Annotated in this window: 50 protein-coding genes and 4 pseudogenes (1 of these 54 running past the window's edge); 37 read left to right on the forward strand and 17 right to left on the reverse strand. The window is 45.4% G+C overall.

Going from position 1 to position 57,671, the window contains the following annotated elements; genetic code table 11:
- Positions 1-81 precede the first annotated feature (81 nt).
- The 12 genes and pseudogenes from JCM15548_RS01385 to JCM15548_RS01435 all read left to right on the forward strand — a co-directional run bounded on the left by JCM15548_RS01385 (position 82) and on the right by JCM15548_RS01435 (position 12,636).
- Positions 82-2,484 (forward strand): efflux RND transporter permease subunit, encoded by a 2,403-nt coding sequence (locus JCM15548_RS01385; protein WP_062122113.1) that lies wholly within the window; start codon positions 82-84, stop codon positions 2,482-2,484.
- Positions 2,485-2,561: 77 nt separating this feature from the next.
- Positions 2,562-3,493: pseudogene (locus tag JCM15548_RS01390) on the forward strand (polyprenyl synthetase family protein).
- A 140-nt stretch (positions 3,494-3,633) separates the two neighbouring features.
- Complete coding sequence (atpD, locus tag JCM15548_RS01395) at positions 3,634-5,148, forward strand: F0F1 ATP synthase subunit beta (protein WP_062122114.1); 1,515 nt, start codon at positions 3,634-3,636, stop codon at positions 5,146-5,148.
- Positions 5,149-5,206: 58 nt separating this feature from the next.
- Positions 5,207-5,425 (forward strand): F0F1 ATP synthase subunit delta/epsilon, encoded by a 219-nt coding sequence (locus JCM15548_RS01400; RefSeq protein WP_227625320.1) that lies wholly within the window; start codon positions 5,207-5,209, stop codon positions 5,423-5,425.
- A gap of 154 nt (positions 5,426-5,579) precedes the next feature.
- Positions 5,580-6,188, forward strand: a complete 609-nt coding sequence (locus JCM15548_RS01405) for a DUF4254 domain-containing protein (RefSeq protein WP_062122115.1) — start codon at positions 5,580-5,582, stop codon at positions 6,186-6,188.
- Positions 6,185-7,222 carry a glycosyltransferase family 9 protein gene (locus JCM15548_RS01410; protein ID WP_062122116.1) on the forward strand — a complete coding sequence of 346 codons (1,038 nt, stop codon included), beginning with the start codon at positions 6,185-6,187 and terminating at the stop codon, positions 7,220-7,222. The genes JCM15548_RS01405 and JCM15548_RS01410 overlap by 4 nt, the downstream gene beginning before the upstream one ends.
- 53 nt (positions 7,223-7,275) lie before the next feature.
- Entirely contained in the window at positions 7,276-8,364 is a 1,089-nt protein-coding gene (locus tag JCM15548_RS01415) for a glycosyltransferase family 4 protein (protein WP_062122117.1), read from the forward strand.
- A complete protein-coding gene (locus tag JCM15548_RS01420) occupies positions 8,354-9,370 on the forward strand; it encodes an NAD-dependent epimerase/dehydratase family protein (protein WP_227625321.1) in 1,017 nt (338 codons plus the stop codon). The genes JCM15548_RS01415 and JCM15548_RS01420 overlap by 11 nt, the downstream gene beginning before the upstream one ends.
- A gap of 13 nt (positions 9,371-9,383) precedes the next feature.
- On the forward strand, positions 9,384-10,328 hold the full coding sequence (locus tag JCM15548_RS01425) for a glycosyltransferase (protein ID WP_062122118.1): 945 nt from the start codon (positions 9,384-9,386) through the stop codon (positions 10,326-10,328).
- A 153-nt stretch (positions 10,329-10,481) separates the two neighbouring features.
- Positions 10,482-10,907, forward strand: a complete 426-nt coding sequence (locus tag JCM15548_RS22535) for a glycosyltransferase (RefSeq protein WP_227625322.1) — start codon at positions 10,482-10,484, stop codon at positions 10,905-10,907.
- Between the two features lie 2 nt (positions 10,908-10,909).
- The gene (locus JCM15548_RS22540) at positions 10,910-11,527 is read left to right on the forward strand and encodes a glycosyltransferase family 4 protein (RefSeq protein ID WP_227625323.1); all 618 of its coding nucleotides are present in this window, start codon (positions 10,910-10,912) and stop codon (positions 11,525-11,527) included.
- Between the two features lie 11 nt (positions 11,528-11,538).
- Complete coding sequence (locus JCM15548_RS01435) at positions 11,539-12,636, forward strand: glycosyltransferase (RefSeq protein ID WP_062122119.1); 1,098 nt, start codon at positions 11,539-11,541, stop codon at positions 12,634-12,636.
- A gap of 24 nt (positions 12,637-12,660) precedes the next feature.
- Here JCM15548_RS01435 and JCM15548_RS01440 read toward each other — a convergent pair whose 3' ends face one another.
- Both JCM15548_RS01440 and JCM15548_RS01445 read right to left on the reverse strand, forming a co-directional pair.
- A complete protein-coding gene (locus tag JCM15548_RS01440; RefSeq protein WP_062122120.1) occupies positions 12,661-13,677 on the reverse strand; it encodes a glycosyltransferase in 1,017 nt (338 codons plus the stop codon).
- A gap of 1 nt (position 13,678) precedes the next feature.
- Positions 13,679-14,557, reverse strand: coding sequence for a glycosyltransferase (locus tag JCM15548_RS01445; RefSeq protein WP_062122121.1), 879 nt, complete (start codon positions 14,555-14,557; stop codon positions 13,679-13,681).
- 151 nt (positions 14,558-14,708) lie between these two features.
- Here JCM15548_RS01445 and JCM15548_RS01450 point away from each other — a divergent pair, with 151 nt between their 5' ends.
- The 4 genes and pseudogenes from JCM15548_RS01450 to JCM15548_RS01460 all read left to right on the forward strand — a co-directional run bounded on the left by JCM15548_RS01450 (position 14,709) and on the right by JCM15548_RS01460 (position 18,611).
- Complete coding sequence (locus tag JCM15548_RS01450; RefSeq protein WP_062122122.1) at positions 14,709-16,547, forward strand: LTA synthase family protein; 1,839 nt, start codon at positions 14,709-14,711, stop codon at positions 16,545-16,547.
- 4 nt (positions 16,548-16,551) lie between these two features.
- Positions 16,552-17,127 carry a peptidase U32 family protein gene (locus JCM15548_RS24925; protein ID WP_262486847.1) on the forward strand — a complete coding sequence of 192 codons (576 nt, stop codon included), beginning with the start codon at positions 16,552-16,554 and terminating at the stop codon, positions 17,125-17,127.
- Positions 17,040-17,825 carry a peptidase U32 family protein gene (locus JCM15548_RS01455; RefSeq protein WP_262486848.1) on the forward strand — a complete coding sequence of 262 codons (786 nt, stop codon included), beginning with the start codon at positions 17,040-17,042 and terminating at the stop codon, positions 17,823-17,825. Before JCM15548_RS24925 ends, JCM15548_RS01455 begins: the two co-directional genes overlap by 88 nt.
- A 79-nt stretch (positions 17,826-17,904) precedes the next feature.
- Positions 17,905-18,611, forward strand: a pseudogene (locus JCM15548_RS01460) (DUF2797 domain-containing protein).
- Here JCM15548_RS01460 and JCM15548_RS01465 read toward each other — a convergent pair.
- The 6 genes from JCM15548_RS01465 to JCM15548_RS01490 form a co-directional block, all read right to left on the reverse strand.
- Entirely contained in the window at positions 18,605-19,519 is a 915-nt protein-coding gene (locus JCM15548_RS01465; protein ID WP_062122123.1) for an endonuclease/exonuclease/phosphatase family protein, read from the reverse strand. The pseudogene JCM15548_RS01460 and the gene JCM15548_RS01465 overlap by 7 nt on opposite strands.
- A 107-nt stretch (positions 19,520-19,626) precedes the next feature.
- Positions 19,627-20,616 (reverse strand): Gfo/Idh/MocA family protein, encoded by a 990-nt coding sequence (locus JCM15548_RS01470; protein WP_062122124.1) that lies wholly within the window; start codon positions 20,614-20,616, stop codon positions 19,627-19,629.
- A gap of 139 nt (positions 20,617-20,755) precedes the next feature.
- Positions 20,756-23,479, reverse strand: a complete 2,724-nt coding sequence (locus JCM15548_RS01475) for a DUF3352 domain-containing protein (RefSeq protein WP_062122125.1) — start codon at positions 23,477-23,479, stop codon at positions 20,756-20,758.
- Positions 23,480-23,512: 33 nt separating this feature from the next.
- Complete coding sequence (gene porZ, locus JCM15548_RS01480; RefSeq protein ID WP_062122126.1) at positions 23,513-25,909, reverse strand: type IX secretion system anionic LPS delivery protein PorZ; 2,397 nt, start codon at positions 25,907-25,909, stop codon at positions 23,513-23,515.
- 2 nt (positions 25,910-25,911) lie between these two features.
- The gene (locus JCM15548_RS01485; protein WP_062122127.1) at positions 25,912-26,490 is read right to left on the reverse strand and encodes a non-canonical purine NTP diphosphatase; all 579 of its coding nucleotides are present in this window, start codon (positions 26,488-26,490) and stop codon (positions 25,912-25,914) included.
- A gap of 114 nt (positions 26,491-26,604) precedes the next feature.
- Complete coding sequence (locus tag JCM15548_RS01490) at positions 26,605-27,441, reverse strand: universal stress protein (RefSeq protein ID WP_062122241.1); 837 nt, start codon at positions 27,439-27,441, stop codon at positions 26,605-26,607.
- 308 nt (positions 27,442-27,749) lie between these two features.
- On the opposite strand from JCM15548_RS01490, the gene JCM15548_RS01500 reads away from it, so the two are divergent.
- The 10 genes from JCM15548_RS01500 (at position 27,750) to atpG (ending at position 35,197) form a co-directional block, all read left to right on the forward strand.
- Complete coding sequence (locus JCM15548_RS01500; protein ID WP_227625324.1) at positions 27,750-28,937, forward strand: adenylate/guanylate cyclase domain-containing protein; 1,188 nt, start codon at positions 27,750-27,752, stop codon at positions 28,935-28,937.
- Complete coding sequence (locus JCM15548_RS22545) at positions 28,928-29,236, forward strand: hypothetical protein (protein ID WP_227625325.1); 309 nt, start codon at positions 28,928-28,930, stop codon at positions 29,234-29,236. Before JCM15548_RS01500 ends, JCM15548_RS22545 begins: the two co-directional genes overlap by 10 nt.
- Positions 29,237-29,388: 152 nt before the next feature.
- Positions 29,389-29,769 carry a bactofilin family protein gene (locus tag JCM15548_RS01505; RefSeq protein ID WP_062122242.1) on the forward strand — a complete coding sequence of 127 codons (381 nt, stop codon included), beginning with the start codon at positions 29,389-29,391 and terminating at the stop codon, positions 29,767-29,769.
- A 120-nt stretch (positions 29,770-29,889) separates the two neighbouring features.
- Positions 29,890-30,300 (forward strand): hypothetical protein, encoded by a 411-nt coding sequence (locus JCM15548_RS01510; RefSeq protein WP_062122129.1) that lies wholly within the window; start codon positions 29,890-29,892, stop codon positions 30,298-30,300.
- Between the two features lie 24 nt (positions 30,301-30,324).
- Positions 30,325-31,404 carry a F0F1 ATP synthase subunit A gene (gene atpB, locus JCM15548_RS01515; RefSeq protein ID WP_062122130.1) on the forward strand — a complete coding sequence of 360 codons (1,080 nt, stop codon included), beginning with the start codon at positions 30,325-30,327 and terminating at the stop codon, positions 31,402-31,404.
- A gap of 18 nt (positions 31,405-31,422) precedes the next feature.
- Entirely contained in the window at positions 31,423-31,632 is a 210-nt protein-coding gene (atpE, locus tag JCM15548_RS01520) for an ATP synthase F0 subunit C (RefSeq protein WP_062122131.1), read from the forward strand.
- A 23-nt stretch (positions 31,633-31,655) separates the two neighbouring features.
- Positions 31,656-32,150, forward strand: coding sequence for a F0F1 ATP synthase subunit B (gene atpF, locus JCM15548_RS01525; RefSeq protein WP_062122132.1), 495 nt, complete (start codon positions 31,656-31,658; stop codon positions 32,148-32,150).
- Between the two features lie 14 nt (positions 32,151-32,164).
- On the forward strand, positions 32,165-32,707 hold the full coding sequence (atpH, locus tag JCM15548_RS01530; protein WP_062122133.1) for an ATP synthase F1 subunit delta: 543 nt from the start codon (positions 32,165-32,167) through the stop codon (positions 32,705-32,707).
- 11 nt (positions 32,708-32,718) lie between these two features.
- Complete coding sequence (gene atpA / locus JCM15548_RS01535; RefSeq protein WP_227625326.1) at positions 32,719-34,251, forward strand: F0F1 ATP synthase subunit alpha; 1,533 nt, start codon at positions 32,719-32,721, stop codon at positions 34,249-34,251.
- 61 nt (positions 34,252-34,312) lie between these two features.
- The gene (gene atpG / locus JCM15548_RS01540) at positions 34,313-35,197 is read left to right on the forward strand and encodes an ATP synthase F1 subunit gamma (RefSeq protein ID WP_062122134.1); all 885 of its coding nucleotides are present in this window, start codon (positions 34,313-34,315) and stop codon (positions 35,195-35,197) included.
- Here atpG and JCM15548_RS01545 read toward each other — a convergent pair.
- Together JCM15548_RS01545 and JCM15548_RS01550 are read right to left on the reverse strand one after the other, a co-directional pair.
- Complete coding sequence (locus JCM15548_RS01545) at positions 35,194-36,396, reverse strand: homoserine dehydrogenase (RefSeq protein ID WP_062122135.1); 1,203 nt, start codon at positions 36,394-36,396, stop codon at positions 35,194-35,196. The genes atpG and JCM15548_RS01545 overlap by 4 nt on opposite strands.
- Positions 36,397-36,440: 44 nt before the next feature.
- Positions 36,441-37,739, reverse strand: coding sequence for an O-acetylhomoserine aminocarboxypropyltransferase/cysteine synthase family protein (locus tag JCM15548_RS01550; RefSeq protein WP_062122136.1), 1,299 nt, complete (start codon positions 37,737-37,739; stop codon positions 36,441-36,443).
- Positions 37,740-38,375: 636 nt separating this feature from the next.
- Here JCM15548_RS01550 and JCM15548_RS01555 point away from each other — a divergent pair.
- The 4 genes from JCM15548_RS01555 (at position 38,376) to JCM15548_RS01570 (ending at position 40,379) form a co-directional block, all read left to right on the forward strand.
- A complete protein-coding gene (locus JCM15548_RS01555; protein ID WP_062122137.1) occupies positions 38,376-38,771 on the forward strand; it encodes a hypothetical protein in 396 nt (131 codons plus the stop codon).
- Positions 38,772-38,874: 103 nt separating this feature from the next.
- Positions 38,875-39,444 (forward strand): RNA polymerase sigma factor, encoded by a 570-nt coding sequence (locus JCM15548_RS01560; RefSeq protein ID WP_062122138.1) that lies wholly within the window; start codon positions 38,875-38,877, stop codon positions 39,442-39,444.
- Complete coding sequence (locus tag JCM15548_RS01565; RefSeq protein WP_062122139.1) at positions 39,434-39,859, forward strand: hypothetical protein; 426 nt, start codon at positions 39,434-39,436, stop codon at positions 39,857-39,859. Before JCM15548_RS01560 ends, JCM15548_RS01565 begins: the two co-directional genes overlap by 11 nt.
- Positions 39,846-40,379: a periplasmic heavy metal sensor gene (locus JCM15548_RS01570; protein ID WP_062122140.1), complete on the forward strand. Its 534-nt coding sequence runs from the start codon at positions 39,846-39,848 to the stop codon at positions 40,377-40,379. The genes JCM15548_RS01565 and JCM15548_RS01570 overlap by 14 nt, the downstream gene beginning before the upstream one ends.
- Here the strand turns inward: JCM15548_RS01570 and JCM15548_RS01575 are convergent.
- Positions 40,376-41,356, reverse strand: a complete 981-nt coding sequence (locus tag JCM15548_RS01575) for a hypothetical protein (protein ID WP_062122141.1) — start codon at positions 41,354-41,356, stop codon at positions 40,376-40,378. The genes JCM15548_RS01570 and JCM15548_RS01575 overlap by 4 nt on opposite strands.
- A 262-nt stretch (positions 41,357-41,618) precedes the next feature.
- Between JCM15548_RS01575 and JCM15548_RS01580 the strand changes: the two genes are divergently transcribed.
- From JCM15548_RS01580 to JCM15548_RS01595, 5 genes and pseudogenes are all read left to right on the forward strand, one after another.
- Positions 41,619-42,986, forward strand: coding sequence for a TolC family protein (locus JCM15548_RS01580; RefSeq protein ID WP_062122142.1), 1,368 nt, complete (start codon positions 41,619-41,621; stop codon positions 42,984-42,986).
- A gap of 57 nt (positions 42,987-43,043) precedes the next feature.
- Entirely contained in the window at positions 43,044-44,186 is a 1,143-nt protein-coding gene (locus JCM15548_RS01585; RefSeq protein WP_062122143.1) for an efflux RND transporter periplasmic adaptor subunit, read from the forward strand.
- A 13-nt stretch (positions 44,187-44,199) separates the two neighbouring features.
- Positions 44,200-45,665, forward strand: a pseudogene (locus JCM15548_RS22550) (efflux RND transporter permease subunit); the annotation flags it as partial.
- Positions 45,666-45,938: 273 nt separating this feature from the next.
- A complete protein-coding gene (locus JCM15548_RS22555; RefSeq protein WP_262486858.1) occupies positions 45,939-47,627 on the forward strand; it encodes an efflux RND transporter permease subunit in 1,689 nt (562 codons plus the stop codon).
- Between the two features lie 193 nt (positions 47,628-47,820).
- The gene (locus JCM15548_RS01595; protein ID WP_062122144.1) at positions 47,821-48,756 is read left to right on the forward strand and encodes a YihY/virulence factor BrkB family protein; all 936 of its coding nucleotides are present in this window, start codon (positions 47,821-47,823) and stop codon (positions 48,754-48,756) included.
- 28 nt (positions 48,757-48,784) lie between these two features.
- On the opposite strand, the gene JCM15548_RS26060 is transcribed toward JCM15548_RS01595, so the two are convergent.
- The 6 genes and pseudogenes from JCM15548_RS26060 to JCM15548_RS01615 form a co-directional block, all read right to left on the reverse strand.
- Positions 48,785-49,060: a glycosyl hydrolase family 65 domain-containing protein gene (locus JCM15548_RS26060; protein WP_369403663.1), complete on the reverse strand. Its 276-nt coding sequence runs from the start codon at positions 49,058-49,060 to the stop codon at positions 48,785-48,787.
- Between the two features lie 45 nt (positions 49,061-49,105).
- Positions 49,106-50,418, reverse strand: a pseudogene (locus tag JCM15548_RS26065) (glycoside hydrolase family 65 protein); the annotation flags it as partial.
- Between the two features lie 29 nt (positions 50,419-50,447).
- The gene (locus JCM15548_RS22570; protein ID WP_227625327.1) at positions 50,448-51,182 is read right to left on the reverse strand and encodes a glycoside hydrolase family 65 protein; all 735 of its coding nucleotides are present in this window, start codon (positions 51,180-51,182) and stop codon (positions 50,448-50,450) included.
- Between the two features lie 19 nt (positions 51,183-51,201).
- A complete protein-coding gene (gene otsB / locus JCM15548_RS01605) occupies positions 51,202-52,029 on the reverse strand; it encodes a trehalose-phosphatase (RefSeq protein WP_062122243.1) in 828 nt (275 codons plus the stop codon).
- 66 nt (positions 52,030-52,095) lie between these two features.
- On the reverse strand, positions 52,096-52,290 hold the full coding sequence (locus JCM15548_RS01610; protein ID WP_062122145.1) for a ferredoxin: 195 nt from the start codon (positions 52,288-52,290) through the stop codon (positions 52,096-52,098).
- A 303-nt stretch (positions 52,291-52,593) separates the two neighbouring features.
- Positions 52,594-54,294, reverse strand: coding sequence for a Na/Pi cotransporter family protein (locus JCM15548_RS01615; RefSeq protein WP_062122146.1), 1,701 nt, complete (start codon positions 54,292-54,294; stop codon positions 52,594-52,596).
- A gap of 243 nt (positions 54,295-54,537) precedes the next feature.
- Here JCM15548_RS01615 and JCM15548_RS01620 point away from each other — a divergent pair, with 243 nt between their 5' ends.
- On the forward strand, positions 54,538-56,196 hold the full coding sequence (locus JCM15548_RS01620; protein ID WP_062122147.1) for a SulP family inorganic anion transporter: 1,659 nt from the start codon (positions 54,538-54,540) through the stop codon (positions 56,194-56,196).
- Positions 56,197-56,470: 274 nt separating this feature from the next.
- Positions 56,471-57,671, forward strand: partial view of an amino acid permease gene (locus tag JCM15548_RS01625; RefSeq protein WP_062122148.1) — the 5' portion only. 950 nt of this gene lie beyond the right edge of the window; only the first 1,201 of its 2,151 coding nucleotides appear in the window; its start codon is at positions 56,471-56,473; the stop codon falls past the right edge of the window.

Here is a 57,671-nt window from a genome sequence, read left to right on the forward strand (position 1 = left end):
TAGAAGAAACAAAATTTAATTTGGTTGAATTTTTCTGTAAATTCGCGTCATTTTTATTGGTCATATTTTTATTGAACAACTATGTGGGTTAGCGTTGCGCGGACGATATTAAAGAACCGAATAGCCATATTAGTGCTTTTAGCTGTTGTCACAGCATTTATGGGATTTCAGTCACAGCGGATAGAGATGTCTTATCAATATGCACCTTTGCTGCCAGAGGACGATCCGGCTTTTTTGGACAATGAATACTTTGCCAAAGTCTTTGGCAATGAAGGTGAAGTGGTCGTATTGGGGGTTCAGGACTCCCTTTTTTTTGGTGTAGGGCATGTGGACAGATGGCGGCAATTGAAGCAAGAGCTGGAGGCCATTCACGGTGTAAGCGAAGTTTTTTCTGTACTGGACGCCTATGATCTTCAACGAAATACGGCCCTTCGGAAATTTGAATTGCAGAAAATTTTTCCAGATCGCCATGCCCAGTCGGATCTGGACTCATTGCGTCAGGTCTTCGAACGTTTGCCTGTTTATGAAGGGCTCCTGTATAACAAAAAGACCAAAGCCTATCTGATGGCGGTATTTTTGGTCCCTGAAGTTCTTCAGAGTCCGGAACGCGTCCAGCTCATCGAAAATATTAAAGCGGCCGGCGCCCGTTACGAAAAGGGCAATGGTACCCCCCTGCACTATTCAGGCTTACCATTTATCCGGGTTGAAACGGCTGAAATGGTTAAGCGGGAACTGAATATGTTCATTTTATTAACCCTGGGCATTACCGCTCTGGTTATTTTTCTGTTTTTCCGGTCCTTTAAAGTCGTTTTGTTTTCGATGCTCATCGTTGGTATAGCTGTTGTTTGGGCACTCGGCAGTCAGGCCTTGCTGGGGTTCAAGGTGACCATTCTGACGGGCATGATACCCCCTTTGATTATTGTTATTGGTATTCCGAATTCGGTATTTATGTTGAACAAATACCATCAGGAGTTTCGCAAGCATGGCAACCGCATCAAATCGCTACAGCGCATGATCCGAAAAATCGGGAATGCCACCTTTTTAACGAATCTGACCACCGCCAGTGGTTTTGCCACTTTTATTTTTACCAGTAGTCGCCTTTTGGTAGAATTTGGCATTGTCGCCGCCATTAATATTATGGTGGTGTTTGTTTTATCTCTTTTGCTCATCCCCATCATTTATAGTTTTTTAGGGGATCCGCAGGAGCGGCATACCAAACATCTGGACCGCAAATGGATGACCGGATTCGTTGATCAGTTACTGCAGGTATCGCTGTATCACCGAAAAGGGGTTTACCTGGTGTCGGCTTTGTTGCTTTTAGCCGGCGGATATGGCATTTCACGCATGCATACCACCGGGTACATGCTGGACGATGTGCCCCACGATCATGCCTTGTATGCGGACCTTATGTTTTTTGAAGATCACTTTGGCGGATTAATGCCTCTGGAAATTGTGATCGATACGCAAACGCCCCGGGGGGTTATGCAAACGGGAAATATGCAAAAGATGGATGTGCTGCAGCAGCGCCTGGACTCTTTTCCCGAATTTTCAAAACCTTTGTCTTTTCTGGAGGTCGTGAAATTTTCGAAACAGGCCTATTATAACGGACATCCCAACTTCTATGATGTTCCCAATGCACGGGAGCGGAATTTCATCCTTTCCTATTTGCAGGGCGATGGTCAGGCAAGCATGGGGTTGGTGAATACTTTCATGGACTCTACCCGGCAAAAAGCCCGTATTAGTCTGCGCATGGCCGATATCGGAACTACACGAATGGGGGAGTTGGAGACCAAAGTCAATGGTTTTATTGAGGAGGTTTTTCCAAAAGAAGATTATGACACCATGGTCACGGGCGCCAGTATAGTTTTTTTTAAAGGGACCAACTATTTGATTCGTAATTTATTCCTCAGTTTATCCCTGGCCATTGTTTTAATTGCCTCTTTTATGGCATGGATGTTTAGTTCAAAGCGCATGGTTATTGTTTCGCTACTCCCTAACCTGCTTCCTTTAATTACAACGGCGGCCCTTATGGGGTATTTTAACATTCCCATTAAACCGTCCACCATCCTTGTGTTCAGCATTGCCTTTGGTATTTCGGTGGATGATACCATTCACTTTTTGGCCAAGTATCGGCAAGAATTAAGTGAAACCAACTGGAACATAAGGGCGGCCGTTATTTTGGCCACCAAAGAAACCGGTTTAAGTATGGTTTACACCTCCATTATTTTGTTTTTTGGCTTCGGTGTTTTCAGTATGTCGGAATTCGGAGGGACGTTGGCACTGGGCTTGTTGGTGGCATTTACCCTCTTTGTGGCCTTGTTTGCCAATCTAATTTTATTACCTTCACTACTGCTTACCCTTGAAAGGATGATTACCAACCAATCGTTTAAGGAACCGGTAATGGGCATTTATGAGGAAGGGGATGAAACAGATGTGGAGGACGACTGGCCTTTGAAGTCCGGTACCGAAAGTGAGCGGCAATAATATAAAAAGAAGTTTAACATAGCCCCCTTATTATGATGTTATTAGAAACGTATCGTGAAAGAATCGACCAGGCATTAATGTCCCTGGTGCAACAACGCGAGCCGGCCGGATTGTATGAGCCCATTCGTTATGTTTTATCCCTGGGAGGTAAACGCATTCGACCAGCTCTGTGCCTGTTGGGTTGTAGCTTATACCATACAGAGAAAGTGTCTGACAGCTTATACCCGGCTCTGGGGCTGGAGGTCTTTCATAATTTCACACTTTTGCACGATGACATTATGGATGGTTCAGAGATGCGGCGCAATGCGCCCACCGTGCATAAAAAGTGGATGATAATACAGCCATTCTATCGGGAGATGCCATGATGATTCTGGCCTACCAGCTCATCAGTCGGACCCCCCAAAAAGCCCTGGGTCCCGTTTTGGAACTGTTTAGTCAGACAGGCCTGGAAGTCTGTGAGGGACAGCAGTACGATGTGCTGTATGAATCACGAAACGACATTACCGAGACCGATTATATTGAAATGATACGACTTAAAACCGCCGTATTGCTTGGGGCGAGTTTAAAAACAGGTGCCATCATTGGGGGCGCTTCGCCAGAGGCAGCGCATCACCTCTATCAGTTTGGCATGGATGCCGGCATTTCGTTTCAGTTGCAGGACGATTGGCTGGATGTTTTTGGGGATGCCGCCACCTTTGGAAAAAACATTGGGGGAGATATCGTTACCAATAAAAAAACCTTTCTTTTAATTAACGCCTTAAACAACCTTTCAGCCGCGGGAAAAAAGGAACTTCAGTTTTGGATCGATAAGAAGGATTTTGATCGGGACGAAAAAGTTAAGGCCGTTCGTAACCTTTATGAGGATGCCAACGTTTCTATTAGTGCTAAAAAGCGTATGAATGAATTTCTTCAGAAAGCCTTGTTGCATTTAGAACAAGCTGGTGGATCTGCTGCCATTCAGGAGGAATTAAAAACCTTTGCCTACGGGTTAATGGAACGTTCCAGATAGGAAAGTCTGTTTTTCGTTTAGGTGGAGGAGGGGTTTATTTATTTTAACGGATTTAATGGGATTAGGTCTGATAATTTTGTGTAACTTTTAGCTATCAGTCGCATACTATGCCAAACGCATTATAACTTTATTATTTTAACATGGCACAATTAACAGGAAAGGTCATCCAGGTAATAGGTCCGGTAGTCGATGTCGAATTTGATATACAATTTCCTGAACTACCCAATATAGACGATGCCCTTGAGATTTTGGCTTCCGACAACAACAAAGTTGTCATTGAGTGTCAGCAACACATTGGAGAACATACCATTCGCTGTATAGCCATGGATTCAACCGATGGCCTGCAAAGAGGAATGACCGTTGTTTCACGCGGGATGCCCATTTCCATGCCATTGGGTGAACCGGTTAAGGGCCGCTTGTTAAATGTGGTTGGAAGAGCCATTGACGGGCTCGGAGAAGTTAAAACGGAGCGACGTGCCCCCATTCACAAGGAAGCGCCGGATTACGAAGACCTTTCTACAGAAACCGAAATCCTGTTCACTGGAATCAAGGTCATCGATTTGATTGAACCCTATTCCAAAGGCGGCAAAATTGGCTTGTTTGGGGGTGCCGGCGTGGGAAAAACCGTGTTGATACAGGAATTAATTAACAACATTGCCAAAGGATACGCCGGTCTGTCTGTTTTTGGCGGAGTAGGAGAACGTACCCGTGAGGGGAATGACTTGCTGAGGGAGATGATAGAATCCGGTATTGTGGATTATGGGGAAGAATTTAAAAAGAGCATGGAAGCCGGCCATTGGGATTTGAGCAAAGTAGATCCCGATGCCCTCAAGGAAAGTCAGGTGAGCATGGTCTTTGGGCAGATGAATGAACCTCCGGGCGCCAGATTACGCGTGGCCCTGTCGGCCTTAACCATTGCCGAAGGATTCCGGGATGGTGACGGTGGTGACGCGGGAAGAGACATTCTGCTTTTTATTGACAATATTTTCCGCTTTACACAGGCGGGATCTGAAGTATCGGCTTTACTGGGTCGCATGCCCTCTGCGGTGGGCTATCAGCCCACCCTGTCTTCAGAGATGGGTGCCCTGCAGGAGCGGATCACCTCCACAAAAAACGGGTCCATTACTTCCGTTCAGGCCGTATATGTGCCGGCGGATGACCTGACCGACCCGGCACCGGCAACGACTTTTACCCATTTGGATGCCACCACCGTTTTGAGCAGAAAAATATCCGAACTGGGTATTTATCCGGCAGTGGATCCCCTGGACTCAACCTCCCGGATACTAACCCCTGAGATTGTGGGGGAAGAGCATTACAGAACGGCGCAAAATGTGAAAGAAATCCTTCAGCGCTATAAAGAATTGCAGGATATTATTGCCATTCTGGGTATGGAAGAACTGTCGGAGGAGGATAAAGTGGTGGTGCACAGGGCCCGCAGGGTTCAGCGCTTTTTATCCCAACCGTTTTTTGTGGCCGAACAGTTTACCGGATTGCAGGGAGCCCGGGTTTCCATTGAGGACACCATTAAGGGTTTTAATATGATACTCAAGGGTGAGATGGACAAATATCCGGAATCGGCCTTTAATTTGGTGGGGACCATTGAAGAAGCCATCGAAAAAGGGGAGAAACTTTTAAAGGAGGCACGTAGAAAATGATGGACCTGTATCTTGAAGTGGTGACCCCCGAGGAAATTCTATTTGAAGGTCCAGTCGGATGGTGGAAGTACCGGGTACTACGGGACGTTTTACCATTCTTCGTGATCATGCCCCCATCATATCTACCTTAATTGAGGGAAACATTCGTATTATTAGTAAAGATGGTGTTGAACGGTTTTTCCCTTGCCGTAAGGGTGTTGTTGAATGTAAGGACAACCACATGACGGTACTCATGGAACATCCGCCTCAGGTTTCCGTAAAGCCTGAAGATTTGTAGTTTAGCGATGAGCTGCCATATGTTTTGGGACGACTAAGAGATATGTTTTTGACCTTTTTAATGTCCTTGCTACTGCAACCGCAGTTGCAAGGGCATATTTGTTTCGTAAAATTTGATACCTTTGTTTGCCTTATAACTTTTAAATACAGATGCTATGAGTTTTAGTCAACTTTGCAACACCATTTTTGATGCCACCACGGAGCACTATCATGAATTTGATAATGTTGATGCTACACCTGTGAATCCCTATAAGGAAGGATCCATTGAATTTTTATTGTTCTCCAAAAACTGGATAGATGCCGTTCAGTGGCACCTCGAAGATATCATTCGTAATCCTGAAATCGACCCGGTGGAAGCGCTTAAAATCAAGCGTCGGATTGATCATTCCAATCAGGAAAGAACCGATCTGGTTGAGTTTATCGATGGCTATTTCATGGAGAAATACCAAGGGGTTGTACCCCAAAAGGAGGCCGGATTAAATACCGAGACGCCTGCATGGGCCGTGGATCGCCTATCCATCCTGGCACTGAAAATTTATCACATGAAGCAGGAAACCCTGCGCAGCAATGCTTCACCGGAGCACAAAGCCACCTGTCAGAAAAAACTGGACGTTTTACTGACGCAAAGGGTGGATTTGAGTGGTGCCATTGATGAATTGTTGGCCGACATTGAAGCAGGTCGCAAGTATATGAAGCTGTATAAGCAGATGAAAATGTACAATGATCCTGCTTTAAACCCCGTTTTATATAAAACCGGAAAGTGAGCAGAGTAAAGCGTATACTGGTTTTTAGGTTCAGTGCTCTGGGGGATGTGGCCATGACCATTCCTGTTTTGTGGTCTTTCACAAAGCAGTATCCGGACTATGAAATGGTCTTTGTTTCCCGACCTTTTGTTGGAAAGCTCTTTGAACCCTTAAGCAATGTCCGTTTTATTGGCGTTGATTTTAATGGTCGTTATAAAGGTTTTGGCGGATTGGTTCGGTTGTTCCTCGATTTGAGGAAGGAGGGACCGTTTGATTTTATGGTCGATTTGCATGGTGTTTTAAGAACGCAAGTGCTTAAAACGCTGTTTCGGTTGGCCGGCGTTTCCTCTTTTTCCATCGATAAAGGCCGGGCCCCTAAAAAAGCCCTTACCCGGAAAACCCATAAAATTTTTAGGCCGCTCGCAACTTCCTTCGATAATTACCGTCAGGTTTTTCTAGAGGCCGGATTAGACTTTCATTTGGGACCTTTCCCCGGACGGCAGTTATATGGCCTGGCTAAGGAGACAAAGACCTTTGAATGCATGAAGGGAGAAAGTGTTAAGGTGGGTTTTGCCCCCTTTGCCAAACATCCCTGGAAAATGTGGCCGGAAGAAAAGGCCCGTGTTTTGGTGGAAGAGATGGAAAAAAGAGGCTTCCGGATATTTCTGTTTGGCGGTCGGGGAGCTGAGCAGGAGCAGTTGGCCAAGTGGGCCCTTGGCAGAAGTCAGATTCACAATTTGGCTGGTCAATACGGCATGGACGATGAATTGCGTTTGATGGGGCAGTTGGATGTCATGGTTTCCATGGATTCGGCCAATATGCATCTGGCCAGTCTGGTGGAAACCCCTGTGGTCAGCATTTGGGGTGCCACGCACCCCTATGCCGGATTTTATGGCTGGGGCCAGGATCCCGATTCAGCTGTTCAGACAGAATTGGCCTGTCGTCCCTGTTCGGTTTTTGGCAACAAACCTTGTCACCGGGGCGATTTTGCCTGCATGCAGCGGATTTCGCCTGAAATGGTTATTCAAAAAATTTCCCGTATCATCCAGGCATAGTAAGGGGAAGCAAATTTTTAAAAGGCCGAATAATGGTCGGTAATTAATGGCAGATGCGGATACTTTTTCTTAATTCAATTGGGTCAAAAAAATGGGGAGGTGGCGAAAAGTGGATGCTCATGACGGCCTCGGGACTTAAAGCCAGAGGCCACGATGTCGTGATTGGCTGTGCCCCCCATTCGTTGATCTGTCGCAATGCCAAAGCCAAAGATTTAGCGGTTGCTCCCATTTCCTTTAAAACCGATTTTGATGTGCCCGGATTCTTCAGGTTGTTGAGATTTCTGAAGCAAAATCAGACGGAGATCGTGGTTTGCGGACAGAATAAAGACACCAAAATTGCGGCTGTGGCCGCTTGGTTGGCAGGCGAGGTATCGGTCATTGCGCGACATGGATTGCAACTCATTCGTAAGAAATGGAAATACAAATTCATCTTTACCAAAATGATCCATGGGGTCATTACCAATTCGGGCTCGATTAAAAAAGAGTACGACAGTTATGCATGGTTTTCCCCCGATTTTGTGAAGGTGATTTTTAATGGCTATACACCGCCGGATCAGTTTAAGGCCTTTGATTTTCGAAAGCAATTCGACCTTACAGAGGATGCTGTTGTAATTGTCAGTACCGGTCGACTGGCCCGGCAAAAAGGCTATGAAGTGCTCATTGAGACAGCTGGTATGGCCAGAGATGCGAATAAAAACTGGGTGTTTTTTATTGCCGGAAAAGGCAAGCTGGAAAAGAAACTGAAAAGCCGGGTGGAAGTCGCTGGGCTGACGGAGCAGGTCCGCTTTCTGGGTTTCATTGAGGATGTGGTCCCCTACGTGAAGGGCGCCGATTTATTTGTGCTTCCTTCCTTTTATGAAGGGATGCCCAACTCGGTGATGGAGGCCATGGGACTGGGTAAATGCTGTGTCGTAACGGCCGTCAACGGCAACAATGAATTAATACGAAATGAGGTAGATGGCCTATTGATCCGACCAGGAGATGCGGCCGCTTTATATGAAGGCCTGCAGCAGGTGACCAGTCAGCCGGATTTGGCTCATCAATTGTCTGTCAATGCCTTAAAACGAATGAGGGAAGATTTTTCAGAAGAGAAAATGTTGGATGAGGTGGAAGTTTTTTTAAAATCTAAAATTGAAGGATAGTTTGGAACCTGAACAAAAGTATAAGAAGATTTTAATTACCGGTGTAGCCGGTTTTATCGGATACCACCTTTCCAGGTCGTTAATGGAAAACGGCTATGAAGTCTTTGGTATCGATTCCATGAATGGCTATTATTCAACGCAAATCAAACACGATCGCATCGAACTGTTGAGGCGTTCGCCCAATTTTGGTTTTTCGGCTGTCAACATTTGCCAGCGAACCGATCTGGAAGGATTGTTTGCCGCCAATAAATTTGACATGGTCATTCATCTGGCCGCTCAGGCAGGCGTGCGTTACAGTCTGGATGCCCCGCATAAATACGCAGAAAGCAACCTGATTGGTTTTGTTAATGTCATTGAAGCCTGTCGGCAACACGGCATTTCCAAATTTCTGTTTGCCTCTTCAAGCTCGGTTTATGGCAATCGCTCCGATGGACCCTTTTCCGAGAATGGCCCGACCGATGAGCCGGAATCCCTTTATGCCGCCACCAAAAAGGCCAATGAACTGATGGCCTACTCTTATGCCAAGCAATTTGGCATGCAGACCATCGGTTTGCGTTTCTTTTCCGTCTATGGCCCCTGGGGCAGACCCGACATGGCCTACTTTTCCTTTACCAAGAAAATTCTCAAAGGGGAAACCATTCCGGTTTTCAACAAGGGAGAAATGGTCCGTGATTTCACCTATATTGATGATATTGTGGCCGGTGTTCACCAGCTCATCGACCGTCTGGATCTCCTTCCCAGCTATAGGATTTATAACCTGGGCAACAACCATCCGGTCAAAATAATGGATTTCATTCAGGCGCTGGAGGCGGCCATCGGACAAAAAGCCCAAATCGACTATTTGCCCATGCAGGCGGGGGACGTGATTTTCACCTGTGCCGACATTTCAGCTGCCCAGAGGGATTTTGGATATAATCCCGGGGTAGATCTTCAAGAAGGCTTAAATCAATTTATGATATGGTATAATGATTATTTTTTGGATGGCAGACTGACTTTTAGTTATTAAAGAATTTAAAACGATGGGTAAGAATAAGTTTGGTTACTACTTCAGGAATTATCTGCGCCTTTTGGCACCTCGCGGGGTTTTTCAAGGAGAATACCGACGTATTCTTAGTCAGGTACAGGAGGGTGATCAGGAGAACCTGCTTAAACGGGTCAATTATTATAATAAACTTCTGCCCGGTGCTGAATTAAATTTGGATGAATCCACACGTATAGGGGACTTTAGATACAGACATCAATTGAAAACTTATTTTTTTGATCTTATTAAGTATCTGCGGTACTTTCCCGAAAATTGTCGGTTTCAATATCGCTTTGGTGATATCACAGAAGTTCCCTCGGAACCTGCTTTTGTGAAGAGCCGGCCCGTTGGTAATGATAACCGAAATTCGGTTTTACTTAAATTGAATGAAGTAAGGCATTTTAATTTCGTAAAGGATCGAATACCCTTTGAGGAAAAGGAGAATAGGCTATTTGGCAGGGCCAAGGTTTTTAAATTGCAGCCACACAGGGAATTGTTTTTAGAAAAGTATTTTAATCATCCACTGTGTGATATTGGTAAGATAAATGATGATGGAAGAAATCCGCAATGGCTCGTTTCAAAAGCTTCTATTCGTCAACATCTTAAATGCAAATTTATTTTGTGTTTGGAAGGTAATGATGTGGCCACAAATCTGAAGTGGGTTATGTCATCCAACTCTCTGGCAGTTATGCCAATTCCCAAATTTGAAACCTGGTTTATGGAAGGAGCCTTAATACCGGATTACCATTATGTGGCCATCGCGGATGACTTTTCTGATTTGGAGGAAAAGCTGAATTATTATATGGAGAATACGGATCAGGCTTTGAAAATCATTGAGAATGCGCACAGGCATGTAACACCGTTTTTAGATAAAAAGCAGGAGGAAATAATTGCTTTATTTACAATTCAGCATTATTTTAAAAGAACGATGCAAAGTTGCTAGATGACGAATATCCATATGCATAAACTTGTGACCATCAACTGGGAGGTTGGCACAATTTAAAATTTGAATGAGTATGAAAATAGGATTTGATGCTAAAAGGATATACACAACCGGACCGGGTTGGGCAACTACAGTAGAGATCTTGTTCGAATAATGAGTCAACACTATCCTGATAATAAATATCTGCTGTACAATCCGAAGGAATCTAAAAACAACTTGTTTTTGAATTCTTTCGACAATGTGACCGAGAAGAGGCCTAAAAATAAACGGGATACTTTCTTTTATAATTTGTGGCGTCAAAAAAATGTTTGTAAAGATCTACTGCATGATCAGGTTGATATCTTTCATGGATTAACAGGTGAAATTCCTCTTGGAATTCGAAAAACGGGCATCCCCGTTGTTGTAACCATTCATGATCTGATCTTTTTGCGCTTTCCCAAATTCTATTCATTTATTGATTATAAAATTCATAAGTATAAAGCCCAATATGCTGTTAACAATGCAGATATGGTCGTAGCGGTCAGCGAACAAACCAAACAGGATATCATTGATTTTTTCGGCATTGATGCTGAAAAATAAGGGTGGTCTATCAGGGATGTCAGGATGTTTTCAGAACGTCTTTTTCCATCCAGGAGCGGAAAAAATTGCTTGAGCGTTTTCGGTTGCCGGAAGCGTATATTTTAAATGTGGGAACAATAGAGCAACGAAAAAATGTCATGCTGGCTGTTAAGGCCATCAAAGAGGTCAATATTCACCTCGTTGTTGTCGGGGCTAAGACGGCTTATTATAACGATGTTAAGGCTTATATACAGAGCCACGGGCTGGAGAATAAGGTCACTTTTTTGACTGGGGTTTCGAGCAAGGAATTGGCTGCCCTTTATCAATCAGCGCAAATGTTTGTTTACCCTTCTCTTTTTGAGGGTTTTGGGATTCCTATCATAGAAGCACTTTATTCAGGAATACCCGTCATTACTTCGAAAGGCGGATGTTTTAAAGAGGCCGGGGGGCCTGCTTCTGTCTATGTAGATCCCTCCAATGAAATCGAGCTAAAAGAGGCGATTGTCAATATTCTGGAAGACGAACAACTAAAACAGGATATGATAGTCCAGGGAAAACAGTATGTTGAAAGGTTTAATCCCCGTTACATCGCTGACAGCTTTGAAAAGATATATTCTGAACTCAATAAGAACCTTTATTAACCAGCGCCACCATGCTTGAATTTGGCATTCTTCACATTAATATGGCAAATACCTGGCGAGGAGGCGAACGTCAGGTGGCTTTACTTATGGAGAATTTAAAAGGTAAAGGGGTGGGCCAGTTGTTGATATGTATGAAAAACAGTGCTTTACAGTCTTATTGTGAAGAAAATGATCTGGCGTTTAAAAGTTTTTCTAATATCGGACTGTTTCTATTCGTCCCTTTTCTGATTGCCCTATGGCATTTAAAGAAGAAGTATGCCATTGTTCATTGTCATGAATCTCGTGGTCATACCGTTGCCTTCCTGGCCCGGTTCATTTTCAGAAGTTCCATAAAAACGGTTGTTCATCGACGGGTTATTTTTCCAATTAAACAGAAGCGAATCACTTTACTGAAGTACTCCTCCCGGTACGCTGATGAAATAATTTGTATTTCGAAGGCCGTTGAGCAGGTGGTTAAAAAATCTGTTCCGGATAGCCGGACCACGGTTATTCCTTCCGGGGTGCCTTTCCATATTGAGAAGGGCGAGGGTTTTAACTTTAGAGAAAAATATAATATCCCGTCGGAAAATAAAATCGTAGCATACGTGGCTGCCCTATCTTTTGAAAAGGATCATTTCACTTTTCTTGATTCTGCCAAATTGGTTTTGGATAAATTGGAGAAGGTTCATTTTGTGATTATAGGGAATGGTTCATTGTACAACGATTTATTGGCGTATTCTTCCCGACTTGGCATAAGTGACAAGGTGACTTTTACCGGGTTTCTTAACCATGTGAATCAGATAATTAATCAGCTGGACCTCCTTCTGTTTACTTCAAAATCAGAGGGACTGGGTTCAACCATATTGGATTTCTTTGTCCACCAAAGACCGGTTGTTAGTGCTAAAAACGGAGGGGCTGAAGAACTTATTGAGGATGGGAAAACAGGATTTTTATGCGATATTGGCGATGCTGCCTGTTTTGCTTCAAAGGTGGCGGAACTTTTGAGAAATGAAGAAGCGGCTGAAAGAATGGCGCAGAATGCTTTTTTGTTCGCCAAAGAAAATTTTACTGTAGAGATGGTAACCCAACGTATTTTTGATCGCTACAATCTATTAGTCCTCAGGCCCTAATCTACAATGGCCTTTCGTTTAAGGCTAGGCCGAATTGGTCATGGAATAATGCGACGGAATGATTTTTTGGTTAAGTATTTTCAGCAGGTATTTTGATCTGGCGATGTCGGTATGAAATTCTTTGGTGTGTATTTCAGCTCTTTTGGCTATTTCTTCCCTTTTCTTTTCGTTTTTAAGGTAATAATCGCAAACCTCGATGAGATTCGAAAGATCCTTGGGAACAAAAACAGCCTGCTTTTCATGTTCATAATTGTTCGGGATGACAATACCTGGTTCCTGAGATACCATGAATCGGCCTAAAGCCGGGACTTCCCAATACCTTAAAGTATCCCATCCACCCCCTCTGAAATTGAGTGTGATTTTGGCTTTTTGCAGTTCTTCAAGATACCGGTTACCCTTTCTTTTATATTTATAGAAGCTTTGGTTGGATGTGGTACCATTGGCCTGACAGTCGAATTTGTCAGATAGGAGGTTCAAGGCTTTGGTTCGGACGGGATGAGATTCTACGGCCCAAAAGGTCACATCATAAATAAACGCTGACTTTCTAATGTCTTTAATGACGTTGTAGTTGAAGGCAAAAGGACAAGGGAAAACATTTTCGGGGTAATCTTCATTTTTTAAATACTCTCGTTTAAAAACGTAGTCGAAAGGCCTTTGGTTGACCTGGTTCCATAAATTTGACTGTCCAAGTCTGCTCAGATCTCCTCCAATGAGCGATGCATCGCCCCCATCAATAAATACCGTTTTTGTATGAATGGATATGAGGGGCAAAACAGAGAGGTAGTCTTTAAAAGCATCCGGCTTACAAGCGGCCAGAATGATAACGTCGTACTGACTTATTTTGTTAAAAAAAAGCTTTTTGCTTAGCAGGGCCTGATTTGAATAACCGATGTTACGGGGGTATTTCTTAACGGGTAAAAAGAAGTTTTTATAAAAGGAAAAGGTATGTACATTTTTCCAGCCGAGTTGTTTTACCAGTCCTGAGAAGATGGCATCCTGAAGGTAATCGTATTTTCTGCTGGCAATAAAAAGGATTTTCATGTCAAAAATTGGATTTGTTCTTTGTTTCATCATGGCTTGGAAAGTCTTTCTTTGGGATTTGTCCAATTCCAAGAGGCGCCTTGATGGTTCTATTTTTAATGGTTTCTGAGAATATATTGTTGTTTTCTTTCAGCCTTATTCTGCTTAATGGCTTATGAAACAAATGATATTGTACCAATCTGAACTTTGGCAAAAAGACTTCATATCCCAAAAGTTTTAAGCGGTATTCAATATCGGTATCTTCTCCAACGCAGGGTAATTCATAACGCATGTCAAATCCATTGATGTTTAAAAGGCCATGCTTGTGTACGGAGAAATTACACCCTTTAACGCCTCGCTTATAATTACCGAAACGTTTGTTTATGGCGGTGATGGGTATGTAAATGGCGCTTTCAACATGTCTTGATTTTTTTATTAGACTATCAATAATCAGGCCCCAGTAAAATTTAAAGGAGGACAATTTACGGTGTTCAATGAATGTTTCATTCACTTTGTTGGACATTCTTTCAGACATCAAAACCCGTCTTCCTGCGACAATTCTGTTTGGTTGACTGAAAAACAAATGGTCTTCCACAAACGATGGGTGAGGAATACAATCGCCATCTATAAATATCAGGTATTCCGATTCCGCAGCCAGAATGGCCTTGTTTAATATTCGGTTTTTTCTGAACCCTTTATCCGTATGCCATTCGTGTTTAATGGGATAGTTGTATTTTTTGAGCAGCGAAGACAGTTCTTCTACTACTTCTGTTCTGGAACCGTCATCTGCAATGATGACTTCAAAATCTGCTATGGTTTGTTGATTAAGTGCAGAAAGAATTAATTTTAAAGCCTTAAGGTTGTTATAGAACGAAATGATTACAGTGGCTTTCTTGGGCATATCTGTTAGTTTTTTTGGCAAAGATATTAAATTCTTCATAAGCTGGTCTTCTGGGCTGTCGTCTTCAAATTAAAACGGTTGGGGTTTATAAATTTCTTAAGGTGCTCTAATACCAAAATAAGTTTTCTTAATTTTGCCCCAAAGTTATTATATGGTTAATTTTCTCAGATATCTTCTTAAAACGGCCTTGTTTTGGCTGTTGTTTTTTGCCTTTTACCGTTTGGTTTTTATCCTGTTTAATTGGGCGTATGCGGCTGAAGCACCCCTCGGTGTAATGGCCAAGTCCTTTTTGGTGGGCATTCGGCTGGATTTGTCGATGACGGGCTATTTGTTGTTGTTGTTGAGCGTTACGCAGGCTTTTATGGTGGGTATCGGGCGGCAATTTTCGTACCGGATTTTGCAGGGCATTCAGGTGTTTTTTATCCTTGCTTTTACCACTTTGCTTTTAGGAAATATTAATCTTTACGCGTATTGGGGAAGGTTACTGGATGCGGAAGGCTTTAGTTTTTTGAAAACTCCCTGGATTATTTTGGCTTCCGTTCAGTGGTACGAAAGTCTTTTGTTTCTGATTTTTTGGATGGGGTTTTCATGGGGAGCCATAGCGATCAACAAATGGTGGATGCGTCCGCTACAGCCTTCGAAAAAACTATCATGGCTATCCGCCGGATTGGCCGCTCTCCTGGTTTTATTTGTGGGTGCACTCATGATCATTCCGATCCGGGGTAGTTTTGGAGTGGCCCCTATCAATACCGGGGTGGGGTATTTTTCAGCCCATAATTATGCCAACCATGCCGCCATCAATCCGCTGTGGAATTTGTTTTATAGTTTTAAGCGCATGGACGCCCGGATGCACCATTATCGGTTTATGGAGGAGGAAAAGGCTGAGGCCATTTACCGGGAAATGCAGTCGTCCTCTAATGATTCTACCCTTCACGTGCTGAAAAACGACCGCCCCAATGTGGTGGTCATTTTATTGGAGAGTTTTTCGGCCCAGGTGGTCGGGGCTCTGGGAGGCGAAAAGGTGACACCTAACCTGGATGCCCTGGCCCGGGAGGGCCTTTTGTTTTCTAATATTTACGCGGCCAGTGACCGTTCGGATAAAGGGCTCGTGTCCACTTTGGCCGGCTACCAGGTCTTGCCGGGCTATTCCATCATACAATATCCCAACAAGTCGCAGTCGCTCCACTTCATGCCTCAAGTATTAAAGGAAGCGGGCTACCGTCACCTGACTTATATATATGGTGGAGACATTGGTTTTAAAGGCATGAATTCTTTTGTGACTTTGTCTGGTTTCGACAAGGTGGTCACCATCGATGATTTCCCCCTTTCAACCCGGGGGAAGAAATGGGGCGTTCATGATGAATATACCTTCGACCGTTTGCTGGAGGAAATGGCTGTCAGCCATAACAACGAACATCCTTTTTTCAAGTATTACTTCACGCTGAGCAGTCACGAACCTTTTGATGTCCCCATGGAGCGGGTTCATGATGATCCCTATCTCAATTCGATCTATTATACCGATCAATGTCTGGGGGATTTCTTTAAAGACGTGAAGGAGCAAGGTTTGTGGGACAATACCTTGTTCGTGCTTATTGCCGATCATGGGACTCCCGGACCAAAAAAGGCCACTTCGCAGATGCGGGAGCGCTACCATATTCCCATGGTGTGGACGGGCGGTGCTTTGGCTGTTCAGGATTCGATAGTCACTCATTTGGGAAGTCAGAAGGACTTGGTGTCCACCCTATTGAACCAGCTGTCGATTAATTCAGAGATGTTTGAATTCAGCAAGAATTTATTGTCGCCGGGTACCGGGGAGTATGCCTTTTTCACTTATCCGGATGCCTTTGGATATATTACACCCGGGTCGTATCAGGTTTATGACAATTCGGCAAAAAAGTATGTGATGAGCGACGGAACTATTTCTCCCTTGGATAGCCTGAGGGGAAAAGCCATGCTTCAGAGGGTTTCAGCGGACCATTTAAAGCGTTAGTTTTATGAAGGAAATGACCAGGAAAGATTTTGAGTTGATGGCGCCAGCGGGTTCTTTTGAATCCTTAATGGCGGCCATTCAGGGAGGGGCTGATTCGGTCTATTTTGGGGCCGGTCGATTAAACATGCGGTCCAGGTCGTCCAGTAACTTTTCTACCGATGATTTGAAATTAATCGCCAAGATCTGTCAGATGCACGGACTGCGGTCTTATCTGACCTTGAATATAACCCTTTATGATGAGGATTTGACCGAGATGCGTCGTCTGGTGGATGTGGCTGTGGAAAGTCGTATTTCAGCCATCATTGCCAGCGATTTGGCCGCCATCCAATATGCCCGGAGTAAGGGGATGGAGGTGCACATTTCAACGCAATCGAACATTTCCAATATTGAGGCGCTTAAGTTTTACAGTCGGTTTGCCGATGTGGTGGTTTTGGCGCGGGAGCTGAACATGGATCAGGTGAAGGCCATCTATGAAGCATTATTCGGGAAGATGTGCGCGGGCCGGCAGGTAAGCTGGTCCAAATTGAAATGTTTGCCCATGGGGCTTTGTGCATGGCCGTTTCCGGAAAATGTTATCTGAGTCTCCACCAAATGAATGCTTCGGCCAACCGGGGCGCCTGCCTTCAGCCCTGTCGCAGAGCCTATACGGTAACGGAGCAGGAGTCGGGGGACGAGCTGGCCATTGACAATCAGTACATCATGTCGCCCAAGGATTTAAAGACCATTCATTTTCTGAATAAAATGATCGATGCCGGTGTCCGTGTCTTTAAAATTGAGGGCCGGGCCAGAGGACCCGAGTATGTCAAAATGGTCTGCCGTACCTACAATGAGGCCTTGCAGGCCTATGTGGACGGCACTTACAACCAGGCTGCCATCGATCGGTGGGATGCGTCTCTTTCTTCTGTTTTTAACCGGGGTTTTTGGAACGGTTATTACCTGGGGCAACGCTTGGGTGAGTGGAGTGCCAATTACGGATCGCTGGCCACCAAAAAGAAGTTATACATTGGCAAGGGAAGCAACTATTTTCCAAAAATCGGTGTCGCTGAGTTTATTATCGAGACCCATGATCTAAAGGTGGGAGATGATGTTATCATTACGGGACCCACCACAGGCGTGGTGGAGCTAAAGGTGGCTGAGCTGCGTTTTGATCTCGAACCGGTGGAGGTGGTGAAAAAGGGACAGCGCTTTTCAATGGCAGTAGGTGTGAAGGTCCGGCGCAATGACAAGCTCTTTAAAATAGTGGATGCTAAAAAAGAAGGAGATGCAGGCAAAGGGTAACTTGATTAAAATGAAGAGTTCAGTGGACAACGACCGGCAGGTGGTCTACCGACTTTCACTGGGGCAAGCAGAAATCAACATGAATGATTGTCTGGGGAAACGGGTGAAGTTTTCTTTTACCGGGACCATTCATTGTATCTCTTGCGGAAAGGTCACGCGCAAATCTTTTGCCCAGGGCTTTTGTTTTAATTGTATGCAAACGGCTCCTGAGGCGGAAGACTGTGTTTTGCGACCGGCTTTATGTAAGGCGCATTTGGGCATTGCCCGGGACATGGCTTATGCGCAGGCGCATTGTCTGAAACCTCATTTTGTATATCTGGCCAATACAGGTGAAGTGAAGGTGGGGGTAACCCGTCAATCACAAATACCAACCGGTGGGTGGACCAGGGCGCTTCTGCCGCGGTAAAGTTATGTGAAACCCCTAACCGGCATATTGCGGGACTGGTAGAACAGCATTTGAGTCAGCACTTTTCGGACAAAACGGTGTGGAAAAAAATGGTGATGAATCAGGTTAATGAGACCATTGATTTGGCTGAATTTCGTCAAAACGCTTTAGGGTATTTAACGCCGGGGATGCTTCGTTTTGAGTCTGAAGATAAGCGTGTTTATACGTTTAATTATCCGGTGATCCACTATCCTGATGCGGCGCAAACGGTCTCGTTTGATAAGATCCTGGACATCGAAGGGGTATTGGAAGGAATTAAAGGACAATACCTGTTGCTGGACGGTAACAGGGTGCTGAATATCAGAAGACATTCGGGCTATGAGATGGTAATGGATTACTGATTCTCACTAGCGGCCTCCCATGGAGCAGGATGCAGCGTTCCGTTTCTGGACATGCGTTCAAACAGAAATTTCAGCTCCACAAATACGGGTCGGTGGCCGGTATATAGACTTTCTATCTCCTTTGACTGCATGTAGTTGAAGGAATGTACGTTGAAGTAGCTGTTCACAAAAATATGATCGGTATGACGGGTGGGCGTGTAGCCATTGGTCGAACCCATTTTGTGGTCTGGTTTTTTGGATTTTTTGGCGAGTTGGGCCGTGTTTCGAAGCGAATGAAACCGATCCCAGTTTAAGGTCAAAAGGGTTTCGACGGGCGTTTCGGCACTTGCATTGAAATTTCCCGTTACCACGACGGGGGCATCGCCGGCAATTTCGTTCATTTTCTGAAGAAAGAGGGTGGAACTTTTTATTTGGGCGTCTTCGTTCAGGTGGCAAAAATGGGTGTTAAATACAAAGAAAATGTGACCTGAGGTTTTGTTTTGAAGCTTTGCCCAGGTGACGATTCTAGGATAAATGGCCCCCCAACTTTTGCTTCCCGGAATATCCGGCGTTTCTGAAAGCCAATACTGGGATTTCGACAGAAGGATAAATTGGTCCGACTTAAAAAAAATGGGGGCCAATTCCTCAATGTCGGTCCGGTCTTCACCATCGCCCAGAACACTGTCGTAGTCCGTCAAAATCCCTGTGAGTGAAAAAAAACGGTCAAAATTCACCTCCTGCATGCCAATTATATCAAAGTTTTCGGTTTTCACCAAAGACTCGATGCTCAGCAATCTTTCATCCCATAATTGGGCGCTTTGGCTATCATAGTCGTTACCGGTATAAAAGGAACAAATGGTGAGTGAGTCCGAATTGTGGCAAGACGATAAAATCCCAATAAATAATATGGCCAATAGCTTTATATGCATAGATGACAACCTTATTGATCAAAGGTATCACATAAACTTAGCTATGTCAGCACAATTTACAGCAACGGCAGGTTTTCTTTGACCGTTTAATTAGAATGGTCGATGTGTTATTTGATGTCCACCCACTTTTTCGATTTGGCCGACTTGCGAATGGCGTCAATGACCACCATATTGTTGAGGGCATCATGGCCATGCACCGGCATGGGAAAGTCGTGGATTAAGGCGTTGGAAAAGGCCTCAAACATCAAACCATAGGGGTCGGCCACCGGGAAGGATACTTCGCGACTTCCCTGCCCTGTTTGAATGGTAATGGTGGAAGGGGTGTCCACATAGGTGTTGAAGGGGATGGGAATGGATATGGACCCTGCCGTTCCAATGATGTCCACCTTCTGAAAGGGTTCAGAGCGTGTAGAGATCTGAAAGGAAGCACGGGCAGAACCAAAGTCCATCAAGGCGGAGGCATGAACGTCCGTTTGAAACTGATCGTCAATCTCCATCAGGGAAACAACCCTTTTGGGCTCAAGCTGCGTTAAAAAACGCGGCACAGAAATCGCATAACAACCAATATCCATTAAACCGCCGCCACCGTATTCGCTGATGTTTCGAATGTTATTGGGCGAGGCATTGTTGTAGGAAAAGGCCGTCTGGATGTAGGATACTTCACCAATTTGCTTGGTTTTGATGATGTTTCTGACATGTTGCCACAGGGGATGAAACTGGTACATAAAGGCTTCCATTACCGGGACTTGATTAGCCTTGGATGTTTCCAGGATCATTTTGGTTTGTTTGGTGTTCAGCGCCAGAGGCTTTTCGCACAAAACAGGTTTGCCGGCTTTGATGGCTTTGATGGCCCAATCGGCATGCATGTGGTTGGGGAGCGGGATATAAACGGCGTCAATTTCCGGGTCATTGATGAGCGCTTCGTAACTTTCCGATACCACCGGAATGTCATAATCGGCAGCCGCCTTTTCGGCTTTATGATTCTCGCGCGAAGCTATGGCATAGGGCTGGCAGTTGCTGCAGTTTTGAAGTGGTAATACGATTCGTTTAATAAAATGGTTGGATACGCCCAGTATTCCAAAATTAATTTTTTTCATGATTTTATTTTTTCAGTTCTGATAAGCTATTTTGTATTTCCCCATATACGGGATCTTGTTTGACCGGCTATTCTTTGGTTTTTTTTGTGCCTCGTTCAGCTTCTAAGTGTAACAAAGCATCCTGGCAATGGTTGACGGATTATTCTACCCGATAATTATACAGGTAGTTATGTTCGCCTCCCGTAATCAGATTAAAGCGATAGGCCGAAGTCTTTAAAAACCCGATACTGAAGCGACTCAGACCTTTTAACGGAAATCCATTGTAATGGCTTCCATCTTTGTTGATGAGGTGAATTTTTCCACCGGACTGTTCAACTACGCCAATTTTGATATCCGATGACGAAAACTGATAGATGTCTGCCATGGCATGAATGGGCTTTTCAAAGGAGATGTTAACCTTCTCCTGGCCGTTGTGGTTAAAGAGGAGGAGTTGATCTTTCGTGACATAAAGATATTCAGGTTGGGGGGATGATCCGTTGATCAGGGTGAAATGATGGTTGGACGGACCATCGAATAGCTGTGTTAAGGTCGTTTTGCCTGAGGGCAAAGCGATATGTACCAGTTCGCCGGTAGTGGTAGTGGTCACCAGGGCCGGTTGATCCGAGTTTCTCCCTTGTAAATAAAAGGGCGAGTTGGGGTTTCGGAAGAAATGAATGGAAGGGCTAACCCTGGGATCTCCCCGGCGATTGAGTATGTAATTTTTGTATTCGTCGCTAAAAACGAGATAGTCTCTTCCCTGATTGTTGAAGTGTTGAAGGGGCGTTGTGACATGACCTTCTGTTTGTGGCACGGACCAGCCCGTAATTCGGTTTCCTGTTTTATCGTATAAGTAGACATGCTTATCTGCGAGCGCTATGAAAATACGGTATTCCAGATCCTTGTCGTAGTCGAATACCGATAAACCATTGGTGGCTTTGTCGGGTAAATTCAACGGGAACCGGGCCACATGGTTGCCGTTTCTGTCCAACAGGTAAATTTTATCGGGCGTGTTAAAGAGGTATTGTAATTTGTTGTTTTTATAATAATCAATCTGCGTTATTTCACTCAGAATGGGGCCGTCCAATGCCCTTTTCCATAAAATCCGGCCCATGTGATTGATCAGGTATAGGTTGTGTTTATGGTCCTGAACCAAAATTTCTTTTTCACCGGTTTCATGATTGTCAACAAGGGCCGGCTTGGTCGTAATGGTTGAATCCAGCCTGCTTTGCCAGATGGTCCGTGGTTCTTTGTCGCGATGGGGGGCGTGACTGGCATGTATGGAGGTGTAAATTAAATCTGACGAGGCAGAGAGCTGCAAACCTACGCCATAAAAGTTGCCCAGGGCCTTGTTTTGCTCCCGGGTGGGATTAATGGCTTCCCGGTTGATATGGTCACCTGTCAGGCCCATGATGTGGCCCATTTCCGCAAACATGAAAAAATTCTCCCGGTAGGAAAAATTTTCGGTAAAGGGATGGAAGTAGGGATGAGTGCCCATTGTTTTATGGAGGAGATTGGCGTACATCAGCTGGTTTATAGCGGATATGGAATTGGCAAAAACCAGGTAGTTTCTGTAAAAGGCAAAGTAGGTAGCCGGCACTTCTGGAAACAGGGCACCCCAATAGGCTTTGATGATGGACGTTTCAGGCGTTCTATAGACGGGGAAACGGGTTTGGTCATCCAAACTGGACCATTCAACCGGACCGGTGTTTTGTCCGGTGCGCGCCATCATTTGGGTGAGGACTTCCAGTGCCTGGGTTTGTCCGGTGGTGCTGAATACCAACAGGGGTTCATAGACTGGTTGGTCCTCTGAATAGCTATAAACAAAGGCGCCTTCGCCCTCAATAAAGGAAAAGAAAAGTTCATCGAAGGGGACTTTGTGCCTGTCGGTAAATTTTTTACTGAGCGGATCAAAGTTTTCGTGTCGGGAGGTCTGTTGAATGTAGGTGTTCAGATTCTCATTAAAATGGCTTTTCGATTGTAAGGAATAGCTCATCATGAACTTGGCCGAGGCCGGTAAAATGTTGAATATTTCTGTTTTTTGGGGCTCTATTCCCTTGAAGATATTAACAAAAAGCGAATCCTGACGGCCTCTGGTAAATCCATTCAGATAGAGGGCATCTTTTCTGACGTCCACATCCAGTTCTGTCCACTCCGCCAGATGTTCCATCACGGGCGCCTTAAATAATCCCTGACTAAAAGCCGCCAGATTTTTGAAGTTTATCAGAAGAGAGGCCGCATTGCTGGATACAGCGCTCCTTTGCAGATTTTGATAGTTCGGATCAAAAGCCAGAGATTGTTTGTTCCGGGTCTGGTTCATTGAAAGATCAATCAAGTAGGGGGATGGGCTTACAATGATGTTGGTCTGGTTGAGGGCCAGATAACCGTCAAAAGGCCAGTTTTCTTGCTTTTTAAAATGGAAAATGGTTCCGCTTTTGCTTTTGAGGGCTTGAAAACGGGCGTTGTTGGACTCCAAGGCGTTCTGCACCTCATTGATTTCTGAGCGGCTTTTGAGCGGGGCACTTACCAGCCATTGACGGTTATCCGCTGTATCTGTATGAAATGAAATATGGTAGGGTCTCGACAGGAGTTTTTGACCGATGGAAGAATGGAGTAGCTTCGATGAATCAACAAAGTGGATGAGCTCGGTTAAATGGCGGTAATTTTGAAAAAGGAGGAGGTCCTGTTGGTATTCGGGACTGGAAAACAGAGCTTCTTTAAATGCTTCGGGTTGGTGGACTTCCAGTACTATCGCTGATTGGTGGGGAATGGAAAAGGCCGGATTGGCCGCTTCAAATTGTTGGTTTTTATGCAGGTATAAAAAGGAAGCTATAATGATAGCGCAGAGTATTACTATGCCAATGATGGTAAGGTATTTTCTGGCCATAATTCATCGGTTTTTTGAATTGAAAATTGTTGGTTATCTAATGATAGCGATTTTCGTCACCGCTGATTGGCTACCGTCTTCTGAAGCCACAAAAACGAGATAGATGCCTGATTTTACCGCTTCTCCCCATAGGTTTCTTCCATTCCAAAAGGCCTGTCCGCCCACCGAAGTGGTTTCAAAAACCAGTTTTCCTGCAACATCGGTGATTTTTACGGTTGTCTGGGCCACCAAACCGGTGATGGTAATATTGCCACTAAAGTCGGGCCTTACCGGATTGGGAAAGGCATACATATCAGCGTAACTGTCATTTCCTTTGGTGGCGCTGCCCTTATAGGATATGACCCCTTCTCCGGTCGCCATGAAAATTTCTCCCGTTTTTTCATCCATGGCGATGGAGTTGATATAGTTGGAAGGAAGCGGACTGTTATCCGTTGTAAAGGCGCTTATTTGTTTCGATCCGTCCGGAGAAACGAGATAAACACCCGCCCCTTGTGTACCCAGCCATTTTCGGTTACCCGGATCTACCAGTATGCTCGACACGATTTGCCCGTCCAGCAGATAATCCGCCAGGGAGGTACCATCCTCACGGGCAATCTTTATTCTGGAGAAGACCGGTTTTTCTCTGGTGAAAACCGAGTAGGGCTGGTATTGAACCACGACTCCCTTATCTGTGCCCAACCAGATATGCCCATTTTGATCTTCCGCCATGGCATAGATGCTGTTGGTTATTTCAATGCCTTCTTCATCCCAGAGTAAAAGCTGCCCTTGATTTCTGTTATCGGTGTCTTCTGCTTCCGGGATGGCACTTCGGTAGATGTCGTCACTCTGGGTGAGTGGGGTGCTGTTGTCGTTCCAGACAAAAAGACCTTTGGCGTTACCTCTGAAAACGGAGAGCCACATATCGCCGGTTGATGCGGCCATCATGGGCGCCATGCCCATGTTACGACTAATGGCGCCATAGGAATATCTCTGCCATTTGTCTTCCTGTGGGAGATAAGCAACAATGGCGTTTTCAACCGAGGAATTGGTCATCCAAAGCGTGTTGTTTTGGTCGAAAGCCGTGGCGGCTACTCTGATAAACTTCCTGTCATCGTTGAAGATATTGGCCAGGCCATTGTCGGTGGTCAAATAATTTTCTATGACCGTCGGGTTAGCGGTGGAGGCGTTGATTTCAAACAGGCCATTTCCCCAGGACGAAACGAATAGCTGATCGGGATTATCAGGATGCGGGGACAGGCTAAGCAGGTCTCGGGCACCTTGGAACAAGGGATTGTTTTGCGTGGTTAAATGTTGCCAACCGTGGGGGGAAAGGATGGAAAGGGAGGCACTGATTCCCGCATTGTTCCAGTATTCGGCCAAACCTCCCGGAACAAGCCATAAATTTTCTCCTGAAAATTTGAGCTGGTGCGCCTTGTTGCTGACCGGACCATGGGGTAGATACTTATCCCACACATGGCCTTCTCTTTTATTCAGGAGCCCATGGGTGTTGTCAGCCACCCAGATACCATTGTCGCTTGTCATAATGGCATCCCGGAAGGCAGGTGTCTGCACCACTTCACCAATGACGGGACTTCCGATGCTTTCTGTCAGGGAAAAGGCGGTGTCGTAGATTCGAATGGATGGTGCTGAAGTGACAATCAGATGGTTGGATGTGGCCGCCATTTTATGAAAACCATTGAGCGAAGCAATGGTCTGAATTAAATCGTTACTTAAGTAAAGCAGGGTGTTCGAAGCCCCTTTGATTCCCCGTGAAAAAACCACGCCTTCTGAAAATTGCAGGATGCCGGAGTAGTTATTCCGGTCGGTAGAAATGACCTCCCAGGCTTCATATATGTGCATGTTGGGCGCATCTTTCAGAACCCTTCTGACGCCGGATTCCGTGGCAGCATAAAGGTAGGCATCGTCAAAGGCCAGCTGATGGATGGTTAAATTGGTGGCATTGTCGCCAATGTAGAAGGTGGATGAAATTTCCCTTTTATCAATATCTAAAACCATAATGCCAAAATCCGTGGCCACGTATGTCGCTTCGCCCTGAGTTAGGAAATGATTGATCCTTTTGCCGCCTTCCAGTTGTTTGTTTCTGAGGTCGTTGATATTGATGATGTGATGGTCTTTGATGATGTCGATATTGCCGTTTTCATACCCGATCAGAACGCTGGAATTGGCGCTGTTATAACTGAGGGCCGAAATGTTATAGTCCGAAAGCCCATTCACTTTTGTAAAGGTTTGAATGGAAAAATCATTTTTTTGTACCATCACCAAACCAAGCTTTGTGGCTCCAATAATTTGGTCCGGTGTTTCGATGATTTCAAAAGTCTGATTAAAGGCAAAATGAGATTTCCATTCGCCAACGAGCATCTCTTCACTACTCTGTGATAGTGCCATTTTTGGAAGGAGTAAGGCCAGAAGGATGAAAATGAGATGCTTCATTTTTAAGATATTTGATGGATAAAATTAATGAGTTGCTCCACCGCTCGTCCACGGTGACTGATGCTGTTTTTGGTGGCTGCATTCATCTGGGCAAAGGATTGGTCAAAGCCTTCAGGTTTAAATATGGGATCATATCCAAAACCACCTTGTCCCATAGGTACCTCCAGTATTTCACCATTCACAATGCCTTCAAAAAGGAACTCCTGCTGCTTATAGATAAGCGCTATGACCGTTCTGAATCTGGCTTTTCTATTGGCTTGTCCCTGCATTAAGGACAGTACTTTTTGCATATTGGCCACACTGTTTTTTTCTTCCCCTGCATATCTGGCGGAATAAACCCCTGGTTCTCCATTTAGGACATCTACTTCCAGACCTGTATCATCGGCAAAGGTATCTAATTGAAACTTTCGATATATGGTCTGGGCCTTAATCAACGCATTTTCAGTGAGATCGGTCCCGGTTTCATCAATTTCTTCAGAAAATCTTAATTCATTAAGGCTCACCAATTCAACGGAAGGAGTTATCAATTGTTGTATCTCTTCCAGTTTATGTTGATTATGGGTGGCAAATAGGAGCTTCATTTATAAACATTTTTATGGACATTGGTCATTACAGATACACCTTCTTGCGAAATTAAGAAAAAAAAACCTCCGGATGGTCTCAGGAGGGCTTTTTGTCTGGCAAGGAAAGAGGCATTATCCAAAATTGCCATAACCATATTTCATTAAGTCGTTTCTGGGGTTGATAACCATCACCGGTATCTTTGCATCATTGGCGATCATGTATTGCTCCTGGGCGCCCAGCACATAGTCGTGAAAGGCAATGTCCCGGGTGGTCATGATAATAATGATATCTGCTTCCCGGTTTTTGGCAAACTCGATGGTTTCCTGACTAAAAGAACTTTCATTTTTGGAAAGCACCAATTCGAAATCAATTTTGCGCTCCTCTAAAAAGGACTTGCAAAAAACTAAGTTGGCTTTAGTTCTGGGTTCTACCACGCCTTCTTTGGTGGTGGCTGAGTAAAGCAGCGTTTTAGAAGGAAAATATTTGGCCATGAATTGCACCCACTTCAACTTTTCTTTGTTCTCTGATTTAAAGTCGACCGGAAAAACCAGCTTGAGGGGCTCTTCGTTCGATTTTGGGGGGCCTTGCACCACTAAAAACGGAATTTTTGAACCAACAATAACCTTGAGCGCCCAACTGCCGGTAACCTTTTGTAAGCCTTTCATCCCATGTGTTCCCATCACTATGAGTGTGGCTTCAATTTCATGGGCTACCTGGTTGATGGTCTTGAAAATAGAACCTTCCCGTATCAGGCCAATGGGCTTAACATTGTATATCTCGTGAATCTTTTGGATTTCAGCCTCCAGCTGTTGCTCCATCTCTTTTTGCTCAGATTCTTTTTTGACGATATGCAGTAGGGTTATCCCTGCATTCAGATTTTTGGATAAGTTGACCGCATGTGCAACAGCATTCATAGTTACCTCAGTGAAATCGTAAGGCACAATAATGCTATGATTTAGGGTTTCCATAATTGTAACAAATTCAGAGGTTATTTTGGGAAATAAATATACTACTTTTGTCAAAAGTAACACTCTTTTATGAAAAAAAAATTAAAATCCATTAATTTGTGGCATTGGAAACTTTTATTTCCAATTTCTGATCAGGTGGGCCTCAGGCCCTGTTTGGGTCTGTTGGTAAAAGAGCTGAGGGGTATGGTCAAAAAAAAGACCTATGGTTACATAATAGTTCTAACTTTGAATGTGTACTTAGCGGGAGCTTTGAACCGTTTTTAAATAGTAGTTTGATACGGACTTTACATATATACAGAGGTGTCTTTATGAGTGATCAAAACTTTGGTGATTTGTTGGGTGGTATCGGTTTTGGTGCTGCAATGGCAGAAGGAATAATTTATGGAGCTCTGCTTTTATTGCTGTTATTATTGTTGTTGTTTTATTTAAGAAAACTATTTTTCCAAAAAGTGGAAGCGTTAACGAATATCCGGGTGGAGCGGGCCATGAAAGTTAAAGAGAAGGCCTTACGCATTCGTTCGGGACTGGATTCTGAAACGGTTGGAATGACCGGGGGCAGGGAGAAGGTAAAATCCACCAAATATAAAAGTGTAACAGTGCTTTTTGCCGACATACAGGGGTTTACAAAAATTGTCGAACATCTGAATCCAGATTCTTTAATAGATGAACTGGATCATTTCTTTTTCAGGTTTGATTCCATTGTGGAAAAGCACGGTATAGAAAAAATTAAAACCATTGGAGATGCCTACATGGCAGCCGGTGGAATACCGGATAAAAGTCGGATTCATTCCGTAAAAATGGTGCTTGTGGCCATGGAGATTCATGATTATATGTTTGCTCTGCGGGCCGGAAAAATTGAACAGCATCAGGATTTTTGGGAGCTTCGCGTCGGGGTACATACCGGACCGGTTATTGCCGGCCGGGTCGGGCGCAATAAAACCTCACTCGACATATGGGGTGATACGGTCAATATTGCCAGCAGAATGGAATCTTCGGGGGTACCCGGAGAAATAAATATTACAGGAACCACTTATTTGTTGGTAAAAAGTTTTTTTGTGTGTGAATATCGGGGTAAAATGCCGATAAAATATAAGGGGGAGATTGATATGTATTTTGTGAAAGGAATTATTCCGGAATTATCGGTCAATGGCGAGGGCAAAGAGCCCAATGAACTTTTTCATATCCGTTTGCAGCATATCCGGTTCAGTGATTTGGAAGAGGCCATTATGGAACGTTTGGAAAAGGAGCTGCCCAAGGACATTTACTACCACAATGTGAAACACACCATTGATGTGGTTACTCAAGCCGAGATAATTGCCAGAGGCGAAGGTGTTTCAGAGGAAGAATTGCTCTTGCTTAAAACGGCTGCTCTGATGCACGATACAGGTTTATTCTCTCTTATGAAAAGCATGAACAAAGTAGTATTGAGTTGGCCCGAGAGGTCCTCAGGCGCTTTGATTATTCAGAAGAGCAAATTGGCCAGGTGGTGGAACTGATAGAAGTGACACACCCCAAAGCCAAACCGGTCAATAAACTTCAGTACATTTTAAAAGATGCTGATTTGGACTATTTGGGGCGTTCCGATTTTATCAGTGTTTCCGATCATCTTTATCACGAGCTTCAGGAATACAATGGAAAGATGTCATCGCACGAGTGGAATAAAAAGCAATTTGACTTTATCTCCAAACATAAATATTATACAGAAACGGCGCGTAAAATGCGTCAGGTAAATAAGGATAAACAATTGGAGAAGCTTAAAATAATGACCCAGGTGAACGCTAAGGAAGATGCTTAGTGACCCAACTATTACCCCATGATTGTTTTCATACTCTTCTATTTTTCTTACATTTGTTGTACTAGATCCTCAAATCTAAACAAACCTCTTAGTTGGAGCATTAGCGTTCAAGGTTTTGAATATTTATAACTGTCATCTTAATGTTTAAGAAAATGAAAAATGTAGAAATGGAAAGCAAGCTTCCAAATATGATTGGGCCCGGAACCAAAATAGTTGGCAATATCGAAACCAATGGGGATATTAGGATCGATGGAAACATTGAAGGTAATATCAATTCAAAAGGTAAAGTGGTCGTTGGCAATAATGGGTTTGTGAAGGGCGAAGTTCTTTGCAGTAATGCTGAAATTTCAGGAACCGTTCATGGAAAAATGGCCATAACCGAACTCCTTTCTCTGAAGGCCAGTTCTAAAGTCAACGGCGATATAAAGTCAGGTAAGCTTTCTATTGAGCCAGGCGCTTTATTTTCAGGAACCTGTTCTATGGGAAGCACCGCTTCATCGGGCCCGGTCATCAACCGGGAAGAGAAAAAATAAGGATCACTCAACTTAAAATGCCAACAAAATGATAAACCCGGGAGCGCCCGGGTTTTTTGCAGCATGATATTTTGTTTGTTTCCTAATATTTGTAACTTAACTGTCCAATAAACTCGTTTTATGGTAAAGGTTTTAGTTAAAGAATTGATCCTTGGCTTTCTGTTTCTTGTAACCGGATTGTTTTTTTTCACCAGTTTTGAATTAGAAATTTTCAAAAAATGGGTGGTTTTTTCGCTGGTGACGACCTTACTGATGATGGCGGGAACGTTGTTGGTTAATTTTTTATTAAACATTGGGTTTGATATGCCTGGCCTGGCTTTGGCAGGGATTATTCTGTTGAGCCAGATCCTTCTTTTGTCACTTTTATTCATTTTTCTTGAACCTGACAGGACAAATCACCGTATAGTGGCAAAAGCCGGTACCCTGTCTTACCTTCTTTTTTTAGGGATAGATATTTACTGGAAAGTGAAATGGATGTTTCCGCCAAAAAAGCGAAAGCGTTTAATTCATAAGGAGAACAAAGATTTTTAATTTTGATAATTGGTCCTGGAAAGAATGAGAGCTCTTAAAAACTTAGTCTTTCTATTGTTGTTTTTTGTGCCGGTTTTAGCTTTTGCGGCACCTGAAGAAACAAAAGAAGATGCGCCAGAATTTGATGTGACCGGCATGATCATGCACCACATTGGAGATGCTTACGATTTTCATATCATTTCTTTCACCAACGGAAGGGGAGAAAAGGTGCATGTTTCTTTGCCATTGCCGGTTATCATTTGGCATGAGGGCCACTTGCAAATTTTTATGTCTTCCAGGTTTCAAGGAGGAGCGGCCCTGGTAGCTGCCGGAGATGATTATCTAAAACTGTACCATGAAAAGGTTTACCTGACCGATGCTGAAGGCACCATCTATTATGATGATGCGCACCAGGTGCTGAATCCAAAACCGCTCAACCTGTCCATCACCAAAAATGTGGCCAGTATGCTTTTGGCTTCTCTGTTATTAGCCATGGTTTTTATTTCGGTGGCGCGGGTTTATGCCAAACGCGGCGGACTTTCTGTTCCCAAGGGGCTTCAATTGGCCATAGAACCTGTTGTGCTCTATATCAGAGACGACATTGTGGGCGCGCAGATTGATAAGGATAAAGTGAACAAATTCCTGCCCTTTCTGCTCACTGTTTTTTTCTTCATTTGGTTCAATAATATGCTGGGCTTAATCCCCTTCTTTCCGGGAGGAGCCAATATGTCCGGCAATATTTCCTTTACCCTGACGCTGGCCGTTTTTACATTTTTTGCCACCAATCTTTTTGGATCCAGGCACTACTGGAAGGAGATATTATGGCCGCCGGGGGCTCCGGTTTACGTCAAATTGTTTTTAATACCCATAGAATTTATCGGGATGTTCACCAAACCTTTTGCGCTCATGTTGCGTTTGTTTGCGAACATCACGGCAGGTCATATTATCGTGTTAAGTCTGACTTCCATTATTTTTGTCCTGCAATCCATTTACGTGGCGCCTTTATCTGTTTTATTGTCGCTCATGATTTTTTCACTGGAATTTCTTGTGGCCTTGTTGCAAGCATATATTTTCACCTTATTATCGGCGCTGTTTATTGGGCTGGCCGTGAATGAACATCACTAATCATTAAATTTAAACAACATGGAAGGAATGAGTTTAACGGTAATTGGTCTGGGCATCATTGTTTTGGGAGCTTCTCTAGGTATTGGCCGAATTGGACAGGCTGCCATGGAAGCCATGGCGCGTCAGCCTGAAATTAGTTCTAAAATACAGACCGCAATGATTGTTATTGCCGCGCTTATTGAGGGAGCCGCACTTTTTGCGATCGTCGTTGCCTGGTTAAAAGGGTAGTAATGTTATAAAAAGAATGAATTATGGGGATTCTGACGCCGGATCCCGGGTTGGTGTTTTGGACCAGTCTTTCATTTATTACGCTTCTCTTAATTTTAAGAAAGTATGCCTGGAAACCTATCCTGCGTGCGCTTAAAGTTAGAGAAGAGTATATTGAATTCTCTTTGAAAGACGCTGAACAAGCGAAAGAAGAGATCAGAAAGATGGCTGAAACCCGCAAGCAGATGATGAATGCAGCCCGTCTCGAAAGAGAGGGCTTGATTCGTGAGGCCCGGGAATTGAAAGAAGAAATAATTGAAGAAGCACGAGCTGCGGCCAAACTGGAAGCTGCCAGAATGGTTGAAAAAGCGCGGGAACAAATTGACCGGGAACGAAAAGAGGCGGTTGCCAATATTCGTCAGCAGGTGGGCTTGATGTCCCTTGAAATTGCTGAAAAGATTCTGAAGGAAGAATTGGTGAGCGAAGAGAAACAACAGTCCGTCATTGAGAAGTATCTTCAGCAGGTTGATTTTAATTAAACAAAGATAATTGTATGAATGCCAGTTTAATTACAGTAAGGTATGCCAGCGCTCTTTTCCAATTGGGGAAGGAGGAGGAGCTGTTGCTGGATCGGCTCTATGCCGACTGTTCTTTTTTACTGGCCAGTACTCGGGAATCAAAAGAGTTGACGCAGTTTCTGGAAAATCCCATTGTCAAGCCCGGTGTTAAGAAGAAGGCCCTGGAAAATGTCTTTAAAGATCATCTGGATGACCATACGCTACGCTTTCTGAATATTATCATTGATAATAACCGGGAAAGTTTATTGGCGAATGCTTTGGTGGATTTTATAGATATGTATCGGGATTATAAAGGGATAAAAAGTGTCACTGTTGTCACAGCAGTACCTGTTGATGAGGTTTTTAAACAGCAGATTCGTCAGGTTATTGAAAGCCATTTCTCCTGCAAGGTGGAGTTGGAATGTAAGGAAAATCCGGATATTTTGGGCGGTCTTATCCTAATGATGGATGGGAAGCAGGTGGATGGCAGTGTGATCGGGCAATTGCGTGCCCTGAAAAAGAAAATGATGATTAATTAGATAATCACGTAATGGAACAAATTAAACCTTCAGAGGTATCGGGACTTTTGCGAAAGCAAATTGAAGCTTTTCAGGTTGATTCGCAGCTGGAAGAGGTAGGCACTGTATTGCAGGTGGGCGATGGTATTGCCCGCGTGCACGGCTTGTACAATGTTAAATCCAATGAACTGGTAGAATTGGATAAATGTATGGGTGTGGTGCTCAACCTGGAACAGGACAATGTGGGTATTGTGCTGTTCGGACCTTCCCATTTGGTGAGCGAAGGTGATACGGTCCGTCGAACCGGCCGCATTGCCTCCATCCCCGTTGGTGATGGCATGGCCGGTCGCGTGGTCAACTCCCTGGGAGAGCCGCTGGATGGAAAAGGGCCCATTTCGGGAAAATTGTACGATATGCCCCTGGAGCGAAAGGCACCGGAGGTGATTTTTCGTCAACCGGTTAAAGAACCCCTTCAAACGGGACTCAAGGCCATTGATTCAATGACCCCTATTGGTCGTGGACAGCGCGAATTGATTATCGGCGACCGCCAAACGGGTAAAACAGCCATAGCCATTGATGCCATTATCAATCAAAAGTCTTTTTACGATAAGGGCGAACCGGTGTTTTGTATTTATGTGGCCATCGGACAAAAAGGGAGTACGGTGGCCCAAATTGTGCGCACGCTGGAGCAACATGGCGCCATGGATTATACGGTGGTGGTTTTGGCCACTGCCTCTGATCCCGCAGCCATGCAGTTTTATGCACCTTTTACCGGTACGGCCATTGGCGAGTTTTTCCGGGATACCGGTCGGCATGCCCTGATTATATTTGATGATCTGTCCAAACAAGCCGTTTCTTACCGTGAGGTTTCCTTGTTGTTACGTCGTCCGCCCGGTAGAGAGGCTTTTCCCGGAGATATTTTTTACCTGCATTCCCGTCTGTTGGAAAGAGCGGCTAAGATTATTGATTCCCAGGAGATTGTTGAGAAAATGAACGACCTGCCGGCGTCCATTGCTTCCATTGTCAAGGGAGGAGGTTCCCTAACCGCCCTTCCAATTATTGAAACGCAGGCCGGTGATGTTTCGGCCTACATTCCCACCAATGTTATTTCTATTACCGATGGCCAGATTTTTTTGGAAGTCGGTTTATTCAATGCCGGGATTCGTCCCGCCATTAATGTTGGCATTTCTGTGTCCCGCGTTGGCGGAAATGCGCAAATCAAATCGATGAAGAAGGTGGCCGGAACCTTAAAGCTGGACCAGGCGCAATACCGCGAGCTGGAAGCTTTTTCCAAGTTTGGTTCTGATTTGGATGCGGCTACCATGGCTGTGTTGGATAAGGGACGGAAAAATGTACAATTATTAAAGCAGGCCCAATATCAACCGATGCCCGTGGCCAATCAGGTGGCCTTAATTTATTGTGGCACGCGTGGATTGTTGCGGGATGTGCCTTTGGAGAAAATGGCTGAATTTGAGCATGATTTTATTGAGCATCTGGAATTGCGCCACAGTAAAGTGCTGGAAGAGATTGGTGCGGGAAAATTGGATGAGACTACCGAGCTTTGATGCGCGAGGTAGCCGAAGACTTAAGCCTGAGGTACCGGGCCCATGAAGAATCCTGAGCGACATGGCAAACTTACGAGACATAAAAACAAGAATTGGTTCGGTTAAGACTACCCGTCAGGTGACCAGTGCCATGAAAATGGTTTCTGCTGCACGGCTTAAGAAGGCACAGGATAATATTTCACATATTCGGCCTTATACCAGTCGGCTGGCCGGAATTATCCAAGACCTGACATCCACTCAGGAGCAAACGCTGTGTGGCGACTGCTCTGTACCAAAAGATTCAGAAGGACCTGTTCTTGTGGTGGCCATTGCCTCGAACCGTGGCTTGTGCGGGGGGTTTAATGTGAATGTGGTTAAGGAGGTTCAGTCTTTATTGGATACCACCCTGAGGGACGATTTCCGCCAAGGAAAGGTGCTGATAGGGGTGATGGGAAAACAAGCCGAAAAGATGTTTAAGTCGCGTAACTTACCTGTCGATTTTGTCTATCATGACATGCTTATCGCACCCACCTATTCCTCTATATCCGATTTTGCCAATCAGTTAATGGCCGATTTTCGGAAGGGAGAATTAAAACGGGTTGTGTTGGTTTACAACGAATTTGTCAATGCCGCCGTACAGGAAGTGCAGACGCACCAGTTCTTGCCTTTTTCAATTCCGGAACAGCCCAAGGGGGCTGAGTTGATGGATTATCTGATAGAGCCGGATCCGGCTACCATTATCCAGCAATTGGTACCAAAGATGTTACAGACCATGATGTATCAGGTGGTTTTGGAGTCTGCCGCCTCTGAGCACGGCGCCAGAATGACCTCCATGCATAAGGCCACCGACAATGCCACCGATTTAATTCGCGATTTGGAATTGAGTTACAACAAAGCCCGTCAGACCGCCATTACCAATCAAATTGTAGAGATAACCGGCGGTGCTGAGGCTTTGAGTAAAGGCTAATAATTGAGTGATTTGCCGGTGGCAGCCAGAAAAATATTGTGCCTTTTTACAACCGGCAGGATTTCGATGAGTCGACTGAGCTGAATGAATCCGATTTTATAGGCGAAAACCGGGCCTTTGTATTCTTCTGAAACCGACTGAAAATCAAAATGCCTGAGAATGTCTGCATCGCTATACCTGAGATAAATCTCAATGGCGTGATCCTTTGAGTATTGAAAACCACTGAAATAATTGGCCTTTTTGTATTCATAGCGGTAATTGTGCATCAAAGCTGTGATGTCTGACAGCACAGCCGATCCGGTTGGATGTCCCCCGGCTCCCTTGCCAAACATAAACTGCTTATCGTAGGCCAATCCTTTAATAACGACCCCGTTAAACTCCTCTTCCACACTGTAGATGTATTTGTCTTTCCCCACAAAGCGGGGTAGGACAAAGAGGGATATGCGGTTTTCTCTGAGTCGCTCCACCTGTCCCACCAGCTTTATTTTAAAACCCTTTTCCCGGGCATAATTGATGTCAAAGTCCGATATGTTGGAGATGCCATACGTCAGTACTTCTTTGGGGTCAACGGCGATACCAAAACTGTGCATGGTCAGAATAATAAGTTTGAACAAGGAGTCGTAGCCCTCCACGTCAAAGGTGGGATCGGTCTCGGCAAATCCTTTGTCCTGAGCTTCTTTCAGCGCCTCTCCATAGGCCTGGTTTTTATCGAAGACCTGTGAAAGAATGTAGTTGGAGGAGCCGTTAAGAATGCCGGTGACCGAGAGCAATAGGTCATTGTCGTAATACTCTTCCAAATTCCGAATGACCGGAATGCTCCCGCAGGCCGATGCTTCATACAACAGCGAAACCTTGTGTTCCTTCTGCAACTGAACCATCTCTGTCAGGTTCTCTGCCAGCATTTTCTTATTGGCAGAAACCACATTCTTTCCCAGTTGCATGGCCCGTTTAACAATGTGGTAGGCTTCTTCAGAATCGTTGATCAGCTCAACAACGGTATTGATTTTGGGGTCGTTCAGAATGTCGTCGGCATCGTAGCAGAACAGCTTGTCGGGCAGACTTCTGTTCTTTTTTGATTTTACACAAATTTTTGAAATGGCCTTATCCAGAGCGGGGGATTGGCTCAGGACCTCGTAGAGGCCCTGACCAACCACGCCAAAACCGAACAGTCCAATATTTAGTTTCTGGTGTTTACTCATATTTATAGATTCATTAGATGCTGTTCTCGGAAAACTTGCCTTCTTTACTTCACTTGCTCAAACGCCTGTATAAAATCATTTTTGATGTCTTCCAGATGCTCAATACCTACGGAAACGCGCAATAAACCTTTCTCCACTCCGGCCGCTTTTTGCTCTTCGTTGGATAGTTGCTCGTGGGTGGTGGAGGCCGGGTGAATGATCAGCGTCTTGGCATCGCCCACATTGGCCACATGACTGACGAGTTGCAGGTTGTTTATAAACTGGTCGGCTGCGGAAACAGGTCCTTTTATTTTAAAGCTTAACATCCCCCCAAAGCCTTTCTTGAGATACTTAAGAGCGGTGGCGTGGAAGGGGCTGCTTTTTAGTCCGGGATAGCTGACGTATTCTACCTGGGGATGCTGCTCCAACCATTGGGCCAATGCCAGGGCATTGGACACATGTCGTTCCATACGCAAAGAAAGGGTTTCGACACCCTGAATCAGTTGGAAGGCATTGAATGGGCTAATGGCGGGACCGTAATCGCGCAGTCCCTCGACTCTGGCACGAATGCTAAAAGCGATGTTACCAAAGGGACTGTCCGCGCCAAAGACTTCCCAGAATTTCATGCCGTGGTAGCCCTCCGAGGGCTCGGTGAACATGGGGAATTTGCCATTGCCCCAGTTAAAGTTGCCCCCATCCACGATGACACCGCCGATGCTGGTACCGTGTCCGCCAATCCATTTGGTGGCCGATTCAACAACAATGTTGGCACCATGCTTCAGAGGCTGGAAAAGATAGCCCCCACCACCGAAGGTATTGTCCACAATCAATGGAATGCCATGCTTGCTGGCCACCGCCCCCAATGCTTCAAAGTCGGGAACATTAAAACGCGGGTTGCCGATGGTTTCCACATAAATGGCTTTGGTTTTTTCGTCGATGGCCGCTTCGTAATCTGCCGGCTTATCACTGGCCACAAATTTAACCCGGATGCCCAGGCGTTTAAACTGAACCTTAAACTGATTGTAAGTACCGCCATAGAGGTAGGAGGTGCTGACAAAGTTGTCACCCGTTTCCACAATATTCGACAAGGCGATGAACTGGGCCGCCTGTCCGGAAGCCACCGCCACCGCCGCGACGCCCCCCTCAAGGGCAGCGATGCGTTTTTCAAACACATCGGTCGTCGGGTTCATGATGCGCGTATATATGTTTCCAAACTCCTTCAAGCCAAATAAGTTGGCCGCATGTTCCGCATCTTTAAACAAATAAGAGGAGGTCTGATAAATGGGCACCGCCCGTGAAAGCGTCGTGGGATCCACTTCTTGTCCCGCATGCAATTGTAATGTTTCAAAATGTAAATCAGCCATGGTTGATTCTGTTTATGTGTAAATAATTGGAATGTTTTTAGTCACAAAAATACCGCCAATGCCCGGTAGCATTGGTGTCTGATGGGCTTCATATGGTGGTCGTGAATCAGACAGCAGGCACCGGGAGTTTATCCAAAAGTGTACATTCGGTGCATGGTCATGGTGCAGTTGGCAGTGGATGTATAATGCTTCATACCTTTATTCATCTAAATGCAAATATGGTTAAAACCTGACATAAATCAAATAACACACAGCCCCCATTTTTGTTTTCAATGTAAAAAGGAGGTGTGAAGTATCTTCTATTCGCCTTTGAAAAATCGCGTTTAGAAAAGCTGGTGATAAGGCGTTAATAAATATGCGCTGTTTGAGCGTAGCGAGTTTCGCAGATTTTAGCCGTATTACCGGCTTTTTAGTGATTTTTCATTAGCGACGGCCTTTTTGCATTCTTTTTGGGGCTGTAGCCAAAAAGAATGAGCCCGTGCGGCTTGAGCACGTATAAAATATGAAAATTATTTGAGAAAAAGTATTTTTAAAATAATACCACTTTCGCCGAATGGTTTTGCCATCCTCCTTGTCTAAAGAATAAATCCTGAAAGACAAAACCAGGATACATGTAAAACTATTAAATGTTTAATTATGAAACGAATTATTTTATCTTTAGTGTTGGTTGCCGGATTCGCCTTTTTGGGAACCATGGAAATGGATGCCCAAAAGGCCGAAGCCGAAACAGCAAAAGCCACAGAGACCACTGAGCAGACTGCCCGTCCGGGCTTTATCGATGCCAATAAAGACGGTGTTTGTGACCATTACGATGGAAAGCGCGCAGGTAAAGGATTGGGTCCCGGAAATGGAAACGGTGAAGGCCGGGCTACGGGTCAAAAATTGGGTCGCGGAAAGGGACTCCGGGATGGTAGTGGACAGGGCTTGCGAAATGGCAGCGGCAGAAGGCAGGGAAAGGCAGATGGTACCGGAAATGGTCAGCGTCTGCGGGACGGCAGTGGACCGGGTTGTACCCAAGCACCTACTGAATAAGTCGCCCCTCTTTAAGAGCTTGTTTCTCAAGGTGTAATCAGGAAAAGGTCACGGCCTTTTCCTGATTATCTATAAATTTTAAAAATCAGGCGGTCAAGTGAAAATGCAGGATGACAATGCCATAATTGCCCTCATCAGAGCCGGAGACAAGGAGGCCTACCGACAACTGGTAGAGCGCTATCAGCAAAAGGTGTTTCAAACCTGTATGGGATTTGTCCATAACGAGGCGGATGCCGCTGATTTGTCGCAGGATGTTTTTATCAAGGCCTATGAGAAGTTACACTTGTTTAAAGGGGCGTCCCAATTCTCGACCTGGTTGTACCGCATGACCACCAATATGGCCATCAATTATATCCGAAAGCGGAAGTTTCGTTCCTGGTTTCAGAGAATAGACGATGAAAAAAACGAGATGGACATCAAAGGTGGGGAAGGAGCAGACGCGCATTTATTGCGCACTGAGCAAAAGAAATTGTTGAGACGGGCCCTCGAAAGACTGACCACCTCTCAGCATAAAGCTTTTGTTCTGAGTCATTACCAGGATTTGAGCAATCAGGAACTGGCAGATGTGATGGACTTGTCGCTTAAAGCAGCAGAAAGTTTATTGTTCAGGGCGCGGGCACGTATGCAGGCGACTTTGAAGCAAATGGTAAAATCTGAGAGACATGAAATGTAGCACGTTTGAACGAGAATTATTGGCACATCACCAAGGACTGGATTTGGGGGTTGAAGCCCGTTTGCATGCTGAATCATGCAAGCATTGCCGATATTTGTGGCAAAGTCACCTGGCGGTGCTTCATAGGGTTGGTGAAGAAAAGCAGGTGGCTGTGCCGCCGTTTTTATCCACCCGGGTAATGGCTGGTCTAAAGGAGCCTGAAACCAGGGTTCAATTACTTTCTGTCTGGAAGCAGGCTTTGCAGGTTGCGGCGGTTTTATTAGCTTTGGTTGGTGGTTATTCGGCCTCTGTTAGGATGGAGGAACGTTCTGCCACAGAAGATTTTAGTGTGGTCTTATCGGACTATTTTTTAATGGAGCCTGGGTCAAGCATTGAAGAAGGCTGGTTATATTCAGAGACTTATGAACAGGAATAAAGTTGCCATTTGGTTAGGTGTTTTGGTGCTTGCATTTGTGGTGGGCTGGCTGGCCTACAAGACCCTGCCTGAGAACAAGGATGTGGCTGCGCCCTCAGAGGTTTATGGCGTCGATACGGCTTCGTGGCGAGGTTTTCAAAGGTTGGCGGAACACCTGGATTTACAAGATGACCAACGGGTTCTGTTTCATGAACGTGAAAGGGCTTACCGGGATAGTCTTTATTATTACCGTCTGCTTTTGAGTGATTTAGAGGCGCAAATTGTGCAGGCCTTATCCCAAACAGACCCTGATATAGAACAGCTTAGCAAATATGCCCATGAAAGCGGTCGCCTACAGGAGCGCATCAAGCGATTAACCATCCATCACTTTTTGGATTTGAGAGAATTATGCACACCCGAACAACAGGAGAAACTTACCGTTATGTTTTCTCAAATGCACCAAGGCTTTGGGCAACATCAAAGGGGACAGGGCAAGGGCCGGGGCATGCAACACGGACGCCGCCACAAAGTGCCAAATTAGTACCCCAATTTCCCGAAAAGTCCCGTTGGCCTGCGTGGTTTTTGACCAAAGTACCAGGTGATGTCAAAAAAGGGAAACAGAGCGGGGTTGGCCTCGCCCAGTTTGCCGATAGAGAGAATATAGCCGGGAGATATGCTCAGATTCCTGACTAAAAAGTAATGGATGGCGGCATGGTGCTCCCAAACGTTGTGAAGATTGTTTTGACCCGAAAAATATTTTAGTCCCCCCTCCAGATTCAGGTCGGGCAGCAGACGCGCATCCGCTCTGAGTCGGGCTATCACCAGCAGTCCCTGGCCGTTTAGCGCAGTGCTTCGGGCACCCAGAAGATGCTCATCGATGGGTGATAAATCATTGGTCGATAAGGCCGTTCCATAATCCAGAGACAGTCCCGCACTGATGATCAAATAGGGCTGTCCGGTCACACAGCTATACTCGCTAAAAAAGGGTTTGCTGACGATCAATTCATTTTTTAGTGCGATGATTTGGGGTACACTCACCGTTGTGTCGGCAATGGCGTGGTGCCCCTTTTGTTGTGCCCATTTGAGTCCGTGCGAAGGAAAATAAGCCCCATGCCGCGTAGCCCACCACCAACTTCCGGAGTGCCACCTTTTTTTGATCATTAGGTTGGGCGACCAATACAGCGCTCCCAACATGGATTGTAATTCGAGTTGTCGATCAATGCCCAACCGTGAGGGCGTGGTAATGCTCAGATTACCTGTGTACAAGTTGCTGATATAGGCCGTTTCTGACGACCAGATATGGTCTTCGCGGTCGAAGTTACGGCTGCTGCCCATGGGCTGCAGCGGGTTAAAGGCATTTCCCTGATTTTGGCCGGCCTCTTTCTGCCGTTTTTCAAGGTCGCGGGTAGCGCGCTCTGCCTGCCCTTTCTTTCTGAATGGCCAAATCTGGCCTTCCAACTCACCCGGAAAAGTGAGGGTTGACAGTAGTAATACAGTTATCCAAACAAGCCTTTGCATAAGCCTATGATTTTTAAATGATACAGATGTTGGGGCCATCTGTTTTGGGGCTTGCACTTGAATAATATAATAACGTTAAATTGTCAGAAAATTGTGTGATAGTCATCGGCTTATGCCTTATTTTTACTGATTCATTTACGCTGGTTTGGTTTAATTGTCTTTTCCATTCGCTGTTTAACGGCCAAAAAGAACCATTAACCGAATAGTGGTTGAGGGCCAGTGTTGAGTTGGGTATTTTTGAATAAATTTAGAAAAGTAAGGTATGAATATTTTAAGAAATGGCTGGTTGTTGGCCATTGTTGTATGTATCGGTAGTTTTAAGGCTGTGGTGGCACAGGAAGCCACGCACCGTTTCAGCCTGGAGCAGGCGTTGGAATACGCATCGGAGCATGGTTATACGAATATCAGTTCGAATTATGATGTGGAGGCGGCCCAAAGAAAAATATGGGAAACCGTGGCATCCGGCTTGCCACAGGTCGATTTCTCAGGAAGATATAATCATTCCATGGATCTGACCCAGAGCCTCCTGCCCGTCGAGTTTTTTCCTGAAGAGAACTGGCCGGATGGGGTCCAGTCCGGTGATAAGATCCCGGTGGCCTTTGGTACGGCTTACGATGCCAGCTACACCTTGGGGGTTACCCAGATGATTTTTGACGGTTCCTATTTTGTAGGCGTTCAGGCTACCAGGGTTTTTGTGGAGCTGACCGAGCAAACCCGCCGAAAGACAGAAATTGAGTTGCGCAGTAAAGTGGCGCAGTCCTACTTTTTAGTACTCAGTGCGCAAGAGAATAAAGTCGCCTTTGAGGAGTTGCTACAAAACAACGAAGCCATTTTGCGGGAGACCAAAGCGATGCATGAGACGGGTTTTGTCGAAGCATTGGACGTTTCACAAATGGAATTGCTGGTCAATGATACCCGCCAGCGCATGAAAGAGGCTGAGCGCAACGAAACGGTTGCCCTGGCCGTCCTAAAATATGCCCTGGGAATGAAGGGGGAAGAGCAGCTTGAATTATCGGATTCTCTTTCACATTTGTCCCGGCGTATGTTGGGTTCCGGTCTGCCACAACCCGTTCTGGATCAGGAGAAGCATGTGGACTATCAATTGGCAGCGGTGAACGAAGAGAGTCGGAAATTGATGCTTAGAAATGAACAGGTTCAGTACCTGCCTAAGATCAGCGCCTTTTACAACTACCAGAAAATGGGTTATGCGGATGAGTGGAATGTGTTTGGAGAAGAGTGGTATAAGGCCCAGTTTGTAGGTGTGCAGGTGTCCATTCCCATTTTTTCATCCGGCATGCGGCATGCCAAAGTGCAACAACAAAAGCTCAACTGGCTCAAGAGTCAAAATGAGAAGGAAAGGACCATGCACGAGTTGGACAATCATTTTTACACCGCCATGGCAGATATGAAAAACAGTCATGAGCAATATCTGTACAGCATTCAGAATCGCGAGCTGGCGCTGGATATTTTGGAAAAAACGCGGACCAAGTTCAGTCATGGCGTTTCAACCAGTTCGGAATTTACCCAACAGCAGGGACAATACATTCAGGCACAATTGAGCTATGTACAATCGGCCGTTAACCTGATGAATGCCCACATATCTTTGCTGAAAGCCTCCGGAGATTTGTAGGCGGTTCAGCACCGATTTTAAAAAGTTTAGTAAGGATCCATATAATACTTAATGATAATGACAACACGTTTTGTTTTAATAGCACTGATTTTATTGGCTTTAGCTGGTTATGGCTGCAGCTCAAAAGTAGCGGATGACCGTCAGGAAAAAGAAGAGCAACTGGCCGCCTATCAAGCAGAAAGGGACGCGCTTCAGAAAAAGATCGCCGAATTGGAAAGCGAGCTGTCCAACGAAGCGGAAAAGGGGATGGTTAATGTTTCCCTATCCAGGGTAAAAGAAGAGCGCTTTGAAAATTTTATTGAAGTTATGGGGATGGTGCAATCGGATAAGAACCTGATGGTCAGTCCCGAAACCTCCGGCAACATCATTGAAATATTGGTGAAAGAAGGGGATCGGGTGAACAAGGGAGCCGTTTTGGCCCGTTTAAATACGGATGCCCTCGATCGTTCCATTCAGGAACTGGAAGTTAATCTGAATTTGGCCCAAACCATGTTTGAACGTCAGGAACTGCTTTGGAACCAAAGCATTGGTAGTGAGGTTCAGTATTTGCAGGCCAAATCTGAGAAGGAGGCATTGGCGCGTAAGCTGGAGGGACTAAAAGCTCAACGGGCCATGTCCGTTATCACCTCACCCATTTCCGGGGTTGTTGATGATTTGCTTCAACGCAAAGGAGAAATGGCCGCTCCATCCATCCCTTTTGCCAGGATCGTGAATCTCGACCAGATTTACATCATCGGTGATGTGGCCGAAGTTTATCTGAATAAAATTGAGGAAGGGGATTCGGTGCAGATTGAGTTTCCGGTTTTGGATTTGACCGTGCCGGAAGTGATTACCCGTACTTCCTCTGTCCTGGATGCCGACAGCCGTACTTTTCGGATTCGGGTAGATATGATGAACAGGAATCAGAAGATCCTGCCCAACCTGATGGCTGTTTTCAGGTTGCAGACCTACGAAAGGCCCAATGCCATAGTGGTTCCTTCCATATTGGTCAAGAAGGATTTTGACGGGGAGTTCCTGTTTGTAGCCGATGCCAATGAAGAGAATCAGGACGTGGCCCGCAAGCGTTATATTACCAGTACCATTAATGACAACAACCAAACCGTGATTGATTCCGGTTTGAAACCGGGCGACCGCATAATTACCGAGGGCTATGCGCAGGTGACCGATGGGGCTTTGTTGAATATTTCAGAGGTGAATTAAGAAATTATTGAAGATGGAACATATACAAGACGGTGATATCAGCCACCGGCATTTTAAGCCCACTTATTGGGCGCTGGAGAACAAAAACACCATTTATATACTGGTTTTCTTTCTGTTTCTGGGAGGAATTCTGACCTACAGAGGCATGCAGCGGGAGTTGTTCCCTGAAATTGTGGTGCCCTACATCATGGTGCAAACCCCCTATCCGGGTAACAGTCCACCCGATATTGAAAACCTCATTACCCGTCCCATCGAAAAGGAGCTGAAGGGATTAAATGGGGTTAAGCGACTTTCTTCTGCTTCTTTTCAGGATATGAGTCTTATTCTGGTGGAGTTTGAAACCGATGTGGATGTCAAGACCGGCTTGCAGGATGTCAAAGACCAGGTGGATAAATCGCTCAGCGATTTACCCGACGATTTGGACACGGATCCCATCGTGGAGGACCTCGATTTTTCCGAGTTTCCCATCTTGAACATCAATCTTTCAGGCGATTACAGCATTTATGAGCTGAAAAAATTTGCCGAAGATTTACAGGATGAGTTTGAATCCCTTCGTGAAGTGCGGGAAGCAGATATCAAGGGGGTGGATGAACGGGAGATTAAGATTCATGTGGATCCGCTGAAGCTCGAAGCTTATAACCTGTCGTTCATGGACATTGAGCTGGCCGTGATGAGTGAAAATGTGACCATTGGGGCCGGGGAAATTTTGGTGGATGGTACGCGCAGATCGCTGCGCTCAGAAGCCAATTATAAAACCATGGATGAGCTGGGAGCTACCATTGTTAAATTTGAAAATGGCGACATCGTCTATTTGCGCGATGTGGCGAGATAGTTGATGGGTTTGAAGACCAGAGTTCCATTTCGCGCCTCAATTACCAGCCGGTGGTCTCCTTGAGCATTGTGAAGAAAAGCGGAGAGAATCTGCTCAATGCCACCGATAATATTTTCAGAATTATTGATGAGCGCCAGGCCAGCGGACAGTTGCCCAAAGATTTGAATGTGACCGTAACTGATGACATGTCGGTGTTTATCCGGGATCAGATCAGCAATTTGGAAAACTCCATTTTGATGGGTATGATTTTGGTGATGCTCATCCTCTATCTGTTCATGGGTATTCGTAATGCTTTGTTTTCGGGCATGGCCATTCCCATGTCCATGTTTATTTCCTTTCTGATACTGGGGGAGATGGGCTACACCATTAACACCATGGTGCTTTTTAGTCTGCTATTGGCCTTGGGAATGTTGGTGGACAATGCCATTGTGGTGGTTGAAAATTCCTACCGTTTGTACGAAGAAGGGTATTCTCGTCTGGATGCGGTGAAAAAGGGGGTGAGTGAAATTGCCATTCCCATTATCACTTCTACTGCAACCACTTTGGCTGCTTTTTTCCCCTTGTTGTTCTGGCCGGGCATCATCGGTGAATTCATGAAATTCCTGCCCATCACATTGATCGTCGTTTTGGCTTCATCCCTTTTTGTGGCCCTGGTTCTGAATCCCGTTTTTGCGGCCCTTTATATGAAGGTGGAAGATCCCTTTAAAAAGGTCAATCATAAACGTTTATTTCTGGTTACCGGTCTGTTGGCCCTCGTAGGTGTGGTCTTTTTTCTCACAGGAAACATTCTGGGTGGTAACATTTTTGTTTTGCCCCTTTTAATGAGCGCCTTAAATGTGTTTGTGTTGAAGCCCGGTGCACAAAAATTTCAGAGCCAGCTCTTGCCATGGATGGAGCGAAAATATGAAGCCACGCTGCGCATGGCATTGGGGCGGCGTACCTCCACCGGGTTGTTTTTTGGCATGTTTGTCTTACTCATTTTTTCCATTGTGTTTTTTGGCGCCACCACACCCAATGTGGTATTCTTTCCTGAAAGTGATCCCAAAACGGTTTACATAACCATGGAATTGCCTCTGGGTACGGATATCGATAAGACCGATGAGGTGGCCAAAAGGGCGGAAGCTGTAGTGGATGAGGTGATCGATCCTTATCGGCACATCGTCAAGTCGGTTGGGGTCAATGTTGGCAATGGGAAGGGCGACTTTTTTGAACCCGGTCGGGCCCCCAATAAGGCCCTGTTTACCATCACTTTTGTCGAATTTGTAGACCGGGATGGTATAAGTACCTCCAAAATAATGGGTGAATTGTCCGAAGCCTTTAAAAATTTTACCGGCGCCAAATTCTTTGTCGAGAAAGAGGAGGAGGGCCCGCCCGTTGGAAGGCCTATCAACATTGAGGTTTCCGGTGATGACTTTGCCCAACTGGTGCAACTGACCAATGATATTCAACAAACCATCAATGAGCAGCAAATTCCCGGTATTGAAAACCTGGAGCTGGACATCAATATGAGTAAACCTGAAATGCGGGTGAATATTGACCGGGAAATGGTTCGCCGCCTGGGTTTGTCCACCGAAATGGTCGCCGGTGGTTTGCGCACCGCCCTGTACGGAGCCAGAGTCGATAAGTTTAAAGACGGGGAAGATGAGTACGACATTGTCTTAAGATTGAACGACGATTACCGTAACAATGTCTCTTCCTTGATGAATATGAAATTGAAAGTAGAAAAGGAGGGCGTAGGACACCACATTCCCATTTCATCGGTGGCGAAGTTTACCTATGACACCACTTATGAAAACATCAAGCGGAAGAGCAATACCCGGATGATTACCCTATACTCCAATGTGGTGGAGGGTTACAATGCGAATGCCATTAATGAGCGTATCCGGACGGTCATGAGCAACTATGAAATGCCCGCCGGTTATAAATGGGAAATGACCGGTGAGCAGGAAAGTCAGGACGAAACATCCGACTTTCTGATAAAGGCACTGCTGATTGCCATTGCCTTGATCGCCATGATATTGGTCACCCAGTTTAATTCCGGTGCCAAGCCCGTCATCATACTGGCCACCGTGGTACTGAGCACCATTGGCGTGTTTTTGGGAATGGGTATTTTTGGTTTGGATTTTGTGATTTTGATGACCGGTGTCGGGATTGTGTCGCTGGCCGGTATTGTGGTCAACAATGGCATTGTGCTGATCGACTACATTGATATCAAGCGTGAGCAACAGCGGGACACTCTTGGTCTGCCACCCAAAGGACGCTTATCGCGCGAGGATGAAGCCAACGCGGTAGTGGCCGCCGGAAAAACCAGGTTACGACCGGTTATGTTGACGGCCATTACCACCATATTGGGCTTAATTCCTCTGGCTGTCGGCCTGAATTTCGATTTCTTCGGACTGTTTACCAAACTGGATCCCAATATTTACTTTGGGGGCGACAATGCCGCCTTCTGGGGGCCAATGGCCACCACCGTTATTTTTGGCCTGACGACTTCTACCTTTCTGACCCTGATTATGGGGCCGGTGATGTATAACCTCGCTGTCCGGGTGCGAAACCGGATGGTCAAAGAAAAGCCATCTACGGGAGAAGTTGCAGCAAAGTCGTCCTAAAAAGTTCTTAGCGTATGAATTAAATGTAAAAAGCCGGTGCCAACCGGCTTTTTTTGTCTGCTCTGAATTTGGTTTAAGCACAAATCATTTTTCCATAAAAGTGATTTTATCACTATCTTTAAGAGAGTGACACTTTTGCTTCAACCAATATGGGAACTGAGCATCTTTTTCGGACCACCAAAATAAAGAATTTATGGGGCTGTTTAATTTTAAAAAGAATAAGAAGGATGAGCGGGAGCGTTTCCGTATAAAGCATTTGCCTTCGCTTTTGAAAGGAACTGCCAAGGCCTGGAGCCAGGACGATCCATGGCGGCATAGTGCGATTGTTGCTTACTATGCCATTCTGGCCCTTCCGGGCTTGATGGTGATCATCATCACCATGTTGGGTTATCTTTGGGGAACAAAATCTGCAGAGGGACGAATATACGATGAAATTAATTCCGTTATGGGTCAGTCGGCCGCCGATTCTATTCAGTCGATTATGGAAAATGCAGCCATGGGGGATAGTTCACTCATTGCTACCATCATTGGTATCGGTGCCCTGATTTTTGGTGCTACAGGCGTTTTTTTTCATTTACAGATATCCATTAACAAAATATGGCAAGTGGAATCGGATCCGAAGAATCAAATACTTAGGTATTTGATTGACCGTTCCAAAAGTTTTGGATTTGTGTTGGTGATCGGCTTTTTGATGCTGATCAGTTTTGTGATTTCTGCGCTGCTGATGGCTTTGCAGCAGTATCTGCAACAGTGGTTTCCATCCATTATTTATCATTTGTTCTGGATCGCCGAACTGGTCATTTCCTTTGGTGTTATTACCTTGCTTTTTGCGCTGATATTTAAATATTTACCGGATGTGCATATAGGCTGGCGGAGTGTTTGGATCGGGGCTTTGATCACCTCCTTTCTTTTTGCCTTAGGGAAGGAAGTGCTCAGCTTTTATTTTGGACAGTCCAACCCGGGAAGCGTTTACGGGGCAGCAGGGTCCCTGATTATTATACTCTTATGGGTGTCCTATTCGTGTCTCATACTTTTCTTTGGGGCCGAGTTTACATGGATCTACACCAAACGCTATGGCATAAAGTTCAGACCAAAGAGTTATGCCAAATTCGAGCCAAAAGAAGGTTGATAAGTCTTTCACCGGTTTGATTTCAATTTTAGCGGCCAGACATATCAAAGGTTCTTACCTCGCCTTGGGAGAAGGTGTGTATTTGATCCAATACACCAATGTTTACCTTGTTGGAATAGCCTTCCTCGAAGGCTATTCGGAGTTTGTCATGGTCCACAGAGATAGCTATCCAGTGGTGTCGGTACTTTATCTGCAAATTTATTTTTTGCACATGTTCCGGCAAATCGGGCTTTATCCATAAAGCCTCTTCCGTTACTTCAATGCCGGTAAAAACCCGTTGAATCAGATCCAGTGAGCCCGCCATGGCACCTAAATGGATGCCTTCTTCGGTTGTACCTCCCTGGATATCTTCAAAATCGCTGATGAGCAGTTTTTCAAAATTTTGCCAGGCCGTTTTCTTGTCATATTTATAGAGTATCCATGAAAATACAAAGCGGCTGAGTGTTGAACCGTGTGAGGTGCGTGCCTTATAATACTCAATGTTACGTTCCATCATTTCCTGGGTAAAATCATGGCCCAGGTTCCTAAATATTTCCTTTAGCTGTTCCAGATTGAAAAGATAAAACAACATTAAAACATCTGCTTGTTTGCTGGCTTTGTAACGATTGGGGCTGTCATTTTCGCTTTCAAGAACCCGGTCGAGTCGTTGTATGTTGTCATATTTTTTTCTGTAGGCTTCCCAAGGGAATTCTTTCAGGTCCTCGTACCCGTCAAATTGAAGGATCAAATTGTTTTCACCAAAAGGCACAAACATCTTTTTACTGATCGCCTCCCAAAGGGACAGCTCCTGCTGATCAATATTCAGGTCATTCATCAGTTCGCGGACACGACTTTTTTGAATTCTATCTTTTATATGCAGGGCCTTTTGCATCAACCAGGCCACCATTACATTGGTATAGGCATTGTTGTTCAGGCCCAGTTTTTCTGAATCGGGATAGGAGGTATGGTATTCATCGGGACCAACCACACCATGAATTTCATAAAGGTCCCGGGCTTCATCGTAGGTGACCCTGCTCGCCCAGAAAGAAGCGATGCTGAAAAACATTTCTGCACCAAAATTGGAGAGAAAGGCAATATCGTCGGTGGCCTGATAGTAATTCCATATGTTATAGGCAATGGCGGCATTGACATGCCTTTGCAAATGGGTATCATCCGGTTTCCACCTGCCGATTTGGGGTTGAGGTGCATTTCCTGGCTCTCCTCCCGACCATTACTGCCACTTTGCCAGGGAAACATGGCCCCTTTGTATCCCGCCTGTCTGGCTGCATAGCGCGCTTCATCCAGCCTGTGATAGCGGTACATCAGCAGGGCGTAGGTAATTTCCGGAAAGCGCAGATTGAGAAAGGGGAAGATGTATATTTCATCCCAAAAAATATGACCGCGATAGGCCTCTCCGTGCAGTCCTCTTGATGGGACGCCTACATCCAGGCCGATGGAGTGAAGCGATACCGTCTGAAGAATGTGAAAGATGTGCAGCCTGAGTAACTCCTGGGTCTTATCGCCGTCAATGACCCCAATGTCCGCCCTCCGCCACAATTTTTCCCAGGCATTGATATGGGGAAGCCATATTTTTTTAAAACGCCCCATGCGTTTTAGATCTTTGCAGACTTCGAGGGATGGTTCGGCAGAAGCGCGATCGCGAGAAGTGTAGAGTGCAACCATTTTTTCGATGACATAAGGTTCGCCTTGTGTCAGCTTGAAGCGATGTTTCTGATCAATATACCTTCACGTTGATGGGTTTCCTTTAGGGTATCAATTTTAGAATTTTGATGGTATATGCAGGTACGGGCACCCAGGGCCACGGCATATTTCGACTGTCTGGTGCGCACCATCAGGAGGAGGCTTTCATCATCCACTTCGCGGGTATTTAGTGGTTCCAGATGTTGGCTTTCCAGATCCGCGTAACGTTCTACCCCTGCATTGGTGACCGTTCCATCCAGCGCCGTGTACAATTCGATATCCCTGCTCCAGTTCTCCGCTGTGAGCTGCCATTCAATGCCCGCCAGGTGCATATCGTGCATGCTTACCAAGCGCCGGCTTTGGATATGGGTGCATCTGCCCTGGCTGTCCTCTACCCTGAATGCCCGTATCAAAAGGCCTTTTTTCATATCCAGTGACTGGGTGTATTCATGAACTTTAAATTGGTTCAAATCCATCCACTCACCACCCTCCGGCCTGAAATTCAGACACAGCCAGTTCGGAAAATTAACAAAGTCCTCATTCTCAATGCGCTTTCCTGAGATCTCCGTTGTTGCCCGGTTAAACCCTCCTGCCAGATAGGTGCCGGGATAATTATGGGCATCGTTGCTACTTTCTTCCGCTGCACCCCGTGTGGCAAAATAGCCGTTTCCCAGGGTGCATAAAGCTTCACGTAATTTTTGTTCTTCAGGTTTCCAGTCGTTATAGGTTATACAGTAATCTTCCATTCCTGAATCGTTTTCATGATTAATCCCTAAGGGTAAGCAGTCGGTCTTTTAGCTGCTCTAAAAACGCAATGACCTGATCGGGATCCTCAAGCCGGTAACTGGCTGCGGTTGTTTGATCGTGGGAGCCGGTAATAATGCCAACTCCATCCTCTTTTACCACGCTCAGTGCATCCTCATCGGTGACATCATCACCGATAAAAACCGGTATATATTTGTCCCTGTCCAGTTGCAGTTTTTTCATTAGCCAGATAAGCGCCTTTCCTTTGTGCCAGTCAATTTCCGGTTTTAGTTCCAGGATCTTCTTTCCGCTTCCTTTTTTTAGTTCTTTTTGACTGTTCAGTACTTCCGAGACCGCTTCCCTGATGTGGGGGAGGACATGGTCCCTGGCATTTCGGAAATGCACGGCAATGGCATACTTTTTCCTCTCGACTTGTACGCCTTCGATGGATCCCAGTTTTTCCCTAAGCTGTTTTTCTGCTAAGTCCAGAGCAGGAATGATGGTCTCTCCAGATGCATGCGCCATTTCAAGGCCATCCGGTCCGCTGATATCAAAACCGTGACTGCCTGCATAAATGATGTTTGGAATGCCGGCCTTGGCACTGACATCCTTCCTGTCGCGCCCGCTAATAATGGCCACGGTGATTCGTTCTGATAATTTCCCGATGACTTCCCGGGCTTTTTCCGACAATAAAGCCTCATCCGGATTGGAAACGATGGGCGTCAGGGTGCCGTCGTAATCCAGAAAGAGGCAAATTTGCCTGCCACTGGTGCTTTCCAGAATTTTATCCATCTGCGCCAATGCATTGGGCAGTTCTTCAGGTCGCTTGTTCATTTGATCGTCTTTCATTTTCTCCGGTTCCGTCCCCCTGTTCAGCTTATCAGATGTGATTATTTGGAAATAACCCATTCATTATCAAGCCTCATATCGGATGACTTCAACCGGACAGCTGTCTGCGGCCTCAATCACCTGATCCTCGAAAACGTCTACTTTGGCATTCTCAATGACCACAGCCGTGTCATCTGCCATTTCAAATACTTCAGGACAAATGTCGACACAAAGTTCGCAGGCGGTGCAGCCTTCTTCAATCCATACTTTACTAATAGCCATAACATCTTATTTTGGTGAAACAATCCTTTTTTAGATACCAAACGGCGGCATCCGTATTGATTCGAACAATTACTATACCATGCCTATTATACGGTTGTACAAACCATGAATGGTGGAAAACAGACCCTGTATGTGTTGACATTTTTCCCCACCAGTCCAAAGCCTATGTGTCTACAGGCCAAAATGACTCATTTCTTGTTGGACTTAAGAACTGGGGGTTCGGGGGGCATTTTTTTTTCAACCCCGGCGTAAAAACAGAAAAGCCGGCACGAGCCGGCTTTTCTGTTCGAGAAGATTGCTTCCTTATTTTCTGGAAGACACTTCTTCCAAGGCCTCTGAAACATTGATGGCATAATCGGCCAGTTTTTCACATTCCGAGAATAAATCGTTAAAGAGAATGCCCGCTTCGTTGGAGTAGACCGCTTTGGATAAGTTGTCCAGGTGCTCGGCTTTGAGTTGACTGCGGTAGTTGTTCACCTGCTCTTCGAGCTGAATGGCCTTACCGAGAGAAACCTCAGATTCATCCTTGTTCAGGTTGCTTCGCATCTCTTCCAAAGTCTGCTCCACCAGATTAAACATCAACTCGAGTTTGTTCATGGCTTCTTCGTTGAAACTGATCTTATTCTCCCGCATTCGGTTCACCGTGCGGGCCAGATTGTAGTTGCAGTCGCCCACACTCTCCAAATCACCCACCAGCTTCAGCATGGAGCGCATGCGGCGTTGTCCGTTGTCGCTCATTTTGTATTGGGACACCTGACTCAGGTAATTGGTGATTTCCACTTCCACATTGTCGCAGATGTTCTCGTATTTTTGAATTTTGGTATAGAGCTTATTGAATTTTTTATCGCTTTTTTCATACAGGAGTTTACGGAAGAAGCCATACATTTTGATGGTGTGCTTCGAGAAGAACTGCACCTCTTTTTTAGCCTGTAAGAGCGATAATTCTGGTGTGGACAGCATGCCCGTGGTAATAAATTTCAAGCGGAAATCTTCCTCACTGTCCTTGTCCCGCTGGGGAATCATTCGAATGACCACCTTCTGTAATAAAGGTGTAAACCAAATGAAAATAAGCACATTGATGATGTTGAAAGAGGTGTGAAACAAGGCCAGGGCGGTGGGGATGGCCGCCGGGGAATCAGAGGGAGAAACCCCGCCCTGGTCGGTTACAAACTGGTCAATCACCCCGGTATAGGTGTTGAAAATGGCCAGCATCCAAACGATGCCCAGAACATTGAACAGGAGATGCACACGGGCGGCCCGTTTGGCACTTAAATTACCCACCGATGCCGCAATGTTGGCGGTGATGGTGGTGCCGATGTTTTCGCCCAAAACCATGGCGGCCGCCATTTCAAAGGAAATCCATCCCTGATTGACCATCACAAAGGTCAGCGCCATCGTGGCCGATGACGATTGAATGACGATGGTCAGTATAGAGCCCAAAGCCAGAAAAATAAGTGTGGAGCCAAAGCCAAAGCCCATGAATCCTGTGACAAAACTCAAGATCTCCGGGTTGTCATTGATGTTGGGTACTGATCCCTTCAGAAAATCCAGTCCCAAAAAGAGAAGGGCAAAACCAACAATGAATTCGCCCCAGGAGCGACGTGTCACTATTTTAGAAAAGATGAGCGGAATACCGATGGCAATCATGGGCAGCGAATAATCACTGATTTGCATTTTGAAGCCAAAGATGGTGATGATCCATCCGGTAACGGTTGTTCCTATGTTGGCCCCCATTATAACCCCAATGGATTCTTTAAGGGTAATGAGTCCCGCATTGACAAAGCCAACCACCATGACTGTGGTGGCGGAGGAGGATTGCACCACGGTGGTCACAAAAAATCCTGTCAGTACGCCAAAAAAACGGTTGGAGGTCATGGCTGACAGGATACTTCTCATTTTTTGCCCGGCTACTCTTTGGAGCGATTCACTCATCATCTTCATCCCATAGAGGAACATCCCGAGTGACCCTACCATGGTCAGAAAGTCGTAAAAGGAGTAATTCATTGTCGTTTAGTTCTTGGGGTTCACTAACACCGGGGCAAAAATATGTTTTTTTTCTAAGGATGAAAGGCGAATCCGTTTTCTTTTTGCATATATAAGGGTAAGAAGCTTAAAATCTTTACTTAAAAGCAACAGATCCACAGCATCTTTAATATTAATATTTATTAATTGTTATTGGGCTGCCATGACAACGACCCGATATTATCCCTAAGTTTGCATGTTTTTTTACTACTTAATTGAATCTCTATGGAGCCGCTCTTTCTTCCCAAAATACTGACTACCTTTAAAGAAGGTTATACCCGTCAACAATTGCTGCGTGATGTCATGGCTGGTACCATTGTCGGCGTGGTGGCTTTACCTTTGGCCATCGCCTTTGCGATTGCCTCGGGCGTTAGTCCTGAAAAAGGCTTGTTGACAGCCGTCGTGGCCGGCTTCCTGATTTCATTAATGGGGGGCAGTCGGGTTCAAATTGGCGGACCAACCGGCGCCTTTGTGGTCATTGTAGCCGGCATCATTGCCACCTATGGACTGGATGGGCTTATCATATCCACCATTATGGCCGGGGTCATTATGATTGTGTTTGGGTTGTTCCGGCTGGGCGCGGTGATTCGTTTCATCCCCTATCCCTTAACGGTCGGTTTTACCAGTGGTATTGCCCTGCTCATTTTTGTTTCACAGATCAAGGATTTTTTTGGTTTGCAAACAGGGGAGCTGCCCGCCGATTTTGCCGCAAAAATGAATGTGCTGATGGTTTCCTTCCATACGGTTCAATGGTCTACCCTGCTTCTGGGGCTGGTCAGCTTTGGCCTAACCATGTTTTGGGGTAAAATTTCCTCACGTGTCCCGGGTTCCCTGATCGCTTTGTTATTGGGTGCTGTTTTAGTGGCCTTGGGCGTCCTTAATGTGGACACCATTGGCAGCAAATTTGGAGAAATACCTTCTGCCATTAGTATGCCTTCACTTCCCAATTTGAGCTGGGATTTAATCATCCGGCATATCGGACCGGCTTTTACCATCGCGCTGCTGGGCTCTATCGAGTCGCTTCTTTCAGCGGTAGTGTCGGATGGTATGATTGGCGGACGCCACAGAAGCAATACCGAACTCATTGCCCAGGGTGTGGCCAACATCGGGAGTGGTTTGTTCGGCGGTATTCCTGCCACCGGGGCCATTGCCCGGACGGCTACCAATGTCAAGAATGGGGGTCGAACGCCGGTGGCCGGACTGGTCCACGCCGTTGTATTGCTGATTATTATGCTCTTTGCCGGCAAGTGGGCGGGACTGATTCCTTTATCGGTGCTGGCAGGTATTCTGATGGTGGTGGCTTATAACATGAGCGAGTGGCGGTCCTTTGTCTCCATTATGCGGGGTTCCCGTTATGATGTGCTGGTCTTGTTGACTTCCTTTGTATTAACAGTGGTGGTTGATTTGACCATTGCCATTCAGGTAGGTATGGTACTGGCCGCGCTATTGTTTATGAAGCGCATGGCAGATGTGGGTGAAGTCAGGACGCTGGTGAATTATCCCGATGATGAGGTGGATGATGCCGCCATGGTTCGTTTGGAACTGCCTGCCTCTTGTGTCGTTTATGAGGTTTCGGGGCCCCTGTTTTTTGGGGTGGCCAATAAGTTTAAAGAGTTGATGCACAATATACCCGACCGCTCCACCATCGTTATTATTCGTATGCGTCATGTGCCCATGATTGATGCCACCGGCATCCATAATTTAAAGGCACTTCTACAGCGGTTCATATATCTCAAAAAGCAGGTTATTCTAACAGGCGTGAATCCCGAAGTTGCCGAGGCCCTGAAACAACATGGTATTTGGCAATTGATAGGTGGGGAAAATGTTTTGCCTTTGTTTGAAGAGGCGGTGTCAAAAGTGAAAGGCTTGGCTGCCAGGGATTAGGGCCTTCCGTCTTCGTGTCGACATTTCTTTACATGCCCTTCTTCTCAGTAATTCTTGCGGAAACAAAGTGTTAGTAGCTTCCGGGAATTCTGTATAATATCGTATATTTAGAGCAGTTTCATTGGGTAATCGTTTTTTAAAACTGTTGTAAGGTGACGAACTAATTATGCGGTGGGCTTGTTATATGCCTATGGTTGGATGGAGGAGGAAAGGAGTCCAATACAATTAATGATTCGTTGCTGCAGGTGTTGCGGAGATTAAAACAGGAATATCTATGGGTAATAAAACGCGTCTCAATAAGGAGCTTGGTTTGTTTGATGTGTTCGCGATTAGCACGGGCGCCATGTTTAGTTCCGGATTTTTCTTGCTGCCGGGATTGGCTTCACAGTATACCGGACCCTCGGTTTTTGTGGCCTATTTGGTAGCGGGGATCATGATTATGCCGGCCATGTTTAGCATTGCGGAAATATCAACCGCCTTGCCCCGCTCCGGGGGTGCGTACTTTTTTCTGGACAGAAGTCTGGGCCCGCTAATGGGCACCATTGGTGGATTGGGCACTTACTTTGCATTGATGTTCAAAACGGCCTTTGCCATTATTGGTATCGGTGCCTACGCCTCCTTTTTCTGGGAAGTCCCGGTCAAGACCATTGCCATCATGGCCACCCTCTTTTTTATGGGGCTGAACTTGGTGGGGGCCAAGAAGACGTCCGGCTTACAAAATATCTTTGTCATTTTTCTTCTGGTGGTACTGGGAACCTTCATTGTGGATGGTTTGTACAATATCTTTTTTACCGACAGGGTGGATATTCCCGGTATCAACGATCATTTTGATCCTTTTTTTACGGATGGATTTGAAGGGGTGATTATTACTTCGGGTTTTGTCTTTGTTTCCTATTTGGGTCTGACCCAAATAGCCAGCGTAGCCGAGGAGATAAAAAACCCGGAGCGCAACATCCCCCTTGGGATGCTACTCTCCTTAATAGTTACCGGCCTGGTCTATGTGCTGGGTGTTTTTGTCATGGTCAGTGTCATTGAGCCCTCCGAGTTTGCCAATGATTTGGCGCCGGCCGCCACCGCTGTCAAAAAGCTTTTTAACTGGTTGCCCGGAGATTTAGGGGCCTACCTGATGACAGGTGCTGCCATGGCGGCTTTTGCCAGTACGGGCAATGCCGGATTGCTCTCTTCTTCGCGCTATCCCTTTGCCATGAGTCGGGATACCTTGTTTCCGGCCGGCTTTTCCAAAGTGAATAAAATGGGAACGCCTTATGCCGCTATATTGCTGACCACAGCCTTGATTTTATTGTTTATTTTGATTCTGTCGGAAGAAGGGATTGCCAAACTGGCCAGTACCTTTCAGCTGTTCATTTTCATGTTGATTAATTTGTCGGTGATCGTCTTTCGCAACAGTAAAATTGAATCTTACGATCCCGGCTACCGGTCGCCCTTCTACCCCTGGATGCAAATTGCCGGGATTA

The sequence above is a fragment of the Geofilum rubicundum JCM 15548 genome, from assembly GCF_000974365.1.
In the GTDB taxonomy this organism is placed as follows: Bacteria; Bacteroidota; Bacteroidia; order Bacteroidales; family Marinilabiliaceae; genus Geofilum; species Geofilum rubicundum.

Bases quoted from the DNA above. Each gene is read 5' to 3' on its own strand.
- JCM15548_RS01385 (WP_062122113.1), top strand. From the start codon at position 82: ATGTGGGTTAGCGTTGCGCGGACGATATTAAAGAACCGAATAGCCATA.
- atpD (WP_062122114.1), top strand. From the start codon at position 3,634: ATGGCACAATTAACAGGAAAGGTCATCCAGGTAATAGGTCCGGTAGTC.
- JCM15548_RS01400 (WP_227625320.1), top strand. From the start codon at position 5,207: ATGGTGGAAGTACCGGGTACTACGGGACGTTTTACCATTCTTCGTGAT.
- JCM15548_RS01405 (WP_062122115.1), top strand. From the start codon at position 5,580: ATGAGTTTTAGTCAACTTTGCAACACCATTTTTGATGCCACCACGGAG.
- JCM15548_RS01415 (WP_062122117.1), top strand. From the start codon at position 7,276: ATGCGGATACTTTTTCTTAATTCAATTGGGTCAAAAAAATGGGGAGGT.
- JCM15548_RS01425 (WP_062122118.1), top strand. From the start codon at position 9,384: ATGGGTAAGAATAAGTTTGGTTACTACTTCAGGAATTATCTGCGCCTT.
- JCM15548_RS22535 (WP_227625322.1), top strand. From the start codon at position 10,482: ATGAGTCAACACTATCCTGATAATAAATATCTGCTGTACAATCCGAAG.
- JCM15548_RS01435 (WP_062122119.1), top strand. From the start codon at position 11,539: ATGCTTGAATTTGGCATTCTTCACATTAATATGGCAAATACCTGGCGA.
- JCM15548_RS01440 (WP_062122120.1), bottom strand. From the start codon at position 13,677: ATGAAAATCCTTTTTATTGCCAGCAGAAAATACGATTACCTTCAGGAT.
- JCM15548_RS01445 (WP_062122121.1), bottom strand. From the start codon at position 14,557: ATGCCCAAGAAAGCCACTGTAATCATTTCGTTCTATAACAACCTTAAG.
- JCM15548_RS01450 (WP_062122122.1), top strand. From the start codon at position 14,709: ATGGTTAATTTTCTCAGATATCTTCTTAAAACGGCCTTGTTTTGGCTG.
- JCM15548_RS24925 (WP_262486847.1), top strand. From the start codon at position 16,552: ATGAAGGAAATGACCAGGAAAGATTTTGAGTTGATGGCGCCAGCGGGT.
- JCM15548_RS01465 (WP_062122123.1), bottom strand. From the start codon at position 19,519: ATGCATATAAAGCTATTGGCCATATTATTTATTGGGATTTTATCGTCT.
- JCM15548_RS01470 (WP_062122124.1), bottom strand. From the start codon at position 20,616: ATGAAAAAAATTAATTTTGGAATACTGGGCGTATCCAACCATTTTATT.
- JCM15548_RS01475 (WP_062122125.1), bottom strand. From the start codon at position 23,479: ATGGCCAGAAAATACCTTACCATCATTGGCATAGTAATACTCTGCGCT.
- porZ (WP_062122126.1), bottom strand. From the start codon at position 25,909: ATGAAGCATCTCATTTTCATCCTTCTGGCCTTACTCCTTCCAAAAATG.
- JCM15548_RS01485 (WP_062122127.1), bottom strand. From the start codon at position 26,490: ATGAAGCTCCTATTTGCCACCCATAATCAACATAAACTGGAAGAGATA.
- JCM15548_RS01490 (WP_062122241.1), bottom strand. From the start codon at position 27,441: ATGGAAACCCTAAATCATAGCATTATTGTGCCTTACGATTTCACTGAG.
- JCM15548_RS01500 (WP_227625324.1), top strand. From the start codon at position 27,750: ATGAGTGATCAAAACTTTGGTGATTTGTTGGGTGGTATCGGTTTTGGT.
- JCM15548_RS01505 (WP_062122242.1), top strand. From the start codon at position 29,389: ATGAAAAATGTAGAAATGGAAAGCAAGCTTCCAAATATGATTGGGCCC.
- JCM15548_RS01510 (WP_062122129.1), top strand. From the start codon at position 29,890: ATGGTAAAGGTTTTAGTTAAAGAATTGATCCTTGGCTTTCTGTTTCTT.
- atpB (WP_062122130.1), top strand. From the start codon at position 30,325: ATGAGAGCTCTTAAAAACTTAGTCTTTCTATTGTTGTTTTTTGTGCCG.
- atpE (WP_062122131.1), top strand. From the start codon at position 31,423: ATGGAAGGAATGAGTTTAACGGTAATTGGTCTGGGCATCATTGTTTTG.
- atpF (WP_062122132.1), top strand. From the start codon at position 31,656: ATGGGGATTCTGACGCCGGATCCCGGGTTGGTGTTTTGGACCAGTCTT.
- atpH (WP_062122133.1), top strand. From the start codon at position 32,165: ATGAATGCCAGTTTAATTACAGTAAGGTATGCCAGCGCTCTTTTCCAA.
- atpA (WP_227625326.1), top strand. From the start codon at position 32,719: ATGGAACAAATTAAACCTTCAGAGGTATCGGGACTTTTGCGAAAGCAA.
- atpG (WP_062122134.1), top strand. From the start codon at position 34,313: ATGGCAAACTTACGAGACATAAAAACAAGAATTGGTTCGGTTAAGACT.
- JCM15548_RS01545 (WP_062122135.1), bottom strand. From the start codon at position 36,396: ATGAGTAAACACCAGAAACTAAATATTGGACTGTTCGGTTTTGGCGTG.
- JCM15548_RS01550 (WP_062122136.1), bottom strand. From the start codon at position 37,739: ATGGCTGATTTACATTTTGAAACATTACAATTGCATGCGGGACAAGAA.
- JCM15548_RS01555 (WP_062122137.1), top strand. From the start codon at position 38,376: ATGAAACGAATTATTTTATCTTTAGTGTTGGTTGCCGGATTCGCCTTT.
- JCM15548_RS01560 (WP_062122138.1), top strand. From the start codon at position 38,875: ATGCAGGATGACAATGCCATAATTGCCCTCATCAGAGCCGGAGACAAG.
- JCM15548_RS01565 (WP_062122139.1), top strand. From the start codon at position 39,434: ATGAAATGTAGCACGTTTGAACGAGAATTATTGGCACATCACCAAGGA.
- JCM15548_RS01570 (WP_062122140.1), top strand. From the start codon at position 39,846: ATGAACAGGAATAAAGTTGCCATTTGGTTAGGTGTTTTGGTGCTTGCA.
- JCM15548_RS01575 (WP_062122141.1), bottom strand. From the start codon at position 41,356: ATGCAAAGGCTTGTTTGGATAACTGTATTACTACTGTCAACCCTCACT.
- JCM15548_RS01580 (WP_062122142.1), top strand. From the start codon at position 41,619: ATGAATATTTTAAGAAATGGCTGGTTGTTGGCCATTGTTGTATGTATC.
- JCM15548_RS01585 (WP_062122143.1), top strand. From the start codon at position 43,044: ATGACAACACGTTTTGTTTTAATAGCACTGATTTTATTGGCTTTAGCT.
- JCM15548_RS22555 (WP_262486858.1), top strand. From the start codon at position 45,939: ATGGCATTGGGGCGGCGTACCTCCACCGGGTTGTTTTTTGGCATGTTT.
- JCM15548_RS01595 (WP_062122144.1), top strand. From the start codon at position 47,821: ATGGGGCTGTTTAATTTTAAAAAGAATAAGAAGGATGAGCGGGAGCGT.
- JCM15548_RS26060 (WP_369403663.1), bottom strand. From the start codon at position 49,060: ATGGCGGGCTCACTGGATCTGATTCAACGGGTTTTTACCGGCATTGAA.
- JCM15548_RS22570 (WP_227625327.1), bottom strand. From the start codon at position 51,182: ATGGAAGATTACTGTATAACCTATAACGACTGGAAACCTGAAGAACAA.
- otsB (WP_062122243.1), bottom strand. From the start codon at position 52,029: ATGAAAGACGATCAAATGAACAAGCGACCTGAAGAACTGCCCAATGCA.
- JCM15548_RS01610 (WP_062122145.1), bottom strand. From the start codon at position 52,290: ATGGCTATTAGTAAAGTATGGATTGAAGAAGGCTGCACCGCCTGCGAA.
- JCM15548_RS01615 (WP_062122146.1), bottom strand. From the start codon at position 54,294: ATGAATTACTCCTTTTACGACTTTCTGACCATGGTAGGGTCACTCGGG.
- JCM15548_RS01620 (WP_062122147.1), top strand. From the start codon at position 54,538: ATGGAGCCGCTCTTTCTTCCCAAAATACTGACTACCTTTAAAGAAGGT.